This window comes from Pseudonocardia sp. Ae505_Ps2, from assembly GCF_001932425.1.
GTDB lineage: Bacteria > Actinomycetota > Actinomycetes > Mycobacteriales > Pseudonocardiaceae > Pseudonocardia.
In genome coordinates, this window is record NZ_MCIP01000001.1 from 4,815,312 (window position 1) to 4,870,981 (window position 55,670).

General features: G+C 74.2%; 53 protein-coding genes and 1 pseudogene (1 of these 54 only partly in view). 21 read left to right on the forward strand and 33 right to left on the reverse strand.

Features of this window, described 5'->3' with window-relative positions; all coding sequences use genetic code 11:
* Positions 1–379, reverse strand: partial view of a LysR substrate-binding domain-containing protein gene (locus tag Ae505Ps2_RS22570; RefSeq protein WP_075333448.1) — the start only. It extends 581 nt beyond the left edge of the window; the window shows 379 of its 960 coding nt (coding positions 1–379); the start codon lies at positions 377–379; the stop codon falls past the left edge of the window.
* A 110-nt stretch (positions 380–489) separates the two neighbouring features.
* Between Ae505Ps2_RS22570 and Ae505Ps2_RS22575 the strand changes: the two genes are divergently transcribed.
* Genes Ae505Ps2_RS22575 through Ae505Ps2_RS22585 form a run of 3 tightly spaced genes read left to right on the forward strand, consistent with a single transcriptional unit; the run spans position 490 to position 3,409 of the window.
* Positions 490–1,791: a citrate:proton symporter gene (locus Ae505Ps2_RS22575; protein WP_075306289.1), complete on the forward strand. Its 1,302-nt coding sequence runs from the start codon at positions 490–492 to the stop codon at positions 1,789–1,791.
* A 9-nt stretch (positions 1,792–1,800) separates the two neighbouring features.
* Entirely contained in the window at positions 1,801–3,102 is a 1,302-nt protein-coding gene (locus Ae505Ps2_RS22580) for an acyclic terpene utilization AtuA family protein (protein ID WP_075306287.1), read from the forward strand.
* Positions 3,089–3,409 (forward strand): hypothetical protein, encoded by a 321-nt coding sequence (locus tag Ae505Ps2_RS22585; protein WP_043279251.1) that lies wholly within the window; start codon positions 3,089–3,091, stop codon positions 3,407–3,409. The genes Ae505Ps2_RS22580 and Ae505Ps2_RS22585 overlap by 14 nt, the downstream gene beginning before the upstream one ends.
* A gap of 18 nt (positions 3,410–3,427) precedes the next feature.
* Here Ae505Ps2_RS22585 and Ae505Ps2_RS22590 read toward each other — a convergent pair whose 3' ends face one another.
* From Ae505Ps2_RS22590 to Ae505Ps2_RS22600, 4 genes are all read right to left on the reverse strand, one after another.
* Positions 3,428–3,826, reverse strand: a complete 399-nt coding sequence (locus tag Ae505Ps2_RS22590) for a VOC family protein (RefSeq protein ID WP_075553966.1) — start codon at positions 3,824–3,826, stop codon at positions 3,428–3,430.
* 54 nt (positions 3,827–3,880) lie between these two features.
* Positions 3,881–4,027, reverse strand: a complete 147-nt coding sequence (locus Ae505Ps2_RS32115; protein ID WP_020624749.1) for a hypothetical protein — start codon at positions 4,025–4,027, stop codon at positions 3,881–3,883.
* A gap of 157 nt (positions 4,028–4,184) precedes the next feature.
* Entirely contained in the window at positions 4,185–6,005 is a 1,821-nt protein-coding gene (gene arc, locus Ae505Ps2_RS22595) for a proteasome ATPase (RefSeq protein ID WP_075306283.1), read from the reverse strand.
* Between the two features lie 226 nt (positions 6,006–6,231).
* The gene (locus tag Ae505Ps2_RS22600; protein ID WP_083702358.1) at positions 6,232–7,239 is read right to left on the reverse strand and encodes an SAM-dependent methyltransferase; all 1,008 of its coding nucleotides are present in this window, start codon (positions 7,237–7,239) and stop codon (positions 6,232–6,234) included.
* Positions 7,240–7,340: 101 nt separating this feature from the next.
* Between Ae505Ps2_RS22600 and Ae505Ps2_RS22605 the strand changes: the two genes are divergently transcribed.
* A complete protein-coding gene (locus Ae505Ps2_RS22605; RefSeq protein WP_083695937.1) occupies positions 7,341–8,267 on the forward strand; it encodes a PD-(D/E)XK nuclease family protein in 927 nt (308 codons plus the stop codon).
* 7 nt (positions 8,268–8,274) lie between these two features.
* Complete coding sequence (locus Ae505Ps2_RS22610; protein WP_083702360.1) at positions 8,275–9,120, forward strand: thioesterase family protein; 846 nt, start codon at positions 8,275–8,277, stop codon at positions 9,118–9,120.
* A 99-nt stretch (positions 9,121–9,219) separates the two neighbouring features.
* Here the strand turns inward: Ae505Ps2_RS22610 and hisG are convergent, their stop codons facing one another.
* The 4 genes from hisG to metH form a co-directional block, all read right to left on the reverse strand.
* On the reverse strand, positions 9,220–10,110 hold the full coding sequence (gene hisG, locus Ae505Ps2_RS22615) for an ATP phosphoribosyltransferase (protein WP_075306281.1): 891 nt from the start codon (positions 10,108–10,110) through the stop codon (positions 9,220–9,222).
* Between the two features lie 56 nt (positions 10,111–10,166).
* Complete coding sequence (locus Ae505Ps2_RS22620) at positions 10,167–10,430, reverse strand: phosphoribosyl-ATP diphosphatase (RefSeq protein WP_075306279.1); 264 nt, start codon at positions 10,428–10,430, stop codon at positions 10,167–10,169.
* A gap of 165 nt (positions 10,431–10,595) precedes the next feature.
* Complete coding sequence (locus Ae505Ps2_RS22625; RefSeq protein WP_075306277.1) at positions 10,596–11,297, reverse strand: HAD family phosphatase; 702 nt, start codon at positions 11,295–11,297, stop codon at positions 10,596–10,598.
* Positions 11,290–14,982, reverse strand: coding sequence for a methionine synthase (gene metH / locus Ae505Ps2_RS22630; protein ID WP_075553967.1), 3,693 nt, complete (start codon positions 14,980–14,982; stop codon positions 11,290–11,292). The genes Ae505Ps2_RS22625 and metH overlap by 8 nt, the downstream gene beginning before the upstream one ends.
* A 99-nt stretch (positions 14,983–15,081) precedes the next feature.
* Here metH and Ae505Ps2_RS22635 point away from each other — a divergent pair, with 99 nt between their 5' ends.
* Both Ae505Ps2_RS22635 and Ae505Ps2_RS22640 read left to right on the forward strand, forming a co-directional pair.
* Positions 15,082–15,972: a PAC2 family protein gene (locus tag Ae505Ps2_RS22635; protein WP_020625551.1), complete on the forward strand. Its 891-nt coding sequence runs from the start codon at positions 15,082–15,084 to the stop codon at positions 15,970–15,972.
* 8 nt (positions 15,973–15,980) lie between these two features.
* Entirely contained in the window at positions 15,981–17,111 is a 1,131-nt protein-coding gene (locus tag Ae505Ps2_RS22640) for an MFS transporter (protein WP_233147544.1), read from the forward strand.
* A 147-nt stretch (positions 17,112–17,258) separates the two neighbouring features.
* On the opposite strand, the gene mshC is transcribed toward Ae505Ps2_RS22640, so the two are convergent.
* The 3 genes from mshC to Ae505Ps2_RS22655 all read right to left on the reverse strand — a co-directional run bounded on the left by mshC (position 17,259) and on the right by Ae505Ps2_RS22655 (position 19,753).
* A complete protein-coding gene (gene mshC / locus Ae505Ps2_RS22645; RefSeq protein WP_075553968.1) occupies positions 17,259–18,497 on the reverse strand; it encodes a cysteine--1-D-myo-inosityl 2-amino-2-deoxy-alpha-D-glucopyranoside ligase in 1,239 nt (412 codons plus the stop codon).
* An 87-nt stretch (positions 18,498–18,584) separates the two neighbouring features.
* Positions 18,585–18,764, reverse strand: coding sequence for a hypothetical protein (locus Ae505Ps2_RS22650; RefSeq protein ID WP_020626491.1), 180 nt, complete (start codon positions 18,762–18,764; stop codon positions 18,585–18,587).
* The gene (locus Ae505Ps2_RS22655; protein WP_075553969.1) at positions 18,761–19,753 is read right to left on the reverse strand and encodes a bile acid:sodium symporter family protein; all 993 of its coding nucleotides are present in this window, start codon (positions 19,751–19,753) and stop codon (positions 18,761–18,763) included. Before Ae505Ps2_RS22655 ends, Ae505Ps2_RS22650 begins: the two co-directional genes overlap by 4 nt.
* Before the next feature lie 78 nt (positions 19,754–19,831).
* Here Ae505Ps2_RS22655 and Ae505Ps2_RS22660 point away from each other — a divergent pair, with 78 nt between their 5' ends.
* Genes Ae505Ps2_RS22660 through Ae505Ps2_RS22670 form a run of 3 tightly spaced genes read left to right on the forward strand, consistent with a single transcriptional unit; the run spans position 19,832 to position 22,417 of the window.
* The gene (locus Ae505Ps2_RS22660; RefSeq protein ID WP_075311763.1) at positions 19,832–20,707 is read left to right on the forward strand and encodes a LysR family transcriptional regulator; all 876 of its coding nucleotides are present in this window, start codon (positions 19,832–19,834) and stop codon (positions 20,705–20,707) included.
* Positions 20,708–20,718: 11 nt separating this feature from the next.
* The gene (locus Ae505Ps2_RS22665; RefSeq protein WP_075306266.1) at positions 20,719–21,495 is read left to right on the forward strand and encodes a transporter substrate-binding domain-containing protein; all 777 of its coding nucleotides are present in this window, start codon (positions 20,719–20,721) and stop codon (positions 21,493–21,495) included.
* A 40-nt stretch (positions 21,496–21,535) separates the two neighbouring features.
* Positions 21,536–22,417: an NAD(P)H-binding protein gene (locus tag Ae505Ps2_RS22670; RefSeq protein ID WP_075553970.1), complete on the forward strand. Its 882-nt coding sequence runs from the start codon at positions 21,536–21,538 to the stop codon at positions 22,415–22,417.
* Positions 22,418–22,446: 29 nt separating this feature from the next.
* Here the strand turns inward: Ae505Ps2_RS22670 and Ae505Ps2_RS22675 are convergent, their stop codons facing one another.
* Complete coding sequence (locus Ae505Ps2_RS22675) at positions 22,447–24,405, reverse strand: VWA domain-containing protein (RefSeq protein ID WP_075333454.1); 1,959 nt, start codon at positions 24,403–24,405, stop codon at positions 22,447–22,449.
* Positions 24,398–25,792 (reverse strand): sigma 54-interacting transcriptional regulator, encoded by a 1,395-nt coding sequence (locus Ae505Ps2_RS22680; protein ID WP_075311761.1) that lies wholly within the window; start codon positions 25,790–25,792, stop codon positions 24,398–24,400. The genes Ae505Ps2_RS22675 and Ae505Ps2_RS22680 overlap by 8 nt, the downstream gene beginning before the upstream one ends.
* Positions 25,793–25,896: 104 nt before the next feature.
* Here Ae505Ps2_RS22680 and Ae505Ps2_RS22685 point away from each other — a divergent pair, with 104 nt between their 5' ends.
* The gene (locus Ae505Ps2_RS22685) at positions 25,897–26,604 is read left to right on the forward strand and encodes a TetR family transcriptional regulator (RefSeq protein ID WP_075333455.1); all 708 of its coding nucleotides are present in this window, start codon (positions 25,897–25,899) and stop codon (positions 26,602–26,604) included.
* Positions 26,601–27,770: an oxygenase MpaB family protein gene (locus Ae505Ps2_RS34050; protein ID WP_075306259.1), complete on the forward strand. Its 1,170-nt coding sequence runs from the start codon at positions 26,601–26,603 to the stop codon at positions 27,768–27,770. Before Ae505Ps2_RS22685 ends, Ae505Ps2_RS34050 begins: the two co-directional genes overlap by 4 nt.
* Here Ae505Ps2_RS34050 and Ae505Ps2_RS22695 read toward each other — a convergent pair.
* From Ae505Ps2_RS22695 to Ae505Ps2_RS22735, 9 genes are all read right to left on the reverse strand, one after another.
* Entirely contained in the window at positions 27,758–28,540 is a 783-nt protein-coding gene (locus Ae505Ps2_RS22695; protein ID WP_075553971.1) for a hypothetical protein, read from the reverse strand. The genes Ae505Ps2_RS34050 and Ae505Ps2_RS22695 overlap by 13 nt on opposite strands.
* The gene (locus tag Ae505Ps2_RS22700; protein ID WP_075306255.1) at positions 28,537–29,442 is read right to left on the reverse strand and encodes a M56 family metallopeptidase; all 906 of its coding nucleotides are present in this window, start codon (positions 29,440–29,442) and stop codon (positions 28,537–28,539) included. Before Ae505Ps2_RS22700 ends, Ae505Ps2_RS22695 begins: the two co-directional genes overlap by 4 nt.
* A 79-nt stretch (positions 29,443–29,521) precedes the next feature.
* Positions 29,522–29,863, reverse strand: a complete 342-nt coding sequence (locus tag Ae505Ps2_RS22705; protein WP_139318712.1) for a BlaI/MecI/CopY family transcriptional regulator — start codon at positions 29,861–29,863, stop codon at positions 29,522–29,524.
* A gap of 74 nt (positions 29,864–29,937) precedes the next feature.
* Positions 29,938–30,444 (reverse strand): L,D-transpeptidase, encoded by a 507-nt coding sequence (locus Ae505Ps2_RS22710; RefSeq protein ID WP_075333456.1) that lies wholly within the window; start codon positions 30,442–30,444, stop codon positions 29,938–29,940.
* Positions 30,445–30,615: 171 nt separating this feature from the next.
* Positions 30,616–31,356, reverse strand: a complete 741-nt coding sequence (locus Ae505Ps2_RS22715; protein WP_075306252.1) for an enoyl-CoA hydratase — start codon at positions 31,354–31,356, stop codon at positions 30,616–30,618.
* A gap of 10 nt (positions 31,357–31,366) precedes the next feature.
* Positions 31,367–33,841 carry an FUSC family protein gene (locus tag Ae505Ps2_RS22720; protein WP_139320206.1) on the reverse strand — a complete coding sequence of 825 codons (2,475 nt, stop codon included), beginning with the start codon at positions 33,839–33,841 and terminating at the stop codon, positions 31,367–31,369.
* A gap of 40 nt (positions 33,842–33,881) precedes the next feature.
* A complete protein-coding gene (locus Ae505Ps2_RS22725; protein WP_084786395.1) occupies positions 33,882–34,865 on the reverse strand; it encodes an SGNH/GDSL hydrolase family protein in 984 nt (327 codons plus the stop codon).
* A gap of 192 nt (positions 34,866–35,057) precedes the next feature.
* Positions 35,058–36,374 carry an adenosylmethionine decarboxylase gene (speD, locus tag Ae505Ps2_RS22730; protein WP_249265324.1) on the reverse strand — a complete coding sequence of 439 codons (1,317 nt, stop codon included), beginning with the start codon at positions 36,372–36,374 and terminating at the stop codon, positions 35,058–35,060.
* 11 nt (positions 36,375–36,385) lie between these two features.
* The gene (locus tag Ae505Ps2_RS22735) at positions 36,386–37,555 is read right to left on the reverse strand and encodes a type III PLP-dependent enzyme (RefSeq protein WP_233147546.1); all 1,170 of its coding nucleotides are present in this window, start codon (positions 37,553–37,555) and stop codon (positions 36,386–36,388) included.
* A gap of 140 nt (positions 37,556–37,695) precedes the next feature.
* On the opposite strand from Ae505Ps2_RS22735, the gene Ae505Ps2_RS22740 reads away from it, so the two are divergent.
* The gene (locus Ae505Ps2_RS22740; RefSeq protein WP_020623247.1) at positions 37,696–38,154 is read left to right on the forward strand and encodes a pyridoxamine 5'-phosphate oxidase family protein; all 459 of its coding nucleotides are present in this window, start codon (positions 37,696–37,698) and stop codon (positions 38,152–38,154) included.
* 77 nt (positions 38,155–38,231) lie between these two features.
* On the opposite strand, the gene Ae505Ps2_RS22745 is transcribed toward Ae505Ps2_RS22740, so the two are convergent.
* On the reverse strand, positions 38,232–39,341 hold the full coding sequence (locus tag Ae505Ps2_RS22745) for an acyl-CoA dehydrogenase family protein (RefSeq protein WP_075553972.1): 1,110 nt from the start codon (positions 39,339–39,341) through the stop codon (positions 38,232–38,234).
* Positions 39,341–40,543: an acyl-CoA dehydrogenase family protein gene (locus Ae505Ps2_RS22750; RefSeq protein ID WP_075554301.1), complete on the reverse strand. Its 1,203-nt coding sequence runs from the start codon at positions 40,541–40,543 to the stop codon at positions 39,341–39,343. The genes Ae505Ps2_RS22745 and Ae505Ps2_RS22750 overlap by 1 nt, the downstream gene beginning before the upstream one ends.
* Before the next feature lie 64 nt (positions 40,544–40,607).
* On the opposite strand from Ae505Ps2_RS22750, the gene Ae505Ps2_RS22755 reads away from it, so the two are divergent.
* Entirely contained in the window at positions 40,608–42,080 is a 1,473-nt protein-coding gene (locus tag Ae505Ps2_RS22755) for an NAD-dependent succinate-semialdehyde dehydrogenase (RefSeq protein ID WP_075333459.1), read from the forward strand.
* A gap of 64 nt (positions 42,081–42,144) precedes the next feature.
* Here Ae505Ps2_RS22755 and Ae505Ps2_RS22760 read toward each other — a convergent pair whose 3' ends face one another.
* The 5 genes from Ae505Ps2_RS22760 to Ae505Ps2_RS30560 form a co-directional block, all read right to left on the reverse strand.
* On the reverse strand, positions 42,145–42,477 hold the full coding sequence (locus tag Ae505Ps2_RS22760) for a hypothetical protein (protein ID WP_020623378.1): 333 nt from the start codon (positions 42,475–42,477) through the stop codon (positions 42,145–42,147).
* On the reverse strand, positions 42,474–44,543 hold the full coding sequence (locus Ae505Ps2_RS22765) for a hypothetical protein (RefSeq protein ID WP_075306245.1): 2,070 nt from the start codon (positions 44,541–44,543) through the stop codon (positions 42,474–42,476). The genes Ae505Ps2_RS22760 and Ae505Ps2_RS22765 overlap by 4 nt, the downstream gene beginning before the upstream one ends.
* Complete coding sequence (locus Ae505Ps2_RS22770; protein WP_075333460.1) at positions 44,540–46,087, reverse strand: hypothetical protein; 1,548 nt, start codon at positions 46,085–46,087, stop codon at positions 44,540–44,542. The genes Ae505Ps2_RS22765 and Ae505Ps2_RS22770 overlap by 4 nt, the downstream gene beginning before the upstream one ends.
* A 13-nt stretch (positions 46,088–46,100) precedes the next feature.
* The gene (locus tag Ae505Ps2_RS22775) at positions 46,101–46,478 is read right to left on the reverse strand and encodes a hypothetical protein (protein ID WP_020623972.1); all 378 of its coding nucleotides are present in this window, start codon (positions 46,476–46,478) and stop codon (positions 46,101–46,103) included.
* A gap of 100 nt (positions 46,479–46,578) precedes the next feature.
* A complete protein-coding gene (locus Ae505Ps2_RS30560) occupies positions 46,579–47,649 on the reverse strand; it encodes a glycosyltransferase family 2 protein (protein WP_233147547.1) in 1,071 nt (356 codons plus the stop codon).
* A gap of 556 nt (positions 47,650–48,205) precedes the next feature.
* Here Ae505Ps2_RS30560 and Ae505Ps2_RS22785 point away from each other — a divergent pair.
* The 7 genes and pseudogenes from Ae505Ps2_RS22785 to Ae505Ps2_RS22815 all read left to right on the forward strand — a co-directional run bounded on the left by Ae505Ps2_RS22785 (position 48,206) and on the right by Ae505Ps2_RS22815 (position 52,749).
* Complete coding sequence (locus tag Ae505Ps2_RS22785; protein WP_063718593.1) at positions 48,206–49,087, forward strand: glycosyltransferase; 882 nt, start codon at positions 48,206–48,208, stop codon at positions 49,085–49,087.
* Between the two features lie 194 nt (positions 49,088–49,281).
* Positions 49,282–49,995 carry an energy-coupling factor ABC transporter permease gene (locus Ae505Ps2_RS22790; RefSeq protein ID WP_170917074.1) on the forward strand — a complete coding sequence of 238 codons (714 nt, stop codon included), beginning with the start codon at positions 49,282–49,284 and terminating at the stop codon, positions 49,993–49,995.
* Positions 49,992–50,342, forward strand: coding sequence for a PDGLE domain-containing protein (locus Ae505Ps2_RS22795; RefSeq protein ID WP_075306239.1), 351 nt, complete (start codon positions 49,992–49,994; stop codon positions 50,340–50,342). Before Ae505Ps2_RS22790 ends, Ae505Ps2_RS22795 begins: the two co-directional genes overlap by 4 nt.
* Entirely contained in the window at positions 50,342–51,106 is a 765-nt protein-coding gene (cbiQ, locus tag Ae505Ps2_RS22800) for a cobalt ECF transporter T component CbiQ (RefSeq protein WP_075306237.1), read from the forward strand. Before Ae505Ps2_RS22795 ends, cbiQ begins: the two co-directional genes overlap by 1 nt.
* Positions 51,103–51,862 (forward strand): annotated as a pseudogene (locus Ae505Ps2_RS22805) (ABC transporter ATP-binding protein). Before cbiQ ends, Ae505Ps2_RS22805 begins: the two are co-directional and overlap by 4 nt.
* A gap of 204 nt (positions 51,863–52,066) precedes the next feature.
* The gene (locus Ae505Ps2_RS22810) at positions 52,067–52,309 is read left to right on the forward strand and encodes an AbrB/MazE/SpoVT family DNA-binding domain-containing protein (RefSeq protein ID WP_075311751.1); all 243 of its coding nucleotides are present in this window, start codon (positions 52,067–52,069) and stop codon (positions 52,307–52,309) included.
* Positions 52,310–52,314: 5 nt separating this feature from the next.
* On the forward strand, positions 52,315–52,749 hold the full coding sequence (locus Ae505Ps2_RS22815; protein ID WP_075306234.1) for a type II toxin-antitoxin system VapC family toxin: 435 nt from the start codon (positions 52,315–52,317) through the stop codon (positions 52,747–52,749).
* 123 nt (positions 52,750–52,872) lie between these two features.
* Here the strand turns inward: Ae505Ps2_RS22815 and Ae505Ps2_RS22820 are convergent, their stop codons facing one another.
* From Ae505Ps2_RS22820 to Ae505Ps2_RS22830, 3 genes are all read right to left on the reverse strand, one after another.
* Entirely contained in the window at positions 52,873–54,120 is a 1,248-nt protein-coding gene (locus tag Ae505Ps2_RS22820) for an SPFH domain-containing protein (RefSeq protein ID WP_075306233.1), read from the reverse strand.
* A gap of 88 nt (positions 54,121–54,208) precedes the next feature.
* Positions 54,209–54,658, reverse strand: coding sequence for an NfeD family protein (locus Ae505Ps2_RS22825; protein WP_075306231.1), 450 nt, complete (start codon positions 54,656–54,658; stop codon positions 54,209–54,211).
* Positions 54,659–54,771: 113 nt separating this feature from the next.
* Positions 54,772–55,611 (reverse strand): DUF3097 domain-containing protein, encoded by an 840-nt coding sequence (locus tag Ae505Ps2_RS22830; protein ID WP_075311749.1) that lies wholly within the window; start codon positions 55,609–55,611, stop codon positions 54,772–54,774.
* Between the last annotated feature and the right edge of the window lie 59 nt (positions 55,612–55,670).

Consider the following 55,670-nt stretch of genomic DNA (forward strand, 5'->3'; position numbering starts at 1 on the left):
AGATCTCCGGGCGCACACCCGGCCGCTCCCGCCGGAACGCCGACACCACCCCGGGGAGCAGGATCGCGGCCAGCGAGGGCAGCGTCGCGATCCGCACGGTGCCCGCCCGCCCGTCCAGGACGTGTTCGACGTGGCGCAGCTCGGTCGCGACACCGTCCAGCGCCCGGCGAGCGGCCGCCACGACGGTCTCCCCCACCGGCGTCGGCTCCAGCCGCCGGGTGGTCCGCTCGAACAGCCGCGCCCCGAGGAGCCGCTCCACGTCGGCCACCGTGCGGCTCAACGACGGCTGCGCGGTCCGCAGCACGGCCGAGGCCGCGGTGAACCCACCCGCCTCGTGTACCGCGACGACGGCCCTGAGCTGCTGCAACGTCAGATCCATGTGCCCACCGCATCAGTCCATCCGGATTCGGTCTTTGACGATCATAGGTCCGCGCGCGCACCGTTCCCCCGGGCCGACGCCGGTCCGCCCCGCCGACGAGGAGGTCGACGATGCTCGCCGCGATCGGATTCCTGACCATCGCCGTGTTCCTGGCGGCCGTGCTGTCCGGGCGGGTGTCGGTGCTCCTGGCGCTGACCGTCGTGCCCGCGGCCGCCGCCGTCGTCGCCGGGCTGGGCGGCGGGCTGGGCGAGTACGTCGCGACCGGCCTGGAGACCGTCGCGCCCGTCGCCATCATGATCACCTTCGCGATCCTGTACTTCAGCCTGATGCTCGACACCGGGCTGTTCGACCCGGCGATCCGCCGGGTGGTCCGGTGGGCGGGCGGGGACCCGCTGAAGATCTGCGTCGGTACGGCCGCGCTGACGGTACTCGTCGCCCTCGACGGCGACGGCGCCTCCACCTTCCTGATCATGGTGAGCGCCATGCTGCCGCTCTACGACCGGCTCGGCATGCGGCGGATCGTCCTGGCGGCGTTGGTGTGCCTCGGCGCCGGGGTGATGAACATGATCCCCTGGGGTGGCCCGACGGCGCGGGCGATGGCCGCCCTCGACCTCACCGCCTCCGACGTGTTCGTGCCGCTGCTGCCCGCCATGACCGCCGGCATCGTCTGGGTGCTGTTCGCGGCCTGGGTCATCGGCCGCCGCGAGCGGGCCCGGCTCGGCGTCGTCGAGCTGCCCGAGCCCGCCGACGCGCCCGGGGCCGCCGGAGCGCCCGCCGTGTGGTCGCGGGCCGACCGGGTCAGGTTCGTGGTCAACGTCGTGCTGACCCTGGCCCTGGTGGTGGTCCTGCTCCTGCAGCTGGCCGACCTGCCGGTGGTGTTCCTCTGCGCCTTCGTCGTCGCGCTGCTGGTCAACCGGCCCACCTGGGACGGCCAGCGCGCGCTGTTCGAGAAGCACGGTCACAACGTCGTGCTGGTGACCGCGATGATCTTCGCGGCGGGTGTGTTCACCGGTGTCCTCGGCGGCACCGGGATGATCACCGCGATGGCGCAGTCGCTGGTCGGGCTCGTCCCCGACGGCGCGGGCGGAGCGCTGCCGGTGGCGGTGGCGCTGACCTCGATGCCGCTCAGCCTGGTGTTCACCCCGGACGCCTACTACTTCGGTGTCCTGCCGGTGCTGGCGGAGACCTCGGCGGCGCTGGGCGGCGACCCCGCGGAGGTCGCCCGGGCCGCGATCCTGGGCCAGATGACCACCGGGTTCCCGCTCAGCCCGCTCACCGCCTCCACCTTCATCCTGCTGGGGCTCACCGCCGTCGAGCTGGGCCGCCACCAGCGGTTCGTGTTCGGGTGGGCGTTCGGCACCACCGCCGTCATGACCGTCGTCGCGCTGCTCACCGGCGCCCTGAGCCTCTGAGGAGACCCGATGACCCGGACGACCACCCGGATCGGCAGCGGTGCCGGCTTCGCCGGCGACCGGATCGAGCCTGCCGTCGACCTGGTCCGCCGCGGCGGGCTGGACGACCTCGTCCTGGAGTGCCTGGCCGAGCGCACCATCGCGCTCGGCCACCTCCGGCGTCTCGCCGACCCGGCGACCGGGTACGACCCACGGCTCGGACAGCGGCTGACGGCGCTGTTGCCGGACCTGCTGGTGGGTGGGGTCCGGCTGCTCACCAACATGGGCGCGGCGAACCCTCCCGCGGCCGGTCGCATCGTCCGCGAGCACCTCGACGGTCTCGGGTCGGTGGCCCCGGTGGCCGTCGTGACCGGCGACGACGTGCTCGACGTGGTCGACCCGGCGGCACCCGCGGCCGAGGACGGTGTCCCGCTGGGCGAGCACGGGGAGCTGGTGTCGGCCAACGCCTATCTCGGCGCCGACGCGATCGCGCCCGCGCTGGACACCGGGGCCGCGGTGGTCGTCACCGGGCGGGTGGCGGACCCGTCGCTGTTCCTCGCGCCGCTGGCGCACCGGCTCGGCTGGGACCTCGACCGCCCGGACCGGGCCGCCGCGGGCACCCTGGTGGGCCACCTGCTGGAGTGCGCCGGTCAGCTGACCGGCGGGTACGCCGCCGACCCCGGGCACCTCGACGTCCCCCGGCTGGCCGAGCTCGGGTTCCCGTTCGCCGACGTCGCCGCGGACGGGAGTGCCCGCTACGGCAAGCTCGACGGCACCGGCGGCCGCCTCGACCGGCACACGGTGCGCGAGCAGCTGCTCTACGAGGTGACCGACCCGACCGGGTACCGCACCCCCGACGTCGTCCTGGACCTGCGTGGCGTCTCCGTGGACCACGACGGCCCGGACCGGGTCCGCGTCTCCGGCGCCACCGGCCGCGCCCGCCCGGACGAGCTGAAGGTCAGCGTCGGCTACCGGGCCGGGCACCGCGTCGAGGCCGGGATCTCCTACGTGGGCCCGAACGCCGCCGCCCGGGCCCGGCTGGCCGCCGACGTGGTCGCCGAGCGGGTCCGCGGGCTCGCCGTCGCTCCCCGGATCGAGGTCCGCGGCGGCGACACCGACGCCCGGCTGCGGGTCGCGGCGCTGCACCGCGACCCGGGCCTGCTCGACGTCCTCGCCCACGAGGTCGAGGCGCTCTACACCAACGGCCCGGCGGGCGGGGGCGGCGTGCGCACCCGGCTCGACGAGGTCGTCGGAGTGCTGTCCACCCTCGTCCCCCGTGCGGCCGTCGTCCCGCGGGTCACCGTCCTGGGGGCCGGCCGTGCTGCTGCATGAGATCGCGCACTGTCGCGCGGGCGACAAGGGGACGGTGGCGACGCTGACGGTGGTCCCGCACGACGACGCGACCTACCCGCTGCTCGTCGCCGTGCTCACCCCGCAGCTGGTCCGGACGGGCCTGAGCCGCTGGGTCGGCGGCGAGGTCACCCGCTACGAGCTGCCCCGGGTGAGCTGTCTGCAGTTCGTCTGCACCGGGATCCACGGCGGCGGGGTCACCGTGTCGACCCAGCTCGACACGCACGGCAAGTCGCTCTCGTCGCGGCTGCTCGCACTGGAGCTCCCCCTGCCGCCCGGCTCACGGTGACCTGCTCGCCCGGGTCGGTCAGGCCCAGGCGAACAGGTCCAGCGACGACCCGTCGGTGTCGGCGACGGTCGCGTAACGCTGGCCCCACGGGGCGTCGAACGGGTCCAGCACCGAGGTGTGCCCGGCCGCCGTGACCCGGCCCCAGGCCTCGTCGACGGCCGCGGCGCTGGGCACCCGGAACGCCAGCGTGACCCGGCCGTTGCCGACCGGCGCGGCGCCCGGGTGGAAGCCCTCCACCGCCGACTGCAGGTCCAGGGCCAGCCGCAGGCCGCCGCGCAGGGTGGTCTCCACGTGCGTCTCGGTGTCGGAGCCCTCGGGGAACTCCAGCCCCAGCAAGCGGTAGAAGGCGAGCGAACGGGTCATGTCGGTGACCACGATGCCGATCATGTCGAGCTCGGCGCCGATCGAGGTGTCCATGCCCACGACGCTAGGCCGCGGGCGGCCCGGCGTCGTGAACGGATCGGACAGGGGTCAGCGCTTGCCGCGGAAGCGCCGCAGCATGTCCTGCGCCTTCTGCCGGTTGCGCGGATCACTCGCCATCCGCTTGGCCTGGTCGGTGTAGCGACGTCCCTGCGGGCTCTTCAGGAATGCGGTGATCCGCCCGATGATGCCGGCCATGTGTGGTCCTCCGTGGTGCGGGCCGCGACACGGACGTGCACGGCTCCCTGCACAGGATGCCCGTTTCGTCCGGCCCTCACTCCTCCGGGGCACCGCCGCCGGACGCACGACGGGCCCCGCCGCGGGATGCGGCGGGGCCCGTGCGAGCAGAGCGTGCCTACAGGTACTGGCCGGTGTTCGACGCGGTGTCGATCGCGCGGCCGGTGGCGTCGTTCTTGCCGGTGACCAGGGTGCGGATGTAGACGATCCGCTCCCCCTTCTTGCCCGAGATCCGCGCCCAGTCGTCGGGGTTGGTCGTGTTCGGGAGGTCCTCGTTCTCGGCGAACTCGTCGACGATCGCGTCCAGCAGGTGCTGGACCCGCAGGCCCGGCTGGCCGGACTCGAGCACCGCCTTGATCGCGGACTTCTTCCCGCGGTCGACGATGTTCTGGATCATCGCGCCGGAGTTGAAGTCCTTGAAGTAGAGCGTCTCCTTGTCACCGTTGGCGTAGGTGACCTCCAGGAACCGGTTCTCCTCGGACTCGTCGTACATCCGCTCGACGATCCGCTGGATCATCGCGGAGGTGCAGGCGCTCCGGTCCCCGCCGAACTCGGCCAGGTCGTCCTCGTGGATGGGCAGGGTGTCGGTGATGTACTTCGAGAAGATGTCGATCGCGCCCTCGGCGTCCGGACGCTCGATCTTGATCTTCACGTCGAGCCGGCCCGGGCGCAGGATGGCCGGGTCGATCATGTCCTCGCGGTTCGAGGCGCCGATGACGATGACGTTCTCCAGGCCCTCGACGCCGTCGATCTCGGCGAGGAGCTGGGGGACGATCGTCGTCTCCACGTCGGAGGACACACCCGACCCACGGGTCCGGAAGATCGAGTCCATCTCGTCGAAGAACACGATCACCGGGGTGCCGGCGCTCGCCTTCTCCCGCGCGCGCTGGAAGATCAAACGGATGTGCCGCTCGGTCTCACCGACGAACTTGTTGAGCAGCTCGGGGCCCTTGATGTTGAGGAAGAACGCGCGGCCCTCGTCCGGGTCGTCGCCCCGCTGCTTGGCGATCTTCTTCGCCAGCGAGTTCGCGACGGCCTTCGCGATGAGCGTCTTCCCGCAGCCGGGCGGCCCGTAGAGCAGCACGCCCTTGGGCGGACGCAGCTCGTACTGGGTGAAGAGCTCGGTGTGCAGGAACGGCAGCTCGACCGCGTCCTGGATCTGCTCGATCTGCCGGGTCAGGCCACCGATGTCGGAGTAGGCGATGTCCGGGACCTCCTCCAGCACGAGGTCCTCGACCTCGGCCTTGGCGACCCGTTCGTAGGCGTAGCCCGCCCGCGAGTCGACCATGACCGAGTCACCGGACTTGAGCGGGCTGGTGCCCTCCTCCTGCCCGAGCTCGAACAGCGGCGCCGCCAGCCAGACGACGCGCTCCTCGTCGGAGTGGCCGACGACCAGACCGCGACCGGCCGACCCGTCCTCCCCCGGACGGGAGATGATCTCCCGCAGCGAGTAGAGGTCACCGACCTGCTCGAAGCCCATGGCCTCGACCACGGTGAGTGCTTCGTTGAGCCGGACGGACTGGCCGCTGCGCAGCGTCTCGCCCTCGACCGCCGGGGACACGGGAACCCGCATCCGGCGGCCGGAGGTGAAGACGTCGACCGTGTCGTCGTCGTACCGGCCGAGGAAGACCCCGTAGCCGGACGGCGGCTGCGCGAGCCGGTCGACCTCCTCGCGGAGCGCGACCAGCTGGCCGCGGGCCTCCTTGAGGGTCTCGGTCAGCTTCTCGTTCCGAGCGTTGAGCGCGGACAGCCGGCTCGTGGTCTCGGCGAGACGTTGTTCCAGCACTCGGGCGTGCCGGGGCGTCTCGGTCAGCCGTTGACGCAGTGTGGAGATCTCGTGCTCGAGGTGACGGATGTGCTCGGCGGCCTCAGCGGGGCTGAGGTCGCGGTCAGACTGGAAACCCTGGTTGCCGGGACCGTCGTCGTAGGGGTGGTTCACGGCAGCCTCCCTCCGTGTTCCGTCTCACCACGGTACCCGTGACGGGTGACCGCGACGGTGCGTCGAACCGGTGATCCGGGCCTCAGCCGGTCGGCACCATGTGGTCACTCTGCGGCTTCGCGGGCGTCACCGCCACGTCCACACGGAGGGTAGTTCGTAACGTTCTCGTTCCGCGTTCGGGCGCGTCGCGGTCACCATCCGACCGAAACCGGACACAACGCCCAGGTCAGCGGCCGGTCGGCCGCCGCTGCTGCCGGGGCGGTGTGACGCCGTCGGCGAGCCGCCGGGTGGTCAGCAGGAAGGCCGTGTGGGCGATCATCCGGTGCTCCGGACGGACGGCGAGACCGACCACGTGCCAGGGGCGGACCATCGCCTCCCACGACTCGGGCTCGGTCCAGCACTGCATCTCGCGCAGCGCCTCGGTGAGCACGGACAGCTGGGTGGTGGTCGCGACGTAGCCGACGAGGATCCCGCCCGGGACCAGGCAGTCGCGGACGGTGTCGAGCACGTCCCACGGGGAAAGCATGTCCAGCACGACCCGGTCGACCTCGCCGCGGTGGTCCCGGACGTCGCCGACGGTCAGCTCCCAGTGCGGGGGCCGCTGCCCGAAGAAGGTCTCGACGTTGGTGACCGCGTGCGGGGCGTGGTCCTCGCGGACCTCGTAGGAGATCACCTTCCCGGTCGGCCCGACGGCCTGCAGCAGCGAGCAGGTCAGCGCGCCGGACCCCGCGCCGGCCTCCAGCACCCGGGCGCCAGGGAACACGTCGCCCCACATCAGGATCTGTGCCGAGTCCTTCGGGTAGATCACCTGGGCGCCGCGGGGCATCGACAGCACGTAGTCGGCCAGGCGGGGGCGCAGGGTCAGGTACGGCGTGTTGGCCGCCGAGTGCACGAGCCCGCCCTCGGGCGAGCCGATGATGTCGTCGTGGTCGATCTGGCCGCGGTGGGTGTGGTACGACCCGCCCGCCTGCAGGACGACGGTGTAGTGGCGCCCCTTGGGGTCGGTGAGCTGCACCCGGTCGCCCTCGCGGAACGGCCCGCCGCGGCGCGGGGGGACCCAGGTGGCCGGCTCGTCGGCGGGCTCGTCGGTGGCCGGCCCGGCGGCGGGCTCGGCGTCGACGGGCCGGGGGGCGACGAGCTCCGCGTCGACGGATTCCTCGGTGTGGGACTCGGTGTGAGGGGAGTCGAGGGGCGCGGACTCGGTCGGCGCGTCGGGCGTCGGGGCGTCGTGCACGGACGACGACGCTATCCGCGCGCACCCCCGGCCCCGACGCCGGGGCACAGGGCAGCACCGGGCAGCCCGGAACCGTCGGGGGTCGCGGCTAGCCTGCCGCCATGACCGCAGCCCCCTCCGACGAGTCCGGCCCCTTCCCGGACGAGGCGGGCCCCGAGGTCGTCACCCCGGCCGTCCGCCCGATCGTCGCGGCGCCACCGCGCCCGCCCGCGCTGTCGCCGTCGCGGGCGGCGGACTTCCGCCGCTGCCCGCTGCTCTACCGGTTCCGCGCGGTCGACCGGCTGCCGGAGCCGCCGTCGCGGGCGCAGGTCCGCGGCACCCTGGTGCACGCCGTGCTGGAGCAGCTGTTCGCCCGGGAGCCGGCCGACCGGACCCCACGCGCGGCCCGGGAGCTGCTCGGCCCCTGCTGGGACGACCTCGCCGCGGCCGATCCCGCCGTGACGGCGCTGTTCACCGGCCCGGAGGACCCGCAGCTCGCGCTCTGGCTGGACTCGGCCTCGGCACTGCTGGACCGCTACTTCGCGCTGGAGGACCCGGCCGGCGTCACCGCGACGGCGGTGGAGGCCCGCATCGAGGCGACCCTCGACGGGGCGGACGGCGCGGACGGCGCGGCCCCGGTACCGCTGCGCGGCATCCTGGACCGGCTCGACGACGGCCCCGACGGCCTGCGGGTCGTCGACTACAAGACCGGCGCGACGCCCGGGGAGGGCTACGAGTCCGGCGTGCTGTTCCAGCTCAAGTTCTACGCGCTGGCGGTCCTGCTGACCCACGGCCGCGTCCCCGACGAGCTGCGCCTGCTCTACCTGGCCGACGGCACCGCCCTGACCTACCGGCCCGACGCCGAGGAGCTCACCCGGTTCGGACGCCTGCTCGACGCGGTGTGGACCGCCATCCGGCTCGCCGCCCCCACCGGGGACTTCCGGCCCCGCCCCGGCCCGGCCTGCCGCACCTGCGACCACCAGGCCCGCTGCCCCGCCTGGGGCGGCACTCCCCCGCCGTACCCCGGCTGGCCGGGCGGCGGGGCATGATCGACGGGTGAGCGCACCGCCCCCGATCCCGCCCGGCCCGTTCTACCTGCCCCGCGGCGAGCACTCCGCCGACGGCGTCACCCACGCCGCGTTCGAGGCGACCCCGTCGACCACCGGCCCCTGGTTCGCCGACGCCCAGCACATGGGACCGCCCTCGGGGCTGCTCGTCCGTGCGCTCGAACGGCTGCCCGCGTCCCGGCCCGGCGGCGCCGGGGACGACTGGCGGATCGCCCGCGTCACCGTCGAGGTGCTCGGGGCGGTGCCCGCCGGGCCTGTCACGGTGACCGCGGGCGTCGAGCGGCCCGGGCGGACGATCGAGCTGCTGTCGGCGACGATGCGCGCCGGCGACCGCGACGTGCTCCGGGCGCGGGCCTGGCGGCTCGCCGCCTCCGACACCGCCGCCGTCGCGGTCGGGCAGACAGCGCCGCTGCCCGGCCGGGACACCGCCGTCGTGCGGACCGAGCGGCCGGACGGCTGGCTGCCCGGGTTCCTCGACGCGGTCGAGTGGGCCTGGCTCGACGGCGGCCGCCTCGGCACCGAGGGCCCGGGACGGGGCTGGATCCGGATGCGGGTCCCGCTCGTCGAGGGCGAGGAGCCGAGCCCGGCACAGCGGCTGATGGTCGCCGCGGACTGCGCGAACGGGCTCGCCGCACCGCTGGACGCGGCCCGCTGGCTGTTCGTCAACACCGACCTGACGGTGCACCTGCACCGGGCCCCGACCGGCGAGTGGATCGGCGTGGACGCCGCGACCGTCGTCGGGCCGGACGGGCTGGGCACCTGCTCGGCCACCCTGTTCGACGACGACGGGCACACCGGTCGGAGCGCCCAGGCGCTGACCGTCCGGGCCCGCTAGCGGCCCGCCGGAGATCCCGGCAACACGACGGCGGCCCGCCCACCGGAGTCACCGGGGGCGGGCCGCCGCGGGGGGAACGGACGTCGGACGGGGACGTGCTCAGTGGCCGTGGCCGTTGACCGTCATCGCGCGGCAGGACCGGATCTCCGAGGTGAGGATCGCGGTGGCGCCGATGTCGGCGAGCTTGTCCATCACGCGGTTGGTGTCCTTGGTGCGCACCATCGTGCGGACCGCGACCCAGCCCTTCTTCGACAGCGGCGAGACCGTCGGCGCCTGCAGGCCCGGCGCGACCTTCTCCACCGCCTCGAGCAGCCCTTCCGGGCAGTCGAAGTCCATCATCAGGTACTCGTGGGCCACGACGACGCCCTGCAGCCGGTCGGCGAAGACCTTCTTCAGACGGGTGGTCTCGGCGTCCTCGGCGCGGTCGTGCCGCTTCTCCCGCTCGATGAGCGTGGCCTGCGAGGTGGCGATGGCCTCGCCGATGATCTGCAGACCGTGCTGGCGCAGCGTGCGGCCGGAGGACACGACGTCGGCGATCGCGTCGGCCAGACCGAGCTGGATGGAGATCTCCACCGCGCCGTCGAGCTTCACTATCTCGGCGCCGATCCGCTTGCCCGACAGGTAGGAGCGGACCAGGCGGGGGTAGGACGTCGCGATCTTGCGGCCGTCGAGGTCCTCGATCTTCCAGTCGGCGTCGGCCGGGGCGGCGAAGTGGAACCGCGACCTGCCGAAGCCGAGCGGGATGATCTCCTGGGTCTGGCTGCCCGACTCCTCCATGAGGTCGAAGCCGGTGACGCCCAGGTGCAGGTCACCCTTGCCGACGTAGGTCGCGATGTCCTTGGGCCGCAGGTAGAAGAACTCGATCTCGTTCTCCTCGTCGACCACGCTGAGGTCGCGCGAGTCGGTCCGCTGGCGGTACCCGGCCTCGCGCATCATCGTCGCGGCGGGCTCGGCCAGGGTGCCCTTGTTCGGCAGTGCCACGCGGAGCATTTCCGCTCTCCTGACGGTCGTCATCGGTGGTGGTGGTGTCGGTGGGCCGGGTCGGCCTACAGATGCTTGTACACGTCCTCGAGGGTGAGCCCCCGCTGAAGCATGATCACCTGCAGCCGGTACAGCAGCTGCGAGATCTCCTCCGCCAGCTCGTCGTCACCCCGGTACTCGGCGGCGATCCAGACCTCACCGGCCTCCTCGAGCACCTTCTTGCCCTGGGCGTGCACCCCGGCGTCGAGCGCGGCGACGGTCCCCGAGCCGGCCGGCCGGTCCCGGGCCTTGGCCGCCAGCTCGGCGAACAAGTCGTCGAAAGTCTTCACGGGTACCAGTGTGAACGGTGACCTGTGCCGCATGCCGGGCGCATCCGGGGCGGTAAGCCGTGTGGGCAACGGACCGCGCCGGGTGGTTCACCCGGAGTGAGCAACCCCCGGGTGCGGTGCCGTTCATCGCCGCGAACGGCCCGCTCACGCCGGTGCCTGCGCCGTTCAGCGGGCCCGGACCTCCGCGAGGACCGCCCCGAGCTCGGCCGGGCCGACCCCGGCGAGGGTCTCGCGCAGCACCCGGCGCGGTCCGGCCGGCACGTCGAGCTCGCAGGGCACCACCAGCACCGCGCAGCCGGCCCGCTCCGCCGAGAGCGCACCCGTCGGCGAGTCCTCCACCGCGACGCAGTCGCCGGGGTCGACCCCGATCAGCTCGGCGCCGCGCCGGTAGGGCTCGGGCTGCGGCTTGGGCTCGCGCACCTCGTCGCCGGGCACGACGGCGACGAAGTGCTCCCGGCCCAGCGTCTCCAGCGCCCGCTCCGCCAGCACCCGGATGGTGTTGGTGACGAGCACGGCCGGGATGTCCGCCTCGCGCAGCGCGGTGAGCAGCTCCCGGGCGCCCGGCCGCCACGGCACACCGTGGGTGAACAGCTCCCCGGCGCGGTCGTAGAGCCACTCGCCGGTCTCGCGGTACTCGTCGGCGGGCACGGTGTCCGGGTCGCGTCCGGCCTCCCGGAAGCAGATCCGCAGCGACGAGTCCAGCGAACCGCCGACGGACTCCAGCCGGGCCCCGAGGCTCAGCTCGGGGGCGCCGAGGTGCTTCATGAGGTCGTTGAGCGCGACCTCCCACACCTTCTCCGAGTCGATCAGGGTGCCGTCCATGTCCAGCAGCACGCCCGCGGGCCGGATCGTCGTCGGCTCAGGCATCGGGGGTGTAGCCCAGGTTCGGGCGCAGCCACTTCTCGACGACGGCGACGTCCACGCCGAGCCGGCCGGCGTAGTCGGCGACCTGGTCGGGCCCGATCCGGCCGACGGTGAAGTACCGCGACTCCGGGTGGGCGAACATCATGCCGCTGACCGCGGCCGCCGGGGTCATGGCGAAGGACTCGGTGAGCCCCACGCCGGTCTCCTCCGCGCCCAGCAGGTCGAACAGCGGCCGCTTGAGCGTGTGGTCCGGGCAGGCCGGGTAGCCGAACGCGGGCCGGATGCCCCGGAACCGCTCGGCGTGCAGGTCCTCGACGGCCTGGTTCGCGTCGGGCTCGAACCACTCGCGACGGGCCTGCCGGTGGGCGTACTCGGCGAAGGCCTCCGCGAGCCGGTCGGCCAGCGCCTTCACCATGATGGCCTTGTAGTCGTCGAGCGCGGCCTCGAACTCGGCCGCCATGTCCTCGGCGCCGTGGATGGACACCGCGAACGCGCCGAGGTGGTCCCCCTCGGGCGCCACGTAGTCCACGAGGCTCCGGTTGGCCCGCCCCTGTGGCTTGACGGTCTGCTGGCGCAGCATCGGCAGCCGCACGTCGCCGCCGCCGGGCGAGATCACGATGTCCTCGCCCTCGGCGTGGGCCGGCCAGAAGCCGTAGACGCCGCGGGCGGTGAACCGGTCCTCGGCGATGATCTGGTCGAGCATCGCGTTGGCGTCGTCGTAGAGCTCCTTCGCGACCGGGGAGTTCAGGATCTGCGGGAACTTGCCCTTCAGCTCCCAGGCCAGGAACAGGAACTGCCAGTCGATCAGCTCACGGAGCTCGGCGATCGTCGGCTCGCAGGGCCGGACCCCGGTGAACTCCGGGACGGGCAGCTCGCCGAAGTCGACGACCTCGCGGTTGGCGACGGCGTCGGCGAAGGGCAGCAGGGGCTTGGCCTGCCGTCCCTCGTGCTGCTCGCGCAGCCGCTGCTGGTCGTCGTCGTTGCGCGCGGACAGGGCCTCGGCGCGGTCGTCGTCGAGCAGGTCGGACACGACCCCGACGACCCGGGAGGCGTCCAGGACGTGCAGCACGGTGCCCTGGTACTGCGGGGCGATCTTCACCGCGGTGTGCTGGCGGGAGGTGGTGGCGCCGCCGATGAGCAGCGGCAGCTTCAGGCCGCGCCGCTCCATCTCGGTGGCAACGTTGACCATCTCGTCGAGCGAGGGGGTGATCAGGCCGGACAGCCCGACGACGTCGGCACCCTCGGCGACGGCGGTGTCGAGGATGGTCTGGGCGGGCACCATCACACCGAGGTCGATGACCTCGTAGCTGTTGCAGCCCAGCACGACGCCGACGATGTTCTTGCCGATGTCGTGCACGTCGCCCTTGACCGTGGCCATGACGACCTTGCCGTTGCCACGGGTGTCGATCTCACCGCGGGCCTTGGCCTCCTCCTTCTCCTTCTCCATGAAGGGCTCGAGGTAGGCGACGGCGCGCTTCATCACGCGGGCGGACTTCACGACCTGAGGCAGGAACATCTTGCCGTCGCCGAACAGGTCGCCGACGACCTTCATGCCGTCCATCAGCGGGCCCTCGATGACGTCGAGCGGCCGGGCGGCCTGCGCCCTGGCCTCCTCGGTGTCGGCCTCGACGAAGTCGACGATGCCGTGCACGAGGGCGTGCTCCAGGCGGGCGCGGACGTCGTTCTCCCGCCAGGTCAGATCGACCTTGCGCTGGGTGCCCTCGCCCTTGAACCGGTCGGCGTTCTCCACGAGCCGGTCGGTGGCGTCGGGCCGACGGTTGAACAGGACGTCCTCGACCATCTCGAGCAGGTCGGCGGGGATGTCCTGGTAGACCGCGAGCTGGCCGGCGTTGACGATGCCCATGTCCAGGCCGGCCTTGATGGCGTGGAACAGGAAGGCCGAGTCCATGGCCTCGCGGACGACGTTGTTGCCGCGGAAGGCGAAGGACAGGTTCGAGACACCACCGGAGATGTGGGCGCCGGGGCAGCGCTCCTTGATCCGGGGGCAGGCCTCGATGAAGGCCTTCGCGTAGTCGTTGTGCTCCTCCATGCCGGTGGCGACGGCAAGGATGTTCGGGTCGAAGATGATGTCGTGCGGGTCGAGCCCGGCCTTCTCGACGAGCAGGTCGTAGGCGCGTCCGCAGATCTCGACCTTGCGGTCGGCGGTGTCGGCCTGGCCGTCCTCGTCGAAGGCCATGACGACGACGCCCGCGCCGTAGGCCTTGACCTTGCGGGCCTGCTCCAGGAAGGGCTCCTCGCCCTCCTTGAGGCTGATCGAGTTGACGACGCCCTTGCCCTGCACGCACTGCAGGCCGGCCTCGATCACCGACCACCGCGAGCTGTCGATCATGATCGGCAGCCGGGCGACCTCGGGCTCGGTGGCCAGCAGGTTGAGGAAGGTGCGCATCTCGTCGGCGGACTCGAGCAGGTCGGCGTCCATGTTGACGTCGAGCATGTTCGCGCCGCCGCGGACCATGTCCAGCGCGACGTCCAGCGCGCCGTTGTAGTCCTTCGACTCGATGAGCCTGCGGAACCGCTTGGACCCGGTGACGTTGGTGCGCTCACCGATCATCACGAAGCCGGTGTCGGGGCCGATCTCGAAGCGCTCCAGACCGGAGAAGCGGGTGCGCTGCGGCGGCTCGGCCGGGACCCGCGGCGGCAGCCCCTTGACCCGGTCGGCGATGTGCCGGATGTGCTCCGGGCCGGTGCCGCAGCAGCCGCCGACGATGTTGACCAGCCCGGACTCGGCGAACTCCTTGAGGTAGTCCGCGGTCTGCTCGGGGGTCTCGTCGTAGCCGCCGAAGGCGTTCGGCAGGCCCGCGTTGGGGTAGGTGGCGACGAACGCGTCGCTGATCTCGGCGAGCGCGACGGCGTGCGGGCGCATCTCGTCGGCGCCCAGCGCGCAGTTCAGCCCGACGACGAGCGGCGCGGCGTGGCGCACCGAGGTCCAGAACGCGTCGACGGTCTGCCCGGACAGCGTGCGCCCGGAGCGGTCGACGATGGTCACCGAGATCCACACCGGCAGGTGCGGGGCGACGTCGTGCGCGGCCTGCAGCGCGGCCTTCGAGTTCAGCGTGTCGAAGATGGTCTCGATCAGCAGGATGTCGACGCCGCCGGAGTCGAGCGCGGCGATCTGCTGGGCGTAGGAGTCGTAGACCTGCTCGTAGGACACCGCGCGGTAGGCGGGGTCCTCGACCTTCGGCGACAGCGACAGCGTGACGTTCAGCGGACCGATCGAGCCGGCCACCCACTTCGGCTCGCCGGTGGCCTTCTCGGCCTCGTCGGCGGCCTCGCGGGCCAGTCGCGCCGCGGCCACGTTCATCTGGTCGACCTTCGACTCCAGGCCGTAGTCCGCCTGGCCGATCGTGGTCGCGGTGAAGGTGTTGGTCGTCGTCAGGTCGGCGCCCGCGTCGAAGTAGTTGCGGTGCGCCTGGAGGATCAGGTCCGGACGGGTGAGGTTGAGCAGGTCCGGGTCGCCGTTGGTGTCCTTGGGGTGGCCCTTCAGCCAGTCCGCGGAGTAGTCCTCCGGGGTCAGGCCGAGGCCCTGGATGACGGTGCCCCAGGCGCCGTCGATCACCGCGATGCGACGGCCGAGGAGCTCCGTCAGCTGCTCGGTACGCTGCGCAGCCCGCCGGACCCGTTCGGGGTCGACCGGGCGGAGGGTGCTGTCGTGCGCCGAGGTGCCCACCGAGTGATCCGCTCCCGTCGTAGATGACACGATCCCCCAGGGTACCTGCTGGAGGGGTAGCGACCAGGCCCCGCGCCCGCGGGGTCGTAGGCTGGGGAGATGACCGACCGAGAGCCGAGCATCACGGGTGGCGACAGCACTCCGCACCTGGTCGATCCGGTCCTCATCGCCGCGTTCGAGGGATGGAACGACGCCGGTGAGGCCGCGAGCACCGCGCTGGAGCACCTCGAGCTCAGCTGGGACGCGAAGCCTCTGACCTCGATCGATCCAGAGGAGTACTACGACTTCCAGGTCACGCGTCCGCACGTCAAGCTCGCCGACGGTGTCACCCGACGGATCGAGTGGCAGACCACCCGGCTGTCCTGGGCGACGCTGCCGGGCACCGACCGCCATGTCGTCCTGGTCAACGGGATCGAGCCGAACCTGCGCTGGAAGACGTTCTGCGCCGAGCTCGTGGGTCACGCGGAGCGTCTCGGCGTGACGAAGGTCATCACCTTGGGGGCCCTGCTCACCGAGGTCCCGCACACCCGGCCGACGCCGGTGAACGGCACATCCTGGGACGCGGAGTCGCAGAAGGCGATGGGCACCGAGCCGTCGAACTACGAGGGCCCGACCGGGATCGTCGCGGTCTTCCAGCAGGCCTGCGTGCAGGCCGGCATCCCGGCCGTCTCCTACTGGGCCGAGGTGCCGCACTACGTCTCGCAGGCCCAGGTCCCCAAGGCCGCGGTCGCGCTGCTGCACCGGATCGAGGAGTCCCTCGACGTCGAGGTGCCGCTCGGGGTGCTGCCGGAGAAGGCCGAGGAGTGGGAGCGGACCGTCTCGGAGATGGCCGACGCCGACGACGAGGTCCGCGAGTACGTCCGCCAGCTGGAGGAGCAGGCCTCGGAGTCCGACGACGAGGAGGCCCGCACCGAGCTGCGCGAGACCTCCGGGGACTCGATCGCGGCGGACTTCGAGCGCTACCTGCGCCGCCGCGGCCCCAACTCCTGACCCGCCCGGTGGTCACCGCCCTGCGCCGGGGGGCGCTGTTCGCCGGGGCGTTCCTCGGCCCGTTCGGCGGCGGGATGACCGCGGCGATGCTGCCCGAGCTGGGTACCGAGTTCGGCGTCCCGACGGCGACCGCGTCGGTCTCGATCACCGCGTACCTGCTGCCGTTCGCCGGGGTCATGCTCGTCTCGGGCACCCTCGGCGACCGGTGGGGGCGGGGGCGCACCGTCGTCGCCGGGTACGCGCTCTACGTCGTCGCCTCGCTGGTCTGCGTGCTGGCGGTGTCCTGGCCGCTGTTCCTGGCGGGGCGGGCACTGCAGGGCGTCGCGAACGCCTTCACCACTCCCCTGCTGCTGGCGGCGCTGGCCGCCGCGGTGGAGCCGGACCGCCTCGGCCGGGTGCTGGGCTGGTTCGGGTCGCTGCAGGCGGCCGGACAGACCTCGGCGCCGCTGGTCGGCGGGCTGGCCGCGGAGGTGGACTGGCGGTGGGCGTTCTGGGGCGCCGCGGGAGTGGCCCTGGTGCTGGCGGTGATCGGCATCCCCGGCGGCGGGGCGCCGTCCGACGGCGACCCCCGGCCACGGCTGCGGGCGGCCTGGACCGGCCCGGTGCTGCGGCTCGGGCTGGTCGCCGGGATCGGCTGGGGCTGCCTGGCCGGGCTGAACTTCCTGCTCGCGCTGCGGCTGGAGGAGGTCTTCGGGCTCGGCTCGGGGCCGCGCGGGCTGGTGCTGACCGCGCTGGGGGTCGCCGGGATCCTGACCGCGCGGGTGATCGGCGGGGCGGTGGACCGGTTCGGGGCGCGGCGCTGCGTACTGGCCGGGTCGGTCGTCGGCGGCGTGCTCGTCGCGGCGATCGGGCTGGTCCCGTGGCTCGGGGTGGTCGTCGCGCTGTGGGCGGTCGGCGGGGTGTGCAGCCAGCTCGTCCTGGTCGGGGTGAACGCGCTGGTCCTCGGTCCGGCCGGGGGCGGCGGGGGCGGGGCGGTGTCGGTGGTGCAGGCGGTCCGTTTCGCCGGGACGGCGGCGTCGCCGGTGGCGCTGACGCCGGTGTACCACGCGGACCCGCTGGTGGCGTTCCTCGCGCCGGCGGCGCTGCTCGCGGCGGGCGCGCCGGCCGTCCTCGCGGTCGACCGGGCGCGCCGCGTCTGAGGCCCGCCCGACGGCGTGCGCCCGCAGGTCGTCGAGGTAGACCCGTTCCGGGGTGCGGGCGTGGGTGGCCTCCGGCACCACCGGCGGCGCCGCACCTGCGCTCAGTGCGGCGCGGGCCGCGCGGTCCTCATCTGCTCTACAGCCGATCTACAGCTGCACCCCGAGAAGCGCGTCCAGCGCGGTGCGCACCTGCTGCGGGGCCGCGGTGTCGGTGCCGCGGCGGGTCAGCGCCTCCTCGGCCCAGGCGTCGACGGCGGCGAGCGCACCAGGGGTGTCGAGGTCGTCGGCGAGATGGGTTCGCACCTTGGCGACCAGCTCGGTCGCGGCCGGCCCGGCGTCGAGCCCCACGGCCTCGCGCCAGCGGGCCACCCGCCGGTCGCCGGTCGCGTGTACCTCGTCGGTCCAGGCCCGGTCGGTGCGGTAGTGCCCGTCGAGCAGGGTGACCCGGATGACGTTCGGGTCGACGCGGGCGTTGCGCAGCTTCGAGACGAAGACCAGGTTGCCCTTGGACTTCGACATCTTCTCGCCGTCGAGGCCGATCATGCCGGTGTGCACGTAGTGCCGGGCGAACGGGTGCTCACCGGTGAGCGACTCGGCGTGCAGGGCACCGCACTCGTGGTGCGGGAAGATCAGGTCCGAGCCGCCGCCGTTGAGGTCGATCTGCGGGCCGAGCCGGTTCAGCGAGATCGCGGCGCACTCCACGTGCCAGCCGGGACGACCGCGACCGAGACCCGAGTCCCAGGCCGGCTCACCGGGGCGCGCGGTGCGCCACAGCAGCGGGTCGAGCCGGTTGCGCTTGCCCGGCCGGTCCGGATCGCCGCCGCGCTCGGCGGAGAAGGCCAGCATGGTGTCGAGGTCGTAGTTCGACTCGTAGCCGAAGTGCCCGGTGGCGGACACGTCGTGGTAGACGTCGGGGTACTCCGGGTCGTCGATCCGGTAGGCCGCGCCGGAGGCGACGAGCTTCTCGACCAGCTCGGCGATCTCGGGGATCGCCTCGACCGCGCCGACGAACTCCCGCGGCGGCAGCACCCGTAGGGCCTTCATGTCCTCGCGGAACAGTGCGGTCTCGCGCAGGCCCAGCACGATCCAGTCGTCCTGGTCGCGCTCGGCGCGCTCCAGCAGCGGCTCGTCGATGTCGGTGACGTTCTGGACGTAGTGCACGTCGTGTCCGAGGTCGCGCCAGTAGCGGTTGACCAGGTCGAACGTCAGGTAGGTGGCGGCGTGGCCGAGGTGGGTCGCGTCGTAGGGGGTGATCCCGCAGACGTACATCGTCGCGACCGGGCCGGGCGCCGTGGGCCGGACCCGGCCGGTGGCGGTGTCGTGCAGGCGCAGCGGCGGGCCGCTGCCCTCCAGTGCCGGGACGTCGGTCGGGGCCCAGGTCTCCATGCGGTCAAACCTACCTAGCTCTCGGAAGCGGTCACACATGCGAACGCGCGGTGCCCGTCGCAGATTCCGGCGAGGCCCTGGCGCCGGTCACCACCACCGGTGGTCGAGCTTGGACTCGATGTCGCGGACGTGGCGGCGGGCACAGGCCGGGCAGAGCCGCCCGTCCCGGCCGCGTTCGTCGCGGTCGGTCACCCAGCCCGCGACGGCGGCGACCCCGGCGTCGTCGGGGCCGGGGGCGCCGCAGAGGCGGCAGGCGGACGGCGTCACGCCTGCGATGCTGCCTCGGCGGCCCGCTCGGTGTCGAGGGCCGCGCGACGCCGGCCGACCCGCTCGGCGATCACCGCGCAGGCCATCAGCTGGATCTGGTGGAACAGCATGAGCGGCAGGACGACCAGTGCCCCGGCGGGGCCACCGAACAGCACGCCGGCGATCGGCAGTCCGCTGGCCAGCGACTTCTTCGACCCGCAGAACACGATCGCGATGCGGTCGGCGTCGTCGAACCCGAGCGCGCGGGACCCGTACGCGGTCGCGGCGAGCACCAGGGCGAGCAGCACCAGGCAGATCCCGAGCAGCACGAGCAGCGAGACCGGGGTGAGCCGTCCCCAGATCCCCGCCACGACGCCCTCGCTGAACGCGGCGTAGACGACCAGCAGGATCGATCCGCGGTCGACCAGCGCCAGCCGCGTCCGGTGCCGGGCGACGAACCGGCCGATCAGCGGCCGTGCGGCCTGCCCGGCGAGGAAGGGCACCAGCAGGCGCAGCGCGATGTCGCCGAAGCTCGACGCGTCGAAGCCGCCGCTGGTCGCCAGCAGCAGTGCGGCCAGCACCGGGGTGAGGACCACGCCGAGCACGTTCGACACCGACGCCGCGACGATCGCGGCGGGCACGTTGCCGCGGGCGACGCCGGTGAAGGCGATGGAGGACTGCACGGTCGAGGGCAGGCAGCACAGGAACACGACCCCGGCGGCGAGCGGCGCGGGCAGCAGCCACTCCGGCAGCAGCAGCACCGACAGCCCGAGCAGCGGGAACAGGACGAACGTGGCCGCCAGGACGGTGCCGTGCAGCCGCCAGTTCCGCAGCCCGCCCAGTGCCTCGGCGGCAGAGAGGCGGGCGCCGTAGAGGAAGAACAGCAGCGCGAGCGCCGCGGTGACGGCGACGTCGACCACCCCGACCGCCGCGCCGCGCGCGGGGACCAGCGACGCGACACCGACCGTCACGAGGAGCAGCACGAGGAAGGGGTCGGGACGGACACGCATGGTTCCATCCTGCAAGCCGGGTCCCGATCGGGAAACCGGCTGATCACCATGACTGTGTCCGCGAACTACGATGACCGGGTGCTCGACCCCGTACAGCTGCGGTCCTTTGCCGCCGTCGCGCGCGCCCGCAGCTTCACCCGGGCCGCCGCGCGCCTCGGCGTCGGCCAGTCCACCGTGAGCCAACACGTGCGACGCCTGGAGGCGACGGTCGGACGCGCGCTGCTCGAACGCGACACCCACTCGGTGTCGCTCACCGTCGACGGCGAGGCGATGCTGGAGTTCGCCGCCACCATCCTCGACGCGGGTGACCGGGCGATGGCGCACTTCCGGGCCTCGCGGGTGCACGGCCGGGTGCGGTTCGGGGTGTCGGAGGACCTGGTCCTGACCCGGCTGCCCGCGGTGCTTGCGGACTTCCGCCGTCGCCATCCCGAGGTCGACCTGGAGCTGACCGTGGGCCTCGCCGGCGATCTCGAACGCCGCCTCGCCGCCGGGGAGCTGGACCTCATGTTCGCCAAGCGCCTGCCCGGCCCCGACGACGGCCGGCTGGTCGTGCGCCGCGACCGGTTCGTCTGGGTGGGGGCGCCCGGGCTGCCGCTGGGCCCCGGCGACCCGGTGCCGGTCGTCGCCTATCCCCCGCCGAGCCTCTCGCGCACCGCTGCCGTCGGGGCCCTGGAGGCCGCGGGGCGGCCGTGGCGGATGGCCTGTACCAGCGGCAGCCTGTCCGGGCTGCGGGCCGCCGCGCTCGCCGGGCTGGGGGTGCTCGCGCACGCCGCGACGCTGGTCCCCGACGGGCTGGAGGTCGTGCCTGAACACGCCGGGCTGCCCGATCTGGGTCCGGTCGACGTGGTGCTGGCGCACGGACGACGCCGCAGCGGCCCGGCCGAGGCGCTGGTCCGCAGCATCCGCTCGGCCGACCTCCGTCCGGAGTCCTGGACTCCCCCGATCGGCGGCTAGGGTCCCGGACCGTGTGCCGCCCGCCGATCGTCCTGCTGCTCCTGCTGCTGGTCACCGGGTGCGCCGCACCCGCGCCGGGGTCCCCGACGCTGGAGCGGGTCGCGTCGTCGCAGGTGCTGCGGGTCTGCTCGACCGGTGACTACCGGCCGCTGACCGCGCTGGCCGCGGACGGCACCTGGTCCGGGATCGACGTCGACATGGCCCGCGACCTCGCCGCCGAGCTCGGCGCCCGGGCCGAGCCGGTGCGCACGACCTGGGCGACCCTGCTCGACGACGTCGTCGCCGGGCGCTGCGACATCGCCGTCGGCGGCATCTCGGTCACCCCCGACCGCGCGGCGCGGGCGGTGTTCACCGAGCCCTACCTGCGCGACGGCAAGACGCCCATCGTGCGCTGCCCCGACGTCGCCCGCTACGGCACGGTCGCCGACATCGACCGGCCCGGCGTGCGGGTCGTGGTGAACCCGGGCGGGACCAACGAGCGCTTCGCCCGGGAGACCTTCACCCGCGCGACGATCGTCGACCACCCGGACAACTCCACGATCTTCGACGAGATCGTGGCCGGCCGCGCCGACCTGATGGTCACCGACGCGATCGAGACCCGCTGGCAGGCCGCCCGGCACCCCGGGGTGCTCTGCGCGGTGCACCCCGACGCCCCGTTCACCGACTCGGAGAAGGCCTACCTGATGCCGCCCGGTGATCCGGTGTTCGCCGCCCGCGTCAACGACTGGCTGCGCACCGCCCGCACCGACGGCACCTGGGACCGCCTCGCCCGCCCCTGGCTCGGCTGACCCCACACCCGCTGTCGGACCCCTGTGCGACGGTGCGGGCATGCGCATCGTCGTGACGACACCGACCGGCACCGTCGGCTCCCGGGTCCTGCGCCTGCTCGTGCAGGCCGGGGTCCGGCCGGTGGCCCTGCTCCGCGACCCGGCACGACTGCCACCCGACCTGGCCGGTCTGGTCGAGCCGGTGGTCGCGGACCAGACCGACGCCGACGCCGTCGTCGGCGCCACCCTGGACGCGGACCGGCTGTACTGGGTGAACCCGCCGGGCCGACCCGGCACCGACCCGCTCGCCCACCACGCGGCCTGCGCGGCCGCCGTCGCGGAGGCGGTGCGACGCAACGGGATCAGCGCGACGGTGTTCCAGAGCAGCGGCGGGGCGGAGCTGCGTCGCGGGGTGGGGGACATCGACGGCCTCGCCGCGACCGAGCAGGCCCTCGACGCGACCGGTGCGCCGGTGCTGCACCTGCGGTGCGGCTACTTCATGTCGAACCTGCTGCACGCGGCCGACGAGCTCGCCGGCGGGACCCTGTCGACGCCGTGGCCGCCGGACCGTCCGCTGCCGTGGGTGGCGCCCGGTGACATCGCCGCCGTCGCCGCGGTGCGGCTGCTCGGTCCGGTGTGGTCGGGGCGGCTGGTCCAGGCGGTGCACGGGCCGGCGGACCTGACGTTCGACGACGCCGCGGCGGTGCTCACCGAGGTCCTCGGCCACCCGGTCCGTGCGGTGCCCCTCGGGAGCCGGGAGTTCCGGGAGATCCTGGCCGGGGACGGGATGACCCCGGCCGAGGTCGACGCGGTCGCCGGGATGGCGGAGGGGCTCGCCGCCCCCGGGTACGTGCCCGAGCAGCGCCGCGACGCGGTCTCGACGACCCCGACGACCCTGCGGAGCTGGGCCGCCGAACACCTGCGCGCACCGGAACCCACCTGACCGCAGCGGGCCGCCGACGCTGCTGCGGCTCAGCCGGTGCGGCGGCGCAGGTAGTCCGAGACCACCTCGGCACCGAGACCGTCGAGGTCGGGCTGCACCACCCGTCCCCCGGCCCGGCGGGCGAGCCGGTTCACGAACGACAGCAGCCCCGGGTCGTCGCCGAGCACGAAGAAGGTGAACGCCGCGTCCATCCCGATCAGCTTGTCCAGCCCGTCCACGGTCGCCCGCAGGGTGTACGGGCTGGGCGGGTAGTCGAAGAACGCCTCGCCGTCGGGCTCCAGGTGCGCGGTCGGCTCGCCGTCGGTCACCACCAGGACCACCGGCGTCGCGTCGGGCTGGCGGGCCAGCCGTTCGCGGGCCAGGAGCAGGGCGTGGTGCAGGTTGGTGCCCTGCATGTACACGCCCTCCAGCCCGATCAGCTCGCCCAGCTCGACGGTCTGCGCGTGCCGGCCGAACGTGATCAGCGAGAGGTCGTCGCCGCGGAAGCGGGTGGAGATGAGCTGGTGCAGGGCCAGGGCGGTGCGCTTCATCGGCACCCACCGGCCCTCGGCGACCATCGACCACGACGTGTCGACCAGCAGCGTGACGGCGGCCCGGGTGCGCTGCTCGGTCTCGACGATCTCGACGTCGGACACGTCGAGTGCCCGGCCGTCGCCACCGGCGCGGCGCAGCTGGGCGTTGAGCAGGGTCCGGGGCACCGACCAGGCCTGGGTGTCCCCGAAGGCCCACGGCCGGGTCGCCCCGGTCGCGTCGCCCGCCGCCCCGGCACGCCGGGTGTCGCGCTGCCCCGACCGCCCGGAGATCCGGTCGGCGACGTCGCGCAGCACCGACTGCCCGAGCGTGCGCAGCGCCTTCGGCGAGAGCAGCAGCGAGCCGTCGGGTGCGCGCCGGAACAGGTCCTGGCGCTGCAGCTCGCGTTCCAGCTCGGCCAGGGTGCGGGCGTCGGCGGCGGCCTCCGGGCCGAGCATCTCGGTGAGCGCGTCGAGGTCGATGTCCTCCATCCGCGCACCGGGGTAGCTCTGCGCCAGCTGTTCGGCCAGCGCGTCGAGCTGCCCCAGCTCCTCCAGGGCGCGGGTCGCCTCGCCCATGCCCATCGGGTTCTCGCCGCGGAAGTTCCCCTTCCCCGACCAGTCCTCGCCCGGACGCAGGCCCTGCAGCTGCGTGTCCAGCCGGGCCAGCGACTGCGCCAGCCGCGGGTCGCCGAACGCCTGCTGGGCCAGTTCGGCCAGCTCGGCCCGCTGCTCGGCCGACATCGAGTTCATCATCCGCTGGGCCGCGGCGGCCCGGGCGGCGAGCGCGTCGACCAGCTCCTCGGTGTTCTGCGGGTTCTCCGGGAAGTGCTCGCCGTGCTCGCGCATGAACTCGGCGAACCGTTCGGTGGTGTCCTCGCCGCGGGCGTGGCGGTCGAGCAGGTCGTTGAGGTCGTCGAGCATGGCGTTGATCCGCTCGACGTCGGAGGGGGTGGCGTTCTGCATCGCCTGCTTCATGCCCTCGAAGCGCTGGTCGAGCATCTCCCGGCCGAGCAGGTCGCGGATCTCCTGGTAGGCCTCGCGGGCGTCGGAGGAGCGCCAGTCGTACTCACCCAGCTCGCGCACCGCGCCGCCGGTGTCGGTGGGCAGGGCGTCGAGCTGCATCTCGCGGAACCGCGCGTCGTCGGAGTCCTCGCTGCCCAGCGACTCGCGCTCGGCGTCCAGCGCCCGGGCCAGGAGTTCGCGGACCTCCTGCAGCGTCCCGTCGATCCGGTTGTCGCGCTGCAGGTCGCGGCGCCGCTCCCACACCCGGCGGGTGAGGTCGTCGAGGCCGCGTCGCCCGTCGAGACCGCGGCGGAGCAGCTCCTGCAGCGCCTGGCGCGGCGAGGAGCCCTCCATGACGTCGCGACCGATCTGGTCCATCGCCGCGCGGATGTCGTACGGCGGCGCCAGCGGGTCGGGCCCGCCGGCGTAGGGGCCGTAGGCGTAACGGCGGCGACGACGCCTGGGATCAGCCATACGACACCGTGTCTCCGTCGTCGCTCTCGTCCTTGGCCAGTTTGCGGGTCAGGAACAGGTACTCCAGCGTCAGCTCCGCCGCCGAGGCCATCGGCCCCGGGTCCTCGGTGCCCGAGGCGCCCAGCTTGGCCGCGATCTCGGTGAGCGCGTCGACCTGCGGCAGCGCGGCGACGACGTCCTTCGCCGGGATCCGCTCGCCGGTCCGGACCGGGCTGGTCGAGACCGCGTCGGCGAGCTCGTCGAGGTCGACGCCGCGGAGCGCGAACCGGGCGGTGTCGGCGGTGGCGCGGCGCAGCAGGTGCTCCAGCACCTCGTCCTCGCGCCCCTCCTCCCCCGACGCGAACTCGATCTTGCCGCGGAGCACCGCGGGGACGGATTCCAGGTCGACCGGGCGGGCGTACGGGGTCTCCTCCCCGGTCAGCGCGGCACGGCGCAGCGCCGCCGCGGCGACCGTCTCGGCGGCGGCCACGGCGAACCGGGCCGACACCCCCGAGCCCTGGTCGACCGCGGAGGAGTCGCGCAGGTGCCGGGTGAACCGGGCGACGACCTCGAGCAGGTGTCGCGGCACCTCGGCGACGAGGTCGGCCTCCTGCGCGACGAGCTCGACCTCGGGCGCCAGCTCCAGCGGGTAGTGGGTGCGGACCTCGGCGCCGAACCGGTCCTTGAGCGGGGTGATGATCCGCCCGCGGTTGGTGTAGTCCTCGGGGTTCGCACTCGCGACGAGCAGCACGTCCAGCGGCAGCCGCAGCGTGTAGCCGCGGACCTGGATGTCGCGCTCCTCCATCACGTTGAGCAGCGCGACCTGGATCCGTTCGGCCAGGTCGGGCAGCTCGTTGATGGCGACGATCCCGCGGTGCGACCGCGGGACGAGCCCGAAGTGGATCGTCTCGGGGTCGCCCAGCGAGCGGCCCTCGGCGACCTTGACCGGGTCGACGTCGCCGATCAGGTCGGCGACCGAGGTGTCGGGCGTGGCGAGCTTCTCGGTGTAGCGGTGGTCGCGGTGCACCCACGCGACGGGCAGGTCGTCGCCGAGCTCGGCGGCGCGCCGGATCGAGGCGGGGACGATCGGCTCGTAGGGGTGCTCGCCGATCTCGGAGCCCTCGATGACCGGGGCCCACTCGTCGAGCAGCCCGGCCAGCGAGCGCAGCAGCCGGGTCTTGCCCTGGCCCCGCTCACCGAGCAGCACCAGGTCGTGGCCGGCGATCAGGGCCCGCTCCAGCTGCGGGACGACGGTGTCGTCGAAGCCGACGATGCCGGGCCAGGGGTCGCGGCCCTCGCGCAGGGCCGCCAGGAGGTTGTCGCGGATCTCGTGCTTCACAGGGCGCTGTACGTGACCGGACGCACGCAGTGAGCCGACGGTACGGGGAAGGTCAGGTGTGACGGGCACGCTCTCCACGCTACGCCCGCTCCCGGGGTGCAGCGCGTCGTCGCGGAACGATGTTCCGCGGGACCGGACTGGAATCTGTCTGGCTGTACAGATAGTTTGTCGGTATGGCCGATGCCCGCCCCGACGGACGACGACGACGCGGCGCCGACACCCGTCGCGCGCTGGTGCGGGCCGCCGTCGACGTCGTCGTCGCCCACGGCTTCGACCGGCTCACGCTGCGCCAGGTCGCGGACCGTGCGGGCGCCTCCGCCGCGGCGGCGACCTATCACTTCGGCACCGTCGACGCGCTGCTGGAGGCGGTCGTGGTCGAGCTGGAGCGCGACGCCGTCGCACGGCTGAGCGAGCTCACGCGCCGGGCCCGCTCCGGCGAGCTGACCCTGCTCGACGCCTGCACCGCCTACCTGGCCGACCTGCTCGGCCCCCGCCGCCCGGTGTTCCTGACCATGCTGGAGCTGCGCGTCCGCGTCGCCCGGGGACACGGCGGCGCCACCGGCCCGCACGGCACGGAACCCGATCCGGTACCCGACCCGGAACCCGACGCGGCCCTGATCGACCTCATCCAGGACCACGTCGGGAACCGGGAGCGGGCCCGCGAGCTGTTCGCCGGGGTCTTCGGGCTGTCCGCGCTCGCCGTGTTCGCCCCCGCACCGCCGACGGAGCACGAGCTGCGGGCCCGGATGGCGCGGCTGCTCGCCGGAGCCGGGCTCCCCACCGACGACGACCGCGACGAGACCCGCCACGGGCCCCGGCCCGAGACCCGCCGCCGGACCCGACGGCCGCGGCCCGAGACCCAGGAGGACCGGTTCCCGTGACCGCCACCCGATCCCCCGGCGCGCCCGACCGCGGCGCCGTCGCCGCCCGCTTCGGCCCCGCCCGCGCCGACCTCGCGCTGCGCGCCAGGACCACCGGCGACCCGCTCGCCGACGCCGTCGTCGCCGAGATCCGCGCCGCGGGCCGCGACGGCGGCCGGGCGCTCACCGCCCAGCTGCAGCGCGGCATCCGCGAGGGACTCGCCTCGCTGACCGACCCCTCCCCCGCCGTCGCGGCCCTGCTCGGCTCCGCCGAGTCGGTGCCCGCGGGCACCGACCCCGCGATCCTCGACACCGGGGTCCGACCGATGTTCACCGCGCCGCCCGCGGTGCACACCCTGTCGCTGTCGGCGGGGGCACTGCTGCGCACCTACGGCTCGCCGTCGATCGCGGTGCTGCTCGGCACCACCGGACGGCTGGTGGAGTCCGCCGAGCGCCGCCTCACCGAGACCGGCGCCTGGCTGCTCGCCGCCACGCTGCCCGGCGGCATGCGGCCCGGCAGCCCCGGCTACGTCGGCACCCTGCAGGTCCGCGTGCTGCACGCCCACATGCGCGTGCTCGCCCGCGACCGCGGCCTCGACGAGGCCGTGCACGGCACCCCGGTCAACCAGCTCGACCTGGTCCGCACCTGGCTGGACTTCACGCTCGTCTCGATGCGGGCCGAGGCGACGATCGGGTTCGGGCTCACCCCCGCCGAGATCACCGAGGTCTACGCCTGCTGGCAGCTGCTGGCCCATCAGCTCGGCATCGACCCCGAGCTGGTCCGCGACGTCACCTCGCACGCCGCGGCCGAGGAGCTCGACGCGCTGGTCAGCGCCGTCACCGGACCGCCAGCCCCCGAGTCACGCGCCCTGGCCGGGGCGCTGATCGGGGCCGTCGCCGTGCTGCTCGTCGAGCCGCTGCGCCTGCCCGTGCCCCACGGCCGGCGCCTGTTGCGGGCACTGGCCCGGCGCTTCCACGGCGCCGCGGTGACCACCGGGCTGGGTCTGCGGCGCAGCCCCGGGTGGGAGCTGGCCGTCGCGGCCCTCGGCCGGATGGTCGCGCTGCAGCGCCGGTGGGTCCGGCGCAGCCCGGCGTCGCTGGAGGCCGTGCGGGTCCGCAACATCGCCGCGACCCGGGCGCTGCTCGCCGACGACGGCCCCACCCTGTTCGAGGCCTACGGCGCCTGAGGTCGGTCCGGGCCGTCCCACCAGCGCGACGACAGCCCGGCGGCCTCGACGGCCCCGGCCAGCGCGGCGCGCCGCCGGTCCGGCCCGACCAGGACGATGCCTCCGCCGTGGCCGAGTGCGGCGGCGACCCGGTCCGCGGGCTGCAGGTGCAGACCCGGGCCGAGGTCCGGCGACCCGAGCTGCGGGTAGGTGTCGGCGACGGCGAGCAGCGGCCCGGCCGGGCCGTCCCGGCGCCCCCACAGTGCGACGACGTGCGCGACCGACCAGTCCGGCCCCGGGCGGGCCCCGGCGTCGAGGTCGGCGACGGCGGGCGCGGCGGCGCCCAGCTCACCGGTCGCGAGCGACGCGAGCACCCCGACCGGGCCGTCGCCGGTGACCGCACCGAGCAGCCCCACGAGCCGGTCGCCGGTCCAGTCCCCGGCCGCCGGGACCGCCGCGAGCGACTCGCCGGAGAACTCCTCGACCGCGCGTCCGAGGCCGGCCACCGGGGTGCCGGAGGGCTCGTCGTCCGCGGCGACCGGCAGTCCCTGCAGGTAGTCGGCGTCCGCGGGTGCCCCGGGCGGCCGCGACGCCACGTCGTCGCCGGGCCGCACCCGGGTGCCCGCCGCGTGGGCGAACGCCGCCACCGTCGGTGCGGGCAGCGGCGAGAGCGCGGCGACGAGCAGCCGGGCGACGAACGGCCCGGCCAGCTGGTCGGGCTGGGGCAGCGACGCCGCGTGCACCCGCACCAGCGCCTCCGCCCCGGGGAACGCCCGGACCGGGCCGCTCACGGGGCCACCAGCAGCCACACCGGGATCGCCACCAGCGCGACCGCGACCAGCCGGACCAGCCCGTGCACGACACGCGGCAGCGGGGCCGGCGGCGCGGTGATCCGGTCGATCCGGGCCTCCAGCGCATCGGTGAACGAGGACAGCGCCGCCGCCGGCGCGGACCCGCCGACGGCCTTGAGGGCGGTCGCCAGCTCGGTCGGGTCGCAGAGCTTGCGGGCGACGTCGTCGGCCCGCATCTCGATCAGCCGGGCCACCGCGAGCTGGGCGTGCACCATGCCGCGCACGAACGGTGCCGTCGCACCCCACGCGATGAAGGGCAGCACGACCAGGTCGTGGCGTTCGCGCAGGTGTGCCCGCTCGTGCGCGAGCACCGCGACGACCCCGGCGGTGTCGAGCGCGTCCAGCACCCCCGCCGACACCACCAGCCGGGAGCTGCGCCCGGGCAGGCAGTAGGCGACCGGTACGGGATGGTCGAGCACGCGGGTACCGGAGGCGTAGGGCCAGGGCGAGGCGAGCACGTCGAGCAGGTCGCGGTGGCGGCGACGGGCCCGCAGCGTCCGCACGGTGGTGATCACCAGCACCGACAGCAGCCGCAGCAGCACCCCGACCGCGATGAGCAGCGCCCCGACGTGCAACGGGTCCATCCGTTCCGGCCACTCCCCGGCCGACAGCGACGACGCCAGCGCGGCGGCCGCCGAGGGCAGGCTCTCCCCCATCGGGGAGAGCCCGTAGGCCAGCCCGGCACCGAACAGCGAAATGCCGCCGCCCAGCCCGACGGCCTGCCACAGCAGCAGCGCGCCGACCGGGTCGCGGCCGGGCCAGCGCGCCCGGGCCAGGGCACGGCTGACCGGCTCGGCGAGCAGTACGCCGAGCAGCCCGAGTCCGAGCGCGGTCAGCTCCATCGCGTCACATCGTCGCGGAGGGCGCGCCGCGGCGCCGCATCACCCCCGCGACCGGACAGGATCCTCGACCGTCCGGCGCTCAGCCGAGCAGGTCACGCAGGCGCGACCGCTCCTCCTCCGACATCGAACCGAGGAATCGCGCGAGGGCGGCGCCGCGGTCGGACGCGTCGTCGAGCGCGTCGGTCATCAGCTCGGCCACGTGGTCCTCCCGGCTGGCCACCGGGCGGTAGTGGTGGGCGCGGCCGTCGCGGATGCGCCGGACCAGCTGCTTGCGCTCGAGCCGACCGAGGACGGTGAGCACGGTCGTCGTGGCCAGGTCGCGGTCGGCGAGCTGATCCTGCACCTCACGGGCCGTCATGTCCCGGTCCGACTCCCAGAGGACGTTCATGACCGCCCGCTCCAACTCGCCCAGACTCGTCACGTAGGTCATCCTACGCGAACCTTTCTACTGCGCGTAGAACCCCCGCGGGAGATGGCTCACACCCGGGTGTGTCGTCAGTGGATCTGCACCTGGTCGCCGACCTGCAGGTTCTCGAACCACTGGCGCGCATCGGACTCGCCGAGCTTGACGCACCCGGCCGACGGGGTCGAGAGGTCGCCCTGGTGGAAGGCGATCCCGCCCTGGGCGAAGAACACCGACCACGGCATCTGGGTCAGCCGCTCCCGGCTGGTCCACTGCTCGGCCTTCCACTGCACCGCGAAGGTGCCGGTCGGCGTGGGGGCCTCCGGGTCGCCCGGGCGCATCGCGACCGGCCCGGCGACGACCTGGCCCGCCTCGATCAGCCAGGTGGAGCGGCTCGCGAGGTCCACACAGGCGCGCGCCGAGGAGGTGCACGGCGTCCCGGCGACGAGCGAGCCGGTCGCGACCTGCCGGTCGGTGGGGTCGGGCTGCTCCGACGGCTCGGCGAGCGCAGGGCCCACCACGAGCCCGGCGAGGGCACCGCTCAGTGCGACACCCGCCACGAGGAGCCCGACGATCCGGCTCCGTCCCCGTGCCCGCATCCGTCCGCTCCTCCGTCGGGTCCGGCGGGCTCGACCCGCCCGGACCGACCGGATGCACAGCGCGACCGGTCGTCCTCGAACCGTAGTTGATCACGATCTTGGACTGAACGGGTGCATCGCATACCCCCGATCGGCGGTACGCGAGGCGCGCCGGACGGTCGGTGGCGGCGGTCAGCGGCCCCGGAACACCGGGACGCGCTTCTCGGTGCGGGCGGCGCGGCCCTCGGCGATGTCCTCGGCGGCCCAGCAGCCGCGGAAGTCCGCGGCGAGCCCGTCGACGACGGCCGGGTCGGTGTGCCCGCCACGGCCGAACGCGTTCACCGCACGCTTGTTGTAGGCCAGCGTGAGCGGGGCCATGGTCGCGACGTCACGGGCCAGGGCGAGTGCGGCGTCGCGGTCGCCGAGGGTGTCGGCGAGGCCGCGGGCGTGCGCGGTGGCGGCGTCGACCGTGGCGCAGGCCAGCAGCAGACTGCGGGCCGTGCCGCCGCCGGCGATCTGCACCAGCCGCTCGATCGTCCACGGGTCCACGGCCAGCCCGAGCCGCGCGGTCGGCAGCCCGAACACCGCCTCCGGGGCGGCGACCCGCAGGTCGCAGGCCAGCGCCAGCTGCAGCCCGCCGCCGATCGCGGGCCCGGTCACCGCGGCGACGGTCGGCATCGGAAGGTCGGCGACCGCGTGCAGGCCGGTGTAGAGCGCGTCGAGGAACTGGTCGGTGTAGACCTCGCCGAAGTCGGCGCCGGAGCAGAACGCCGACCCGTTCCCGGCGACGACGACCGCCCGCGCGCCGGCCGCGCGGACCTCGGCGGCGGCGTCGACCAGCTGCCGGCAGGTCGCGATGTCCAGGGCGTTGCGGCGCTCGGGGCGGTTCAGCTCGATCAGACCGACGTCGTCGTGGGTGCTCACGGAGATCACGGGCCGGACCCTAACCCGCGGTCGACCCCCCGGACCCGTCCGCGTGACCGGCGCCGCGCCCGGCGGGCGCGGGCTCGCTCCAGCTCTGTCCGCACAGCTCCCGGGCCAGCCCGACCGCGAGCTGGTCGATCCGGCGCAGCATCCGCGCCGCGGCCAGCCGCCGCGTCCGCTCGGTCCCGGGGCCGACCACCGCCCGCGACGCGGCGTCGGCCTCGGCGGCGTCGAGCAGCTCCTCCGCGGAGCCGACGCCGTAGTCGGCGGGGCTCGCGCCGGGCGGGTGCTCGCGCCGGTCGGCGGGGCCCCAGCCGTCGTCGAGGATGCGGCGCAGGCCGTCGAGGTCCGCGCGGACCCGCTCGGCCGCGGGCTCCAGCGTCGCGGCCCAGCCGGGCGCCGACGCCGTCGCGGCCTGGGCGGCGAGCTGGCGGGTGTAGTGGTCGATGGCCCCGACGACGCGGACGGTGTGGTGCACCCCGCGGCGCAGCGGCCTGCGGGCGACGGGGTGCTCCAGCGGCACCGCACGGGTCCGCACGGTGGCCACCGCGGCGTCGACGGCGCGGGCCCGCTCCAGCGGGTCACCGGCTCCGGGGCGGCCCAGTGCCGCGTCGACCGAGGTGCGCAGGGAGACGTCGACCGCGGTGAGGGCGTCGTCGAGGGCCTCGGCGAAGGCCGTGCGCGAGCGGGTGGGCAGGATCAGGTAGGCGGCGAGCATGCCCAGCGCGCCACCGACGACGGTCTCCTCCACCCGCAGGACCAGGGTCTGCACGCTGAACTGGCCGATCACGCCGTAGAGCAGGGCCAGCACCGCGGTGATCCAGAACGCCATCATCGCCTGCGAGATCCGCACCAGGTACAGGGCGAGGAACACGCAGACGAACAGCAGCGCGAGGCTGGCGACGACGTTGCCGCCCACCAGCAGCGCCAGCAGCATCCCGGCCACGACGCCGCCCGCGGTGCCCACCGCGCGGGCCCAGCCGCGGCTCAGGACGTCGCCGCGGCTGGCGGTGCCGGCGAACACCACGAACGCGGCGATCACCGCCCAGTACCAGCGGGCCGGTGAGATGAGCTCGCCGACCACGATCGCGAGGCTGGTGGCGACGCCGACCTGCACCGCCTGGCGGGTGTGCAGCGCGAGCCCCTCGAACCGGTCCCGACCCGCCGGGGTGTCGCCACCGGTCTCACCGGAGGAAACGGTCTCACCGGAGGGAGCAGGGGCACCTGAGGGAACGGTGTCGCCGGGCGGGGCCGGGTCGCCGGAGGGGACCGGGTCGCCGCCCGCGGTCGCCCGGTCGGTGTCGTGGTGCTCGGCGATCCGCAGCCGGGCCTGCTCGACGGTGGTCTGCATCGCGTCGGCGAGCCGGACGACGGCGAACCCGATGCGCTGCTCACGAGCGGCGGGCCCGACCCCGGACGGCCGGTCCACGATCTCGGCGACGGCCGACCGGGCGCCGTCGTAGAGGCGGGCGGCGATCGCGCCGGGTGTCCCGACGGCGGTGGCCGCGGCGAGGGCCCGCAGTCCCTCGGCCAGCGCGGCGCGGTCGTCGTCGGGGATCGGGTCGTGGTGCTCGACCGACCGGCGGACCGACATCGCGACCCGTTCGGCGGCCAGCTCGGAGTCGATGATCCACTGCCGCAGGCCGGCGGCGGGTCCCGCGGTGGCGGCGGTGTCGTTCCCAGCGTCGGTCGCGGTGTCGGTCGGGGTGTCGGTCCCGGCGGCGGTGTCGGTGTCGGTGTTCGTGTCGGGGTCGGGGTCGGTGTCGTCGAGCCGGTCGGTCACCAGCAGCGCGGTCTCGTTGAGCCGGGCCTGGGCGCGCACCAGCGGGTCGAGGTCGGGCTCGCCCTCGGTGGTCTCCACCGCCTCGACGGCGGTGAGCAGCAGCGCGTGCAGCCGCGCCTCGAACGCCCGGAACAGCGCGTCCAGCACGGCCTCGGAGCGGCGGGTGAACACCAGGCAGCGCAGCAGGAAGGTGCTGCCGATGCCGATCACCACGCCGGCCAGCAGGTACGGCAGCTCGGCGGGGCCGGCGTGCAGGAACTGCACGAAGAAGAACGGCATGAACGCCGCCATGCCCAGCGCGACCCCGCGCGGCCCGTACCGCCGGACCGCGACGGCGACGACCATGACCAGGACGAACACGACGTCGGCCGCGACCCGGTTCGTCGACAGCAGCGCGGACACCGTCGCCGACGCCGCGGCGGGCAGCACCATCAGGGCGGTGGTGACCCGCCGCCGTCGCAGGTCGTTCTCGTTCACCGCCAGGTTGCTGACCATCGCCAGCACCACGGAGAACAGCACGATCGTGACCGGCTGCCCGGTCAGCGCGCGCAGCACGCTCGCCAGCACCGCGGCGAGCAGCATCGCCGCCGTCGCGACCGAGGCCAGGTGCAGCCGGGTGTGGCCGGGGTCGACCGCGGCCGCCCACGTCCGCAGCTCGCCCCACCGGGCCGGCACCGGCATGCGCCGTCCGCGCTCGACCGTCCGCGTCACGGTGCGAGTCTGACACGCACCGCGACCGCCGCTCCGGGGGTCAGCCCGCGGTGCGGGCCTGCGGCGGCAGCGACGCGGTCGGCACCGGGTTCGTCGCCCCCGGGACCGGCTGCGAGGCGGGCCGGGCGACCCGGATGCCGAGCACGTCGCCCGCGGCCGCGGCCATCGCGCGCATGCCCTGCGCGTTGGGGTGCACCGGCGCGGCCGGGGAGGTCGGGAGCAGGCCCTCGACCCACTTCACGCCGGGCAGCGTGCAGGCGTCGTGGCCGATGGTCGGGGTGTAGGTGTCGACGTAGTCCACCCCGGCGTCGCGGGCGGCGCCGGCCAGCATCGCGTTGAGCTTCTTCTCGGTCTCGCGCAGGTAGGCGGTGTCGCCCGCGCTGAACGGCATGACCGGGTAGCAGCCGGGACCGGTGTCCGGGAGGATCGACGGGTACCCGACGACGGCGACCCGCGCGGCGGGCGACCGCTCGCGGATCTGCTCGAGCACGTCGGAGACCTTCGACTCGGTGCCGTCGATCCGCTCGGCGAGCTGGTCGGTGCCGCCCGCGGTGAAGAAGTCCTTGCAGGCCGCGCCGAACAGGTTCGCCGAGGAGCGGCGCACGCACTCGCCGATGATACCGGAGAACCCGATGTCGTTGCCGCCGATGGTCAGCGTGACCAGCGACTCGGACCCGTCGAGAGCGTCGAGCTGCGGCGGGTTCGGGCCGGCCTTCACCTCCTGCGGGGCCGTCATGTCCTCGGTCGTCGCACCGCTGCAGGACACATCGGTGAACCGGCCGATGCCGGCGGAGCGGGCGAGCACCGAGGGGTAGTTCTGGTTCGAGCGCTGGCAGCCCGACGGCGTGCCCTGCTGCACCGGGACCAGCGGGCCCGCGGCGTAGGAGTCGCCGAGGGCGACGAAGCGCCCGACCGGGGCGGAGTCGAGGTTGCGCGCGGACAGCGTGGTCTCGGCGAACGTGGTCGGCGCCTCCGCCTGCGCGGGCGCGAGGGCGCTCATCCCGGCCGAGCTCAGCAGGGTCATAGTCGCCACGGCGAGCCACCGGGACGGGCGGGGACGGCGCACGGGTTCTCGGACCTCCGGTCGGACGTCGCCGGCGTGGGCACGCCGGTCCTGACCGACCAACGATCATCGTCGCGGACCGGTTACGCCCCGTTCGGCGCACGTGACGGGCCGGGACCGCCCGGCCCGTCACGCACCGTGGACGGGGCTCGCTCAGTCGGTGAGCCTGCGCAGCGACAGCGGCGCGACCAGGCGGTGCCGCAGCGCGGTCGCGTCCCACAGCTGCGGCTGCAACGGCATCGACGCGAGCCGCTCGGCGGCCACCGCGCCGGGGTCGGCCATCGGCTCGCGGACGCCGGCGAGGAACGCCCACTCGTGCTCCTCGCACCCGATGTAGACCCCGCGACCGCCGGTCTCGCCGAACACCGCGGCGAAGCGCTGCCAGGCCGAGCGCAGCGTCGCGTCCCGCCACACGGCCGGGCTGCCCGCCTGGAACACCAGGACCCCGCCGGGGGTGAGCCGCTGTGCGCAGGCCCGGACGAACTCCTCCTCGTAGAGCCGGTTGATCTGGGCGTCGGGCTCGTCGGGGCGCTCGTCGGGCAGGTCGACGATCACCAGGTCCCAGTGCTCGCGCGCGTCCAGGACGAACTGCCGCCCGTCGCCGTAGGTGAGGTGCACCGGGCCCTCGCCGCGCTCGGCCGCGGCCAGGGACTCGGGGGTGTAGCCGTAGGGCAGGTGCTCGGCGCAGATCCGGACGGCCTCGGCGTCGATGTCGACGTGGTCGACCCGGCTCGCGCCGGCCGCGACCGCCATCTCCGACGCGACGCCCTCCGAGGAGCCGATGATCAGCACCCGGTCCAGCTCGCGGGCGAGCAGGGCACCCGGCCACACCAGCGCTTCGTGGTAGGTGAGCTGGGTGTGCTCGGTGGACTGGCGCTCGTCGTCGCAGAAGAGGGTGACGCCGTGCGCGGTGTCGGCGACGACGACGTGCTGGAACCCGGTGTCCGCGACGTGGTGGACCCGGCCGAGGTCCCAGCGCCGGGTCAGGCCGGGCGAGAGGGGTTCGGTGACCGTGCGCGGGGCGCCGCCGCGGTCGACGACCTGCAGCGCGGTGTCGGTCGCGCCGACGCGGTCGGCGAGGCGGCGCACGGCGTCGACCGGGTCGGCGCTCTCGCCGCAGGTGAACACGTCGACGTGCATGCCGCTGTGCTCGGGCCAGGTGTGGATCGAGGCGTGCGACTCGGCCAGGACCGCGACGACGGTCGCCCCCTGCGGTTCGAACCGTTCGACGACCACCTGGCGGACCTGGGCTCCGGCCTCGGTCAGCGCGGCGGTGAGGTCGCTGCGCAGGCGGGCGCAGTCGTCGAGGATCTCGGGGGCGATGCCGCCGAGCTCGGCCAGGACGTGCCTGCCGACCGGCGACGAGGTGCTGGGCAGTGCGGGCGCGCCCGTCCCCAGCCCGGTGCCCGGATGCAGTTCTCCGGCCGCGGTGGCGGGCACGGACATGGTGGGCGAGGTGGAAGATGACACGTCCGGACACGTTAACCGCGATGTGGGAACGCCGCCCCCTCCTCGCCGACGACCACGTTCAGCGGTCCGAAGCCGTTGAACCCGATCGAGGCGTAGCTGGAGGTGTAGGCGCCGGTCCCGAGCAGGTCGACGACGTCGCCCGCGGCCAGGTCCAGCGGCAGCGCGACCGGGGTCCGGCGGTAGACGACGTCGTCGCCGTCACAGGTGGGGCCCGCGACCACGACCGGTCCGCACGGGCCGGAGCGGCCGGGCACGCGCAGCGGGTAGGCGATCGCCTCGCCCTCGGTCTCGGCCAGGCCCTGGTAGCGGCCGACGTCGAGGTACACCCAGCGACGGTGGTCGACCCCCGGGCGGCGGGACACCCGCAGCACCCGGGCGCGCAGCACCCCGGCCGGGGCGACCAGCGCGCGGCCCGGTTCGAGCAGCAGCGTCGCGTCGTCCACGTGCCCGGCGGCGACGGCCGTGGCCACCGCGCTGCGCACGGCCGCGGCGTAGTCCTGCGCGGGGGCGACGGCGGTGCGGTAGGCCACCGGCCAGCCGCCACCCAGGTCCAGCTCGGGGCGGCGCAGCCCGGCCCGCCCGGCGACCCGCAGCGCGAGCGCGACGGCCCCGGCGTAGGTGGCGGGGCGGGTCTGCTGGGAGCCCGCGTGGAAGGTGACCCCGGCCGCGACCAGGCCGCGGTCCGCGACCCGGTCCAGCAGCGCGACGGCGGCGTCGGGCGGGGCGCCGAACTTGCCGTGGAACGGCGTCGCCGAGCCGGTGTCGTCGACCGAGAGGCGGACCTGCACCCGGGCGCCGGGGACCTCGGCGGCGAGGGCGTCGACGTCCTCGGCGCTGTCGGTGACGAACCGGGTGACGCCGTCGCGGGCGGCCCGGGCGGCGGCACCGGGGCCGCGCACCGGGTTGCCGTGCTGCAGGGTCGCCGGGTCCGCCCCGGCGGCCAGGCACAGGTCGATCTCGGCCTGGGAGGCGACGTCGAACCCGGCCCCGGCCGCGACGAGGGTGCGCAGCACCGCGGGTTCCGGGCAGGCCTTGACGGCGTAGAGGATGCGGGCGTCGCCGAACGCCGCGGTCAGCGCGCGGTACCGCTCCCCGACGACGACGGGGTCCAGCGCCAGGTACGGCGTCGGACGGTCGGTGGCGAGCAGCCGCTCCAGGCCGGGGCTCAGGGTGTCGGGCACACCGCGATCGTCTCCCGGGCCGGGCCGCGCCCCACCGCCGGGGCACGACCTGCGGGGCCACGACCCGCCGGGGCCCGGACCGGCCCGACCGGACCGACCGGACCGCTCCGGGCGCCGGGCCCCTGATCTAGGTTCGACCCATGACCGCACCGAAGCCGCAGCGCCGCGCCCGGAAGATCGCCATGACCCCGGAGGAGGTCACCGCGTTCCTCGATGCCGAGCGCACCTGCCGGGTCGCCACCAACGGCGTGAACGGCCCGCACGCCACCCCGCTCTGGTACGTGTGGGACGGCGAGGCGCTCTGGCTGACCTCGCTGTCGCGCTCGCAGCGCTGGACCGACCTGCAGCGCGACCCGCGGATCGCCGTCGTCGTCGACGCCGGCCACGACTACTCCGAGCTGCGCGGGGTCGAGCTGCGTGGCTCGGTCGAGGTCGTCGGCGAGGTCCCGCGCACCGGGGAGCCGCACCCCGAGCTGGAGCGGGTCGAGCAGGCGATGGCCGACCGCTACTTCGGCGGGCAGGTCGTGATCGACGGCCGGCACGCCTGGCTGCGGCTGCGCCCGGAGAAGATCACCAGCTGGGACTTCCGGAAGATGTGATCGCCGGGGGTGAGGGGATCGGTGCCGGATGTGGCACCGATCCCCTCACCCGTGACGATCACCGGGTTCCGGCCGGGTCAGGGCCGCCCGGTCACCAGCGGCCAGAGGCCGTCGGCGCCCGCGGCCAGGGCGGCCGCACCGACCCGGTCGTTCCAGTACGCCTCGGTGCCGTCCTCGTCCCGCCAGGCCCACAGCCGGGTCGTGACCAGCCGCAACGCGTGCTCACGGGTGAACCCGATCGCGCCGTGCACCTGGTGGGCGATCCGGGCGACGGCCGTGGCCGCCTCCGAGCAGCGGGCCTTCGCCGCGGCGACGGCGAACGCGGTCTCCGCGGCGGCGAACCCCGCGCGCTGCGCGGTCGAGGTCGCCGCGGCGGAGGCGGCCGAGGCGGCGGCGACCTCCGACCCGGCCTCGGCGAGCATCTGCTGCACCGCCTGGAAGCGGCCGATGGGGCGGCCGAACTGGGTGCGCTCCCCGGCGTAGGCGACCGAGGCGGCCAGCGCGCCGCGGGCCGCGCCGGCGAGCAGCAGCGATCGTGCCAGCGCCGCCCGCAGGGTCAGCTCCGTGGCCGCGGCGGCCGGGGCGGTGCCGGTGGCCGTCGGGGTGACCGCGTCGAGGGTCAGTCCGTCGCGGGGCTCCTCGGCGAGGTTGACGCCCTCGGTGACCCGCGCCGCGGCCGCGTCGAGCACGAGCACCCGGTCGCCGTCGAGCACGACGACCGCGGCGAGCGAGCGCCCCCACGGCACCCGGGTCAGCTCCGCCGACACGGTGCCGCTGCCAGTGACGCCGCCGGTGCCGCCGTCGGTGCCACCACCAATGCCGCCGTGAGTGCCGCCGCCGGTGAGCGCGCCCCCGGCGGCCCCGGCAGGGCGGTCCCCGCCGGTCGCGTCGGTGACGACCGCGGCCAGCGGCCCGTCGGGCACGGCGAGTCCGGCGGCGCGGGCCAGCCACCCGGCGAGCAGGTCGGTCTCGGCCAGCGGCAGCCGGGCCGCCGCCGCTCCGGCGACCTCCAGCAGCACGGCGGCGTCGTCGAGGGTGCCGCCGGTCTCCGGGTCGGTCAGCGAGGTCAGCCCGGCCCCGGCGCACGCCTTCCAGGCGGCCGTGTCCAGGCCGGTGCCCTCGCGGTCGTCGGACCCGGCGGCCAGGATCGACGCGGCCAGGTCGGCGAGGTCGGTGTTGCGGGCCATCAGCGCAGTCCCATCCCCCGCGCGACGATGCCGCGCAGGACCTCGTTGGTACCGCCGCGCAGGGTGAACCCGGGCGCGTGCAGCACGGCGTCGGCGAGCAGCCGAGCGAACCCGGACTCCGCGCCGGGGTCCGGTGGGATGTCGACCAGCAGCCGGGCGGCGTCGACGATCTCGTTCTCGAAGCGGGTGCCGAGGTCCTTGACCAGGGCTGCGGCCAGCTCGGGCGCCTCACCCGACTCCAGGGCCCCGGCGACGGCCAGCGACATGGCCCGCAGCGTCCACAGCCGCGACACCAGCGACCCGACCCTGCGCCGGGTGCCGGTGTCGACACCGCCCGACGCCGCGGTCAGCTCTCCGACCAGCGACGACAGCAGCGGGTAGGTCGACAGGAACCGCTCTGGTCCGGACCGCTCGAACGCCAGCTCGCCGGTGACCTGGGCCCAGCCGTTGCCGATCTCGCCGAAGACCCGCGAGTCGGGGATGAACACGTCGTCGAAGCGGACCTCGTTGAAGTGGTGTGCCCCGGTGAGCAGCGGGATCGGGCGGATCTCCACCCCGGGCGAGTCCAGCTCGACCAGGAACTGGGACAGCCCCGCGTGCCGGTGGGCGTCGTCGCGCGGCTCGGTGCGCACCAGCGCGAAGAACGCGTGCGCGTGGTGGGCCCCGGAGGTCCAGACCTTGGTGCCCGACAGCCGCCACCCGCCGTCGCCGCGGGTCGCCCGGGTCCGCACCGACGCCAGGTCGGAGCCGGAGTCCGGTTCGGACATGCCGATGCCGAAGTACACCTCGCCGCGGGCGATGCCGGGCAGGAACGCGCGACGCTGCTCCTCGGTGCCGTGGCGCAGCAGCGACGGCCCGATCTGGCGGTCGGCGATCCAGTGCGCGGCCACCGGGGCGCCCGCGGCGAGCAGCTCCTCGGTGACGACGTAGCGCTCCAGCGCGGTGCGGCCGTGCCCGCCGTACTCGGTGGGGATGGTCATACCGAGCCAGCCGCGCTCCCCCAGCCGCCGCGAGAACGACTCGTCCCAGCCGGAGAGCCACACGTCCGCGCGCGGGGTCCAGCGATCGGCGTCGCGCTCTTCGTCGAGGAAGGACCGGACCTCGGCCCGCAGGTCCGCCAGCCCGGCGGGGAGCTCGACCGGGTCGGGCACGAGCTCGGGCAGCGTCGCTGCCGCTGTCGATGTCACTGCCACGGGCCTCATCATGACCCAGCCCCGCCGACGCCGCCGGTGTCTATGGGCCGACTCACCGGGGTACGTTCCGGGCATGACCACCAATGCTGACGAGCGCAGGGTGCTGGATGCCGTCCCCACCGGCCTGTTCATCGGCGGCCAGTGGCGGCAGGCGGAGAACGGTGCGACCGCGAAGGTCGAGGATCCGTCCACCGGAGAGGTCCTGACCGAGGTCGCCGACGCCTCCCCCGCCGACGGCATGGACGCCCTCGCCGCCGCGCACGCCGCGCAGCCCACGATCGCCGCGATGGCACCGCGGGAGCGCAGCGAGATCCTGCGCCGCGCCTACGACCTGCTCCACGAGCGGATCGACGACCTGGCCCTGCTCATGACCCTGGAGATGGGCAAGCCCTTCGCCGAGGCCAAGGGCGAGGTCACCTACGCCTCGGAGTTCCTCCGCTGGTTCTCCGAGGAGGCCGTGCGGATCGACGGCGGCTACCAGGTCGCCCCGAACGGCCAGACCCGCTTCCTCACCATCCGCCAGCCCGTCGGGGTCTGCGTGTTCGTCACCCCGTGGAACTTCCCGCTGGCCATGGGCACCCGCAAGATCGCTCCGGCGGTCGCCGCCGGCTGCGCCTCGGTGATCAAGCCCGCACCGCAGACACCGCTGACGATGTTCGCGTTCGCGCAGGTGCTGGCCGACGCGGGCCTGCCCGACGGCGCCCTGAACGTCATCAACGCCACCGACGCCGGCGCGGTGATCGAGCCGATCCTGCGCGACGGCCGCGCCCGGAAGATGTCGTTCACCGGGTCCACCCCGGTCGGGAAGCTGCTGCTGTCCCAGGCCTCGGACAAGGTGCTGCGCTCGTCGCTGGAGCTGGGTGGCAACGCCTCGTTCATCGTGCTCGACGACGCCGACGTCGACGCCGCCGTCGAGGGCGCCATGATCGCCAAGATGCGGAACATGGGCGAGGCCTGCACCGCGGCGAACCGGTTCTACGTCCAGCGCGGCGTCGCCGAGGCGTTCACCGCCAAGCTCGCCGAGCGGATGGGTGCGCTCAAGGTCGGCCGGGGCACCGAGGAGGGCGTGAACGTCGGCCCGCTGATCGACGCCAAGGGCCGGGACAAGGTCACCGACCTGGTCGCCGACGCCGTCGCCGCGGGCGCCTCGGTCGCGCTCGGCGGGAAGGCCCAGGACGGGCCGGGCTACTTCTACCCGCCGACCGTGCTCACCGACGTGCCGGTCGACTCCCGGCTCAACCACGAGGAGATCTTCGGCCCGGTCGCGCCGATCACCGTCGTCGACACCGCCGACGAGGCGCTGGCCGCGGCCAACGCGACCGAGTTCGGCCTGGTCAACTACGTGTACACGCGCGACCTGAACCGGGCGCTGCACATCGCCGAGAACCTCGAGAGCGGCATGATCGGGCTCAACACCGGCCTGGTGTCGAACCCGGCCGCCCCGTTCGGCGGAGTGAAGGAGTCCGGGCTGGGCCGCGAGGGCGGCGCCATCGGCATCGACGAGTTCCTCGAGACCAAGTACGTGGCCATCGGCTACAGCGGCTGACCACGGGCACGGACGAGGGCCCCGGCGCCGTACGGCGCCGGGGCCCTCGTGGTTCGCGGACCGGTCAGTTGGCCGGGGCCGCGGGTGCAGCAGGTGCCGCAGGTGCCGGGGCCTGCGGCTGGATCGGGACCGCCGCATCCTGCCCGGGCACCGGCTCGGCGGGCTGGGTCACGTCGGCCCGACCGCCCGAGACGAGCTCGACCAGCTCGACACCGCCGTTGAGGGTCAGCATCACGATCAACAGCGCCACCGAGGCGACGGCGGCCGCGGTGAGTCCGCGTTGCGCGGACCCGCTGGTGACCAACCGGCCACGGCTGGTCTCCACCACCCAGGCGCGGGCGGCGAACACCGCCAGCATCAGGCCGAAGGCGATCCAGGTCAGGACGAATCCGTTCACGGGTTCGGCACCTCCCCGCCGGCCGCCGGGGCCGGGGCCGTCGCCGGTGCCGGGACAGCCGGCGCCGGGGGCGGGTCGTTGCGCACCAGGATCGCGTCGAAGCCGCTCTCGTAGGTCGCGCGGTACTGGCCCGACGCGATCAGCTGGTTGCGGATCTCGAGCGTCCAGCCCGGCTGGCGGTCGTTCAGGACGACGCCCTGCTTCTCGATCGCCGGGTAGAACAGCAGTGTCTGCGGCTGGACCTGGTCGATGCAGCGGAACGGGTCCGCGGCGAGCACCGCGCAGCCCTGACCGCCCGAGGCCATGTTGTTGTGCTCGCCGACGCCCTCCAGGGCGTACGGCCCGACCGTCGACAACGGCTGCACCGTCGCCCCGGGCGGCGCCTCGTCGTAGGCCTTGCGGGTCATCTGGACGTCCTCGGTCGTGACGTCGGTGTAGGCCTCGTTGCCGCCGCGGATGAAGATCAGCAAGCCGAAGACCACCACCATGCCCACCGCGAGCAACCGTTCGCGTTTGCGGTCGACCCGGGCGAAGGCCCGCAGCGCGTCGACGGCCAGGATCGACAGGATCGGCAGGCCGTAGAGCAGCACGCGCAGGAGCAGCTCGCCGCCGTAGCTCTGCACGACCGCCATGCCCATCGGGATGATGGCCAGCAGGATCGGCACGAGGTCGCGACGGCGGCGCCAGTAGACCCAGGCACCGGCGAACCCGATGATGTAGGTCAGGCCGGTCATGACGACCCGGAGCCCCTTGCCCACCAGCTGGCCCGTGTCGCCCTGGAACCGGTCGGCGACGCCGGCCTGCAGCGCACTGCCCTCGTCGCCACTGCCGATGATCATGCTGATCTGGTTCATCCAGAAGTCGCGGGCGCCGATCAGCACGAACACCGCCACCGCGGCGATCGCGACGATCACCAGCCCGCGGCCGCGGAACCGGCCCACGATCGCCAGCACGGCCAGCTGGCCGATGATGGCGAACGGGGTCAGCTGGTGGGCCGGGGCCACCGCGATCACACACAGCGCCGCGCAGAAGTAGATCAGCAGCAGCTGCCGGGCGGGCAGCGTCGGTGTGTTCGGCGGGGTCAACGCCGACACCAGCCAGCGCCGCCACCGTGGCAGCGGTGGTGCCCCACGGTGCGCCCGTGGCCAGCCCGGGGCACCTGCGTTGTCGACGCGACGGGTGGCCAGCGGGCCGAGCGCGAAGGTCAGCACCGTCAGCAGCAGCACGATCGCGGTCGCCTGCGGCGAGAAGTAGTCCTGCTCGATCCAGTTCAGGCCGATGAACAGCCAGGCCGCCACCCACGGTGCGCGGGTGCCCCCGAGCATCGAGCGGGCGAGCGCGTAGACACCGATCGCCCACACCGCGGTGACGGCGGGCGGGTACCAGCGCAGGACCGTGTCGAGCTGGTCGGCGCCCGCGGCGTCGCGGATCCACGCCCACTGGGCGAAGAACGCCGGCCAGTAGAACCGGGCGTCCACACCGGTGGGCGGGACGCCGTTGTTGCTGGCCACGGCGTCGACGAAGCCGGAGATCAGCCACGCGGTGGTGAACCGCGCCTGGGGCTGCACGACCGAGGGCAGACCGGTGGAGCAGAGCAGCAGCACACCCGTCGCGGCGCCCAGCATCGGGATCCGCGGCCGGCGCGACCACAGCTCGACCAGGCAGGCCCCGATCGCGAGCAACAGGGCCACCCACGCGAACGGGCTCAGCGCCGGGGCCAGGCCCCAGCCGCCCAGGTCGGACAGGTCGGTCGTCGCCGCGGCGACGGGCAGCAGCAGCACCGCGAGCACGGCCAGGACCGGGGCGCCCCAGACCCACAGCGGGGACAGCGGCTCGGCGGTCTCCGGCGCGGGCGGCGGAGGCGGTGGCGGACCGTCACCGGGCGGGCGCGGGACCGGGCCGCGGACGGCCATGGTCGGCGAGTCCGGACCCGGCGGCGTGACGAACTGGGTCCGCTCGCTCGCGCTCTCCTCCGCGACGCGGGTCCGCGCGACGGCGGGCTCCTCGCCGCGGTGGCCGCGGGTGGACGGGTCGGGGCCGCCCGGCCGGCGGGTCTCCGACGTCACGACTTCACCTCCGGTGTGCTCCGGCGGTTCCACGCCGGGACGAATCTGAGTGCCAGCGCGCAGAGGACCTGCGCGCCGACGTAGCCGAGGACGACCGGCAGCATGGTCATGCTGACCGACGCGGTCCCGGGCTCGGGCAGCGGGACCAGACCGGCGAAGGCCACGACCAGGCCGGTGTTGAGCAGCTGGATCTTCGCGTAGCCCATGCCGTCGCCGTCGGCCTGGCGGCGGGCGAGCTCGAACACGACGATCAGCCGGAAGAACAGCCCGCCCATGAGCACGGCCAGCGCCGGGGCGCCGGGCGCGTAGCCCTCCCCGAGCAGCGACAGCACCGGGTAGCCCAGTGCCGCGCCGAGCCCGAGCGCCGGGACGAACAGCAGGAGCATCCGGCGCCGGGCGACGCGGGCGAACTCCTCGGCGCGGTGCGGCTCCCGGGCGGTCTGCACGGTCAACGAGTTGGTGAAGAACGTCGCGGCCAGGTCGATGACGGTCACCGCCTGCCAGCAGATGAAGAAGACCGCGCCGATCTCGTTGCCCATCCGGAAGTTCGCGAACAACGGGACCTGGTTGTAGAGCAGCGCGTTGCCGCACTGCGCCAGCGCGGTCGGCGCGAGGAACGCGATCATCTCCGGGCGCGACGGGAGCGTGCCCGGCCCGCCGGCGCGGGCGAAGCGCCGCACCATGAACCAGAGCAGGACGGTGCCCGCCGCGATCCACAGCACGACCGGGATCGCCCAGGACAGCACCAGCGCCTCGGACGCGAGCGTGCTGCCCAGCGCCAGCAGCAGCACGATCCGGGTCACGGCGAAGGTGCCGTTGCGCCACACCGCCACCCACGGCCGCCCGATGGCGACCATGACGAAGTCGTGGACGACGAACACGCACCAGCCGGCACAGGTCAGGACCAGGACGACCAGTCCCCAGCCGAACGATCCGCCGCCGGCGGCCTCCGCGACCCGGGGCACGAGCGTGCCGTAGATCAGGCCGATCAGCCCGGACAGCGGCATGATCAGCAGCAGCGAGCCGAAGGTCAGCCGGACCGACTTGCGGCCGGCCCCGGGGAGCCAGCGCAGCAGCGCGAGCCCCAGGTTGAGCTGGGCGACGCCGCCGATCAGCTGGAAGGCCGACACGAACTCCGAGGCCCGGCCCACCTCGGACTGCGGCATGATCCGGGTCGCGATCAGCACGCCGAGCAGCCCGGCGACCGAGCCGAAGCCCGAGCACAGGGTCAGGGCGATGCCGTCACCGATGCCGCCGTTGCGGTCCGGGACCTGCTCGCCGTCGCCGCCTCCGCCGCCCGGTCCGGGTGGTGGGGTGGGCGGCGGGGTAGGCGGGTTCTCACCGGGCCCGCGCAGCCCGACCAGCGGGGGCAGGAACTCGGTGTGCTGCTCGGCGTTGCGGCGCGAGTGCGCCCGGGCGTGCGCCGTGGACAGACGCTGGGTCGGGGCTTCCGGGTCGACGCCCCTCGCGTGCGGTCCGGGGACGGGGCCGGGACCGGGCGTCCCCGCGGCGGGGCGGGGACGCGCCGGCCCGACCGGCCTCACCGGAAGGTCCCGCTCACTGGGCCACCACGGCGTGGCGCAGCAGGAACGGGACCGACAGGAGCGTGACGACGAACAGGGCGACGCTCGGGTACCAGAGCCCCAGGCTGACCATGAGCTGGCCGCCGATCAGGGTGACGGCGGTGCCGACCCCGAGGGTCAGCAGCCAGACGTGCGCGGCGGGCGCGCGGCGCAGGAATCCCGCGGCGGCCCAGCCGGGGCCGAGCAGCAGGAAGCCGATGGTGACCAGCAGCCGGAACTCGCCCAACGCGCCACCGGTGACCCCGGCGACGTTCAGTCCGCAGGCGACGATGCCGGCGAGGACGAGCAGGATCGCGACGTACCGCCGCGCGGTCCTCGCGCGGGTCAGCTCTGCTGCGGACTGCACGCTCACCGCGGCTCACTCCTCTTCACTGGTGGTTCTCCCGGCACGGCGTCCCCCGTGGGACGGGTGCCGGTGGGGCGTGGACCGGATCGATCCGGTCCCGGGGCGTTCAGGACGCCTCTTCCCCCCATGCGTACCGCACACCGGTCCGCTCGGGACGGGCGGACCCGTCCCGCTCGGCGCCGACGGGGCGCTGCTCGCGGGCGACCGGCGACGGGGCCGGCTGCGCCGGAGCGGGCTGGGCGGTGCCGGGCTGCGGCTGCGGGGCCGGTCGCGACGGCTGCTGCCGGCGCTGCGGGGCCGGGGCGTCGGCACGCGGTCGCGGGGCCGGGCGTCGCTGGTGGGCCGGCGGGACCATCCGGTCCGGCGTCGTGGGCGGCACCGGGCCCGTGGGCGGGGTGGTGGGCGCCGCCGGGTGTCCGGCGGGCGGGGCGACCGCGGCGGGGCCGGGGACGGCGGGCCGGTCCTCGCGACCGGCGCGACGCCGCTCGGCGGCGAGGGTCCGCAGGACGCGGGTGCCGTCGGCGAAGGTGCGCAGGTTCGTCTCGCCGAACATCCGCTCCTTCTCCACCGAGGGGACCTCGGTGATCGTCAGACCGGCGGCGGCGACGCGGCAGTTCAGGACCGTCTCGATCTCGAAGCCGTCGCCCCAGTACATCCCGCCGTCCGGGTGCGGGGGCATGTCGACCGCGGGCAGGTCCAGCAGCGGCAGGATGTCGGCCCAGAAGGCGTTGTAGCCGTAGCAGAGGTCGCTGTAGCGGGTGCCGAACAGCGTGTTGGCGATCAGGTTCAGCCCGGCGTTGCCACCCTTGCGGAGCAGCGTGATGTCGTCGCTGCCGCCGCCCTTGGTGAACCGGCTGCCCTTCGCGAAGTCGGCGCCGTCGACGAGCGCGGCCACGAAGCGCGGGATCTCCTGTGGGTCGGCGGAGCCGTCCGCGTCGAACATGACGATCGCGTCCCCGGTGGCCGCGGCGAACCCGCAGGCCATCGCGTTGCCCTTGCCCTTGCGGGTCTGGCGGACGATCCGGACGCCGGGCAGGACACGGCGTGCGGTCTCGACGGTGCCGTCCCGGGAGTCGCCGTCGACGACGATGACCTCGTGCACGGCGGGACGCACGGCCGCGACGGCCGGCAGCACCACCTCGAGGTTCCGTGCCTCGTTGCGGGTCGGCACGATCACCGACACCCTCGGTTGGCTCGGACGACGTAGTCCGTGGTCAGGGCGCTTGTTCACCGGTCTCTCCCCCGAATCGATCGGTCCTGGCGCGCGGTTGGCGAGCAGTGCGTGTCCGGTCGTGACGACGATCCCGATCCGACCGGATCCCTTACCCCACAACGGGGGACATCCGAGATATCTCCGGTGCCGTCGGTCGCGTTACGTGAGCCGCACCGCATCGGGTGTCGCCCGGACGGTGCAAGGCCCCCGGACTCCGTCGCCGCGGCGTGGACCGACCACGCGAACACGACGACGGATACTACGGATGCGCTCCGGACCACCGCGGCGCGGGACCGCCTCGCGGGGCCCCGGCCGACGAGCGGTGACCGTCGGGCGGCGAGCGGCGGGATACCCGGCCCATGATCACGGTGCGTATCCGTTCCGTCCCGATGGTCCCGTTCGGACGTCGCACGTCCGCGCCGCCGTCCGGCACGTCGACCGGGGCGGGTAGCGTGGGTCGCCGCCTGCTCGTCCGATCCGTTCCACCCCTGCGAGGTACCCGATGAGGCCCGGCGGCTTTGTGCCCAGCGTGTCCGTCTGCATCCCGGTCCACAACGGCGAGGCCTATCTCGCCGAGACCATCCGCAGCGTGCTGGAGCAGACCTGGCGGGACTTCGAGCTCGTCGTGCTGGAGAACGGCAGCACCGACGCGAGCTGGGAGATCGCCACCTCCTTCCGCGACCCGCGGATCCGGGTCGAGCGCAACCGGCAGGTCCTGCCGCAGGGCGACAACTGGAACCGCGCCGTCGAGCTGTGCCGTGCGCCGCTGGTGAAGCTGGTGTGCGCCGACGACCTGCTGCACCCGCGCTGCCTGGAGCTGCAGGTGCCGCCGATGCGCGACGACCCCTCGCTGTCGGTGGTGGCCTCGCGCCGGCACATGATCGACGAGCAGAGCCGGGTCATCGTCCCGCGCCGCGGCCTCGGCGGCGGCCTGGTCGGGCTGCACTCGGGCAGCGAGGTCGCGCGGCGGGTCATCCGCAACGGGGCGAACCCGATCGGCGAGCCGGGCAACGTGCTGTTCCGTCACGAGCAGTTCGTCACCGCGGGCGGGTGGCGCCCGGAGCGGCGCTTCATCATGGATCTCGACCTCTGGATGCGTCTGCTCCAGTACGGCGACTTCCTCGGAGTCCCCGAGACCCTGGCCGCCTTCCGGATCGCCCGCGGCTCGGTCTCCTCGGAGTTCGAGCAGCAGATCTCCGAGGAGCAGCAGCTGCTGTTCGACGAGCTGGGCGACTCCGGGGTGTTCGACGTCCGCCCGATCGACGTGCGGATCGGCCGGCTCGCCCTGCCGCTGGGCCGGGCCCGGCGCAAGGCACTGTTCAAGGTGTCGCGGATCGCCGCCCGCAAGGACGACAAGCTCATCGCCGAGCGCGACGAGGCCGCGGCCGCCGAGGCCCGCTGACCGCGCTGGGTGCAGGCCGCGGCCGCGGCCGCCGCCCCGACGGCATCCCGGACTCCCCGATCGGCGGGGCCGATACCGGACATCGGGGACATGCAGTCGCCTATCTGCTGCCAGGTCTTTGCGGCAGCACTGTCGTCGCGTTGAATTCCCTCACCCGGCCCGGTGGCGGCCGGACCGACCGGTGAGGGGGCGCGATGCGGACGCATGCGGTCGCCATGCACATGAGCGACGGGCTGGTGAACGGCCCGACGGCGCTGCTGTTCGCCGTCGTCGCGGTGATCGCGCTGACGGTTGCCGTCCTGCGCGCCCGCGCGGACCTCGACGACCGCACCGCGCCGATGGCCGGGCTGGTCACGGCCTTCGTCTTCGACGTCCAGATGATCAACTTCCCGATCCTGCCCGGCGCGAGCGGGCACCTGCTGGGCGGGGCGCTCGTCGCGATCCTGGTGGGCCCCTGGGTGGGCATCATCGCGATCTCGATCGTGCTCGTCGTGCAGGCGCTGCTGTTCGCCGACGGCGGCATCACCGCCCTCGGGCTCAACATCACGAACATGGCCGTGATCGGGGTGGTCGTCGGCTGGCTGGTGGCGCGGGCGCTGCGTCGGTTCGCGGTGCGGTCGCGGGCCGGGCTGGTGGTCGTCGCGTTCGTCGCCGCCCTGCTGAACACGGTCGTCGCCGCGATGGGCTTCGTCCTGGAGTACGCGATCGGCGGCGCGGGTGGGGCCACCCTCGGCACCGTCTTCGCGCTGATGGGCGGGCTGCACGTGCTGATCGGCATCGGCGAGGGCGTGATCACCGCGGCCACCGTCGGCGCGGTGGCCGCCGTCCGGCCGGACCTGGTGTACCTGCTGCGCGGCACCGCGACCCCGCTCGCCCGTCGCCCGACCTCCGAGGAGGGTGTGCGATGACCGCCCCCGCCCACCGCCGTCCGCTGCTGTTCTTCGCCGGGTTCCTGATCGTGTCCCTCGTCGTGGCCGGGCTGGTCTCCTCCCTCGCCTCCCCCGACCCCGACGGCCTCGACACCGTCGCCCGGCAGGGCTGCACCGCCGTCGCGACCCCGGACGGCGGGGAGCGGCTGGAGGGCACCTGCATCGCGACCCACGAGAGCGACCACGCCATGGCGTCGAGCCCGCTCGCCGGGTACTCGGTCGTGGGCGGCGAGGGCACCACCGGCGTCGCCGGGGTGGCCGGGGTGCTGGTGACGGTCGTCGTCGCGGGCGGGGTGTTCCTGCTGCTGCGCCGACGGGGCGGCTGATGGGCGCCGGGCACTCCCACCCGCTCCACCTGCACCACGACTCCCCCGTCCACCGGCTCCCACCCGAGGTCAAGATCGTCTCGGCGCTGCTGGTGACGGTGTGCGTGGTCGCGACCCCGCGGGAGGCGTTCGCGGTGTTCGGCGGGTTCGCCGTCCTGCTCGCCGGGGTCTGGGCGCTGGCGGGCATCCGGCCGGGCTGGATCCTGCGGCGCTCGGTCATCGAGCTGCCCTTCGTGGTCCTCGCGGTGCTGCTGCCGTTCACCGGCCCGGCGCCGACGCTGGACTGGCTCGGTCTCACGCTGTCCCAGCCGGGGCTGCTCGGGGCGTGGAACATCCTGGTCAAGGGCACCCTGGGCGTGCTGACCTCGCTGACCCTCGCCGCGACGACGCCGATGCGCGACCTGCTCGTCGGCCTGGCGCGCCTCCGCGCCCCGGCGATCGTCACCACGATCGCCACCCTGATGCTGCGCTACGCCGACGTGATCGCCGGCGAGGCCCGGCGGATGCGGTTGTCCCGGATCTCCCGTGGCCACGACCCGCGGTTCCTGTGGCAGGCCGGGGCGACCGCCCGTGGGATCGGCTCGCTGTTCGTGCGGTCCTACGAGCGCGGCGAGCGGGTGCACCTGGCGATGCTGTCGCGCGGCTGGACCGGCACCATGCCGCCGTCGGGCGACGCCCCGACCACCCCGCGGCAGTGGCTGGCCGGGCTGACCGTGGCCGGGGTCGCGGTGCTGCTGGCCGGGTCCGGCTGGGTGGCCGCATGAGCCCGCCGTCGCTGCGGCTGACCGACGTGGCCTTCGCCTACCCCGACGGCCACCAGGCGCTGTTCGGTGTCGACCTGACGATCGCCCCCGGCGAGCGGGTCGCGCTGCTCGGCCCCAACGGCGCCGGGAAGACCACCCTGGTGCTGCACCTCAACGGGATCCTCGGCGGCAGCGCGGACGGCCGGGTGGACCGCCGGGCGGGCTCGGTCGAGGTCGGCGGGCTCCGGGTGGAGAAGCGGAACCTGCGCGAGATCCGGCGCCGGGTCGGGATCGTCTTCCAGGACCCCGACGACCAGCTGTTCATGCCCACCGTCGCCGAGGACGTGGCGTTCGGCCCGGCGAACTTCGGGCTGCGCGGGCCGGCGCTGCGCGAGCGGGTCGACGAGGCACTGGCCGCCGTGGGGATGGCCGACGCCGGCGACCGTTCCCCGCTGCACCTGTCCGGCGGGCAGCGCCGCCGGGTGGCGCTGGCCACGGTGCTGGCGTGCGACCCGGAGATCCTCGTGCTCGACGAGCCGTCGTCGAACCTCGACCCGGTGGCCCGCCGCGAGCTGGCCGAGGTGCTGCTGGGGCTGGACCGGACCATGCTCATGGTCACCCACGACCTGCCGTACGCGCTGCAGCTGTGCCCGCGCAGCGTCGTGCTCGACGGGGGGGACCGTCGTCGCCGACGGGCCGACCCGGGACCTGCTGGCCGACGCCGAGCTCCTCGCCCGGCACCGGCTGGAGCTGCCCTACGGCTTCGTCCTCGCCTAGTACGGCGACGGGTTGCGCGCCCCCAGAGGCTGGTCGGCCGACGTACTCGGTCAGGTCTGCAGCGCCGCCAGGCCGAACGCAGTGCTGTCAGCGAGCAAGCTCCTGTCGCGGTCGGAACGCGTCTGACATCTGAAGGTCTTGCCCGTCAGATAGAGTAGGGACGTGTCAGAATCCGTGGATCACCCACTGACTTCAGACGTGACCATGAACCGGGACGGGCGGGTGTTGATCCCGAAGCAGGTCCGCCAGGAGCTGGGGCTCGACCCGGGCTCGACGCTGGTGCTCTCGGTGGAGGACGGCCGGGTGATCTTGGAGAGCCGGGATCAGCTGATGGCGCGCATCCGCCGCGACGTCGCCGCCGCCTGGCAGGGCGCCCCCACCCGATCCGTGGCCGCCGAGTTGCTCGCCGACCGACGCGCCGAGGCCGATGCCGAGGACGCCCGTTGACCCCCGTGCCCGCCGACACCGCGGCGTCACCGGGCACGTCGGCGGTGCTGGATGCCTCCGCGGTGCTGGCCTGGTTGCGCGACGAGCCCGGGGCGGAGCTGGTCGAGCCCTATCTCACCGCAGCCGGCGGAGCTGCCCGGATCGGAGCTGTGCTCAGCGCAGTGAATCTGTCCGAGGTCCACCAGAAGCTCGCCCAACACGGCGTCGACGCCGACCGGACCATCCGCCAGCTCCGCACCCTGGGCGTGCACGTGGAGCCCTTCGGCGCCACCGACGCGACCACGGCGGCAACGCTGTGGCCGGTCACCCGCGCCGCGGGCCTTTCTCTGGGTGACCGGGCATGTCTCGCCCTGGCCGCGCGGCTCGAACTGCCCGCGGTCACCGCGGACACCGCCTGGACCACCCTCGACGTCGGCGTCACGGTCGTGCCCATCCGGTAGAACCGCCCCGACCCCACCCCGAGGTGGGGGCGAGCGCCGGGTGTTGGTCCGACACGACACCGCCCCACCCGGCGAACCGGGCGGGGCGGTGTCGTGCGGTGCGGTGTGGTGCGGCGGGGTGGGTCAGCCGCGCTGCTCCTGGCCGTTCGGGTGGCCCTGCGCCGCATCCGGCAGGCCGATGCCGGGCGCCTCACGGGAGGACTCCAGCTGGGCCGGGGTCGCAGAGCCGCCGGTGCCGACCTCGGTGCCGGGGACCGGCGGGACGTCCGAGCCCACCGGCGGGACCTCCTGCTGGGCCGCCGCGGTGGCCGCCGCGACCTGCTTGGCGATCTCCGGGTCGGAGGAGGTGTCGAACCAGTCCTCGACGCCGTCGTCCTCGGCGGGCTTGGAGACGGTGCCGTCGTCCGGGCTGGGCTCGTAGCGGAAGACGCCGTCCTCGCCGGGCGCACCCAGCATCCGGGTGAAGCCCTCCAGTGCCTTCCCGAAGTCGGACGGGACGACCCACAGCTTGCTGGCCTCGCCCTCGGCCATCTGCGGCAGCGTCTGCAGGTACTCGTAGGCGAGCAGCTCCGGGGTGGGCTTGCCGGCCTTGATCGCGGCGAACTTCTTCTCGATCGCCTTCGCCTCACCCTGCGCCTCGAGGTACAGGGCGGCCCGGCGGCCCTGCGCCCGCAGGATCTCCGACTGCCGCTCGGCCTCGGCGGCGAGGATGGCGGCCTGCTTGGCGCCCTCCGCGGTGAGGATCTGGGACTGCTTGTTGCCCTCGGCGCTGCGGATGGCCGACTCCCGCTGGCCCTCGGCGGTGAGGATCATCGCCCGCTTCTCGCGGTCGGCCTTCATCTGCTGTTCCATCGAGTTCTGGATCGAGGGCGGCGGGTCGATCGCCTTGATCTCGACCCGGGCGACCCGGATGCCCCAGCGCTCGGTGGCCTCGTCCAGCTCGCCGCGCAGCGCGGTGTTGATCCGGTCCCGCGAGGTCAGCGTCTGCTCCAGCGTCATGCCACCGACCACGTTGCGCAGCGTCGTGGTGGTGATCTGCTCGACACCGGCGATGTAGTTGGCGATCTCGTAGACCGCCGCCTTGGCGTCGTTGACCTTGAAGTACACGACGGTGTCGATGTTGACGGTCAGGTTGTCCTGCGTGATGACCGGCTGCGGCGGGAACGACACGACCTGCTCGCGCAGGTCGACCCGCTCGCGGGTGCGGTCGACGAACGGCACCAGGATCGCCGGGCCGCCCTCGCGGATGCTGTGGTAGCGACCCAGCCGTTCGATGATGTACGCCCACTCCTGCGGGACGATCACGACCGACTTCACGACGATCGTCACGACCAGCACGAGCAGGATGATGCCGATGATGAGCTCGGCCATGTGCACTCCCCTCCTGCGCGCCGGAGAACCGGCGCCGGTGTCGCCCCGGCGTCCCCGGGGCGTCGTGCCGTCCTACCGCAGTGGCAGCTCAGGACGGCGGTAGTTCCCCCCGACCGGTGACGAGCACCGCCGCCCCGGTCACCTGCAGGATCGTGACGGTGCTGCCGGCCTCGAGGACCTCCACCCCGTCCATCGACCGCGCCGACCACAGCTCGCGTCCGATCCGGACCTGCCCCCGCTCGCCGTCGACGCGCTGCACGACCTCGGCGGCGGCGCCGACGAACCGGTCCTGGTGGCGTTCGAGGGTGCCCAGGTGCGCGTCCAGCCTGCGTTTCGCCGCCGGCCGCACGGCCAGCAGCAGCAGGACCGCAACGGCCCCACCCAGCCCGGCGGCCGGGAGGAGCGTCAGCCCGAGGGCGGCCCCGGCCGCCGCGGCGAGTGCCCCACCACCGAGCATGACGAGGAACAGCTCCCCGGACACGAGCTCGCTGCCGATCAGCACGAGACCGACGAGCAGCCAGATCAGTGCCGGTTCCATGGCTCCCAGCGTGCCAGAATGTCCGATTCACCGTCGGCGTTTCGTCGGGATGCTCCGCACTGCTTGGCCCGATCGTTACCGGTCGGTGCCGGAGTTCGACCCCGGTGTCGGGGTCAGGCCCCCTCGGCGGTGACGAAGTCGATGAGCCGCTCGACCGCGCCGATCATCGGGGTCTCCAGGTCGCGGTAGCTGCGGACCGCGCCGAGCACCCGCCGGGCACCGTCGGCGGGCTCGCCCCACCGCAGCGCCGCGCAGACCCCGGTCTTCCAGTCGGTGCCGCGCGGGATCACCGGCCACTCGCGGATCCCGACGACCGAGGGCTTCACCGCCTGCCACACGTCGACGTAGGGGTGACCGGTCACCAGCACGTGGTGCTGGGCGGCGGGGGTGGCGCGGTAGGCCTCGCGGGCCTGCCGGGTCTCCTTGGTGCCCTCGACGAGGTGGTCGACGAGGATGCCCAGGCGTCGGTGCGGTCCGGGGTCGAAGTCCCGGACGGCCGCGGCCAGGTCGTCGACGCCGTGCAGCGGCTCGACGACGACACCCTCGACGCGCAGGTCGTGGCCCCACACCTGTTCGACGAGCGCGGCGTCGTGCAGTCCCTCGACCCAGATCCGGGCGGCGCGCGCGGTGCGGGCCTTCAGGTTCGCGACGTGCACCGACCCGGAGGCGGACAGCGTGCGACCCGCGGGGGCGGCCTGCGGCCGGACCAGCGTCGCGGGACGACCCTCGTGGAGGAACCCGGCGGGGCGCAGCGGGAAGATCCGCCGACCGCCGAAGCGGTCCTCCAGCGTCACCTCCGAGCCGGTGACGGTCACGACGGCACCGCAGAACCCACTGGCCGGGTCCTCGACGACCAGGCCCGGTTCGGCGGGGACCTCGGTCACCCGGCTCTCCCGCGGGGCACGGGTGCCCGCGGTGTCGAAGATGCCCCGGTAGTCGTGGGTCCGGCTCATGGTGAGCCAGTATCGGTCGACGTCGGTCGGTGACCGGTGCACGACACGCCCACACTCCG

Coding starts and splice junctions, on each gene's coding strand:
- Ae505Ps2_RS22670 (WP_075553970.1), top strand. CDS start 21,536: ATGCGCATCGTCGTGACGACACCGACCGGCACCGTCGGCTCCCGGGTC.
- Ae505Ps2_RS22725 (WP_084786395.1), bottom strand. CDS start 34,865: ATGACCCTGCTGAGCTCGGCCGGGATGAGCGCCCTCGCGCCCGCGCAG.
- Ae505Ps2_RS22625 (WP_075306277.1), bottom strand. CDS start 11,297: ATGCCTGAGCCGACGACGATCCGGCCCGCGGGCGTGCTGCTGGACATG.
- Ae505Ps2_RS22685 (WP_075333455.1), top strand. CDS start 25,897: ATGGCCGATGCCCGCCCCGACGGACGACGACGACGCGGCGCCGACACC.
- Ae505Ps2_RS22795 (WP_075306239.1), top strand. CDS start 49,992: ATGACCGCCCCCGCCCACCGCCGTCCGCTGCTGTTCTTCGCCGGGTTC.
- Ae505Ps2_RS22605 (WP_083695937.1), top strand. CDS start 7,341: ATGACCGCAGCCCCCTCCGACGAGTCCGGCCCCTTCCCGGACGAGGCG.
- hisG (WP_075306281.1), bottom strand. CDS start 10,110: ATGCTCCGCGTGGCACTGCCGAACAAGGGCACCCTGGCCGAGCCCGCC.
- Ae505Ps2_RS22825 (WP_075306231.1), bottom strand. CDS start 54,658: ATGGAACCGGCACTGATCTGGCTGCTCGTCGGTCTCGTGCTGATCGGC.
- Ae505Ps2_RS22830 (WP_075311749.1), bottom strand. CDS start 55,611: ATGAGCCGGACCCACGACTACCGGGGCATCTTCGACACCGCGGGCACC.
- Ae505Ps2_RS22710 (WP_075333456.1), bottom strand. CDS start 30,444: ATGCGGGCACGGGGACGGAGCCGGATCGTCGGGCTCCTCGTGGCGGGT.
- Ae505Ps2_RS32115 (WP_020624749.1), bottom strand. CDS start 4,027: ATGGCCGGCATCATCGGGCGGATCACCGCATTCCTGAAGAGCCCGCAG.
- Ae505Ps2_RS22655 (WP_075553969.1), bottom strand. CDS start 19,753: ATGCGTGTCCGTCCCGACCCCTTCCTCGTGCTGCTCCTCGTGACGGTC.
- Ae505Ps2_RS22700 (WP_075306255.1), bottom strand. CDS start 29,442: ATGGAGCTGACCGCGCTCGGACTCGGGCTGCTCGGCGTACTGCTCGCC.
- Ae505Ps2_RS22635 (WP_020625551.1), top strand. CDS start 15,082: ATGACCGACCGAGAGCCGAGCATCACGGGTGGCGACAGCACTCCGCAC.
- Ae505Ps2_RS22580 (WP_075306287.1), top strand. CDS start 1,801: ATGACCCGGACGACCACCCGGATCGGCAGCGGTGCCGGCTTCGCCGGC.
- Ae505Ps2_RS22745 (WP_075553972.1), bottom strand. CDS start 39,341: ATGGCCCGCAACACCGACCTCGCCGACCTGGCCGCGTCGATCCTGGCC.
- Ae505Ps2_RS22755 (WP_075333459.1), top strand. CDS start 40,608: ATGACCACCAATGCTGACGAGCGCAGGGTGCTGGATGCCGTCCCCACC.
- Ae505Ps2_RS22590 (WP_075553966.1), bottom strand. CDS start 3,826: ATGGACACCTCGATCGGCGCCGAGCTCGACATGATCGGCATCGTGGTC.
- Ae505Ps2_RS22740 (WP_020623247.1), top strand. CDS start 37,696: ATGACCGCACCGAAGCCGCAGCGCCGCGCCCGGAAGATCGCCATGACC.
- cbiQ (WP_075306237.1), top strand. CDS start 50,342: ATGGGCGCCGGGCACTCCCACCCGCTCCACCTGCACCACGACTCCCCC.
- Ae505Ps2_RS22750 (WP_075554301.1), bottom strand. CDS start 40,543: ATGAGGCCCGTGGCAGTGACATCGACAGCGGCAGCGACGCTGCCCGAG.
- Ae505Ps2_RS22675 (WP_075333454.1), bottom strand. CDS start 24,405: ATGGCTGATCCCAGGCGTCGTCGCCGCCGTTACGCCTACGGCCCCTAC.
- Ae505Ps2_RS22790 (WP_170917074.1), top strand. CDS start 49,282: ATGCGGACGCATGCGGTCGCCATGCACATGAGCGACGGGCTGGTGAAC.
- mshC (WP_075553968.1), bottom strand. CDS start 18,497: ATGGAGACCTGGGCCCCGACCGACGTCCCGGCACTGGAGGGCAGCGGC.
- Ae505Ps2_RS22575 (WP_075306289.1), top strand. CDS start 490: ATGCTCGCCGCGATCGGATTCCTGACCATCGCCGTGTTCCTGGCGGCC.
- Ae505Ps2_RS22810 (WP_075311751.1), top strand. CDS start 52,067: ATGAACCGGGACGGGCGGGTGTTGATCCCGAAGCAGGTCCGCCAGGAG.
- Ae505Ps2_RS22820 (WP_075306233.1), bottom strand. CDS start 54,120: ATGGCCGAGCTCATCATCGGCATCATCCTGCTCGTGCTGGTCGTGACG.